Origin of the sequence: Aneurinibacillus thermoaerophilus (assembly GCF_019603355.1) — a bacterium.
GTDB lineage: Bacteria > Bacillota > Bacilli > Aneurinibacillales > Aneurinibacillaceae > Aneurinibacillus > Aneurinibacillus thermoaerophilus.
The window spans coordinates 2,896,029-2,953,465 of sequence record NZ_CP080764.1; the positions used below are offsets into that span (position 1 = coordinate 2,896,029).

General features: G+C 45.9%; 57 protein-coding genes, 2 pseudogenes and 2 riboswitches (2 of these 61 cut by a window edge). Of the genes and pseudogenes, 19 read left to right on the forward strand and 40 right to left on the reverse strand.

Going from position 1 to position 57,437, the window contains the following annotated elements; translation table 11 throughout:
- The 10 genes from lonB to racE all read right to left on the reverse strand — a co-directional run.
- A protein-coding gene (lonB, locus tag K3F53_RS14955; RefSeq protein WP_057897851.1) for an ATP-dependent protease LonB crosses the window boundary here: on the reverse strand, positions 1-77 show its 5' portion. It extends 1,618 nt beyond the left edge of the window; 77 of the gene's 1,695 nt are visible here — the first part of the coding sequence; its start codon is at positions 75-77; its stop codon lies beyond the left edge, outside the window.
- 186 nt (positions 78-263) lie between these two features.
- Positions 264-1,535, reverse strand: coding sequence for an ATP-dependent protease ATP-binding subunit ClpX (clpX, locus tag K3F53_RS14960; RefSeq protein WP_057897850.1), 1,272 nt, complete (start codon positions 1,533-1,535; stop codon positions 264-266).
- Positions 1,536-1,552: 17 nt separating this feature from the next.
- Positions 1,553-2,137 carry an ATP-dependent Clp endopeptidase proteolytic subunit ClpP gene (clpP, locus tag K3F53_RS14965; protein WP_057897849.1) on the reverse strand — a complete coding sequence of 195 codons (585 nt, stop codon included), beginning with the start codon at positions 2,135-2,137 and terminating at the stop codon, positions 1,553-1,555.
- Positions 2,138-2,237: 100 nt separating this feature from the next.
- Positions 2,238-3,524 carry a trigger factor gene (tig, locus tag K3F53_RS14970; protein WP_057897848.1) on the reverse strand — a complete coding sequence of 429 codons (1,287 nt, stop codon included), beginning with the start codon at positions 3,522-3,524 and terminating at the stop codon, positions 2,238-2,240.
- Between the two features lie 145 nt (positions 3,525-3,669).
- A complete protein-coding gene (locus tag K3F53_RS14975; protein WP_057897847.1) occupies positions 3,670-4,731 on the reverse strand; it encodes a tetratricopeptide repeat protein in 1,062 nt (353 codons plus the stop codon).
- Between the two features lie 41 nt (positions 4,732-4,772).
- Entirely contained in the window at positions 4,773-5,306 is a 534-nt protein-coding gene (locus K3F53_RS14980) for a metallophosphoesterase (protein ID WP_057897846.1), read from the reverse strand.
- Positions 5,303-5,920: an XTP/dITP diphosphatase gene (locus K3F53_RS14985; protein ID WP_057897845.1), complete on the reverse strand. Its 618-nt coding sequence runs from the start codon at positions 5,918-5,920 to the stop codon at positions 5,303-5,305. Before K3F53_RS14985 ends, K3F53_RS14980 begins: the two co-directional genes overlap by 4 nt.
- Positions 5,913-6,677: a ribonuclease PH gene (rph, locus tag K3F53_RS14990; RefSeq protein ID WP_220559086.1), complete on the reverse strand. Its 765-nt coding sequence runs from the start codon at positions 6,675-6,677 to the stop codon at positions 5,913-5,915. Before rph ends, K3F53_RS14985 begins: the two co-directional genes overlap by 8 nt.
- Positions 6,678-6,857: 180 nt before the next feature.
- Positions 6,858-7,910, reverse strand: a complete 1,053-nt coding sequence (locus tag K3F53_RS14995) for a GerMN domain-containing protein (RefSeq protein WP_057897843.1) — start codon at positions 7,908-7,910, stop codon at positions 6,858-6,860.
- 78 nt (positions 7,911-7,988) lie between these two features.
- Complete coding sequence (racE, locus tag K3F53_RS15000; protein ID WP_057897842.1) at positions 7,989-8,798, reverse strand: glutamate racemase; 810 nt, start codon at positions 8,796-8,798, stop codon at positions 7,989-7,991.
- A 458-nt stretch (positions 8,799-9,256) separates the two neighbouring features.
- On the opposite strand from racE, the gene K3F53_RS15005 reads away from it, so the two are divergent.
- Complete coding sequence (locus K3F53_RS15005; protein WP_220559087.1) at positions 9,257-9,397, forward strand: hypothetical protein; 141 nt, start codon at positions 9,257-9,259, stop codon at positions 9,395-9,397.
- A gap of 126 nt (positions 9,398-9,523) precedes the next feature.
- Here K3F53_RS15005 and K3F53_RS15010 read toward each other — a convergent pair.
- From K3F53_RS15010 to lipB, 8 genes and pseudogenes are all read right to left on the reverse strand, one after another.
- Positions 9,524-9,610 (reverse strand): annotated as a pseudogene (locus K3F53_RS15010) (helix-turn-helix domain-containing protein); the annotation flags it as partial.
- 466 nt (positions 9,611-10,076) lie between these two features.
- Complete coding sequence (locus K3F53_RS15015) at positions 10,077-11,144, reverse strand: 2,3-butanediol dehydrogenase (RefSeq protein ID WP_220559088.1); 1,068 nt, start codon at positions 11,142-11,144, stop codon at positions 10,077-10,079.
- A gap of 252 nt (positions 11,145-11,396) precedes the next feature.
- Positions 11,397-12,272, reverse strand: a complete 876-nt coding sequence (gene lipA, locus K3F53_RS15020; RefSeq protein ID WP_057897839.1) for a lipoyl synthase — start codon at positions 12,270-12,272, stop codon at positions 11,397-11,399.
- Between the two features lie 70 nt (positions 12,273-12,342).
- A complete protein-coding gene (lpdA, locus tag K3F53_RS15025) occupies positions 12,343-13,722 on the reverse strand; it encodes a dihydrolipoyl dehydrogenase (RefSeq protein WP_057897838.1) in 1,380 nt (459 codons plus the stop codon).
- A gap of 19 nt (positions 13,723-13,741) precedes the next feature.
- Positions 13,742-14,983 (reverse strand): dihydrolipoamide acetyltransferase family protein, encoded by a 1,242-nt coding sequence (locus K3F53_RS15030; protein ID WP_057897837.1) that lies wholly within the window; start codon positions 14,981-14,983, stop codon positions 13,742-13,744.
- A gap of 82 nt (positions 14,984-15,065) precedes the next feature.
- On the reverse strand, positions 15,066-16,103 hold the full coding sequence (locus tag K3F53_RS15035) for an alpha-ketoacid dehydrogenase subunit beta (protein WP_057897836.1): 1,038 nt from the start codon (positions 16,101-16,103) through the stop codon (positions 15,066-15,068).
- Positions 16,104-16,132: 29 nt separating this feature from the next.
- The gene (locus K3F53_RS15040) at positions 16,133-17,125 is read right to left on the reverse strand and encodes a thiamine pyrophosphate-dependent dehydrogenase E1 component subunit alpha (protein WP_057897835.1); all 993 of its coding nucleotides are present in this window, start codon (positions 17,123-17,125) and stop codon (positions 16,133-16,135) included.
- Positions 17,085-17,882 (reverse strand): lipoyl(octanoyl) transferase LipB, encoded by a 798-nt coding sequence (gene lipB / locus K3F53_RS15045; RefSeq protein WP_220559089.1) that lies wholly within the window; start codon positions 17,880-17,882, stop codon positions 17,085-17,087. The genes K3F53_RS15040 and lipB overlap by 41 nt, the downstream gene beginning before the upstream one ends.
- Positions 17,883-18,616: 734 nt before the next feature.
- Between lipB and K3F53_RS15050 the strand changes: the two genes are divergently transcribed.
- The 4 genes and pseudogenes from K3F53_RS15050 to K3F53_RS15065 all read left to right on the forward strand — a co-directional run bounded on the left by K3F53_RS15050 (position 18,617) and on the right by K3F53_RS15065 (position 22,156).
- Positions 18,617-20,467 (forward strand): sigma-54-dependent Fis family transcriptional regulator, encoded by a 1,851-nt coding sequence (locus K3F53_RS15050; RefSeq protein ID WP_220559090.1) that lies wholly within the window; start codon positions 18,617-18,619, stop codon positions 20,465-20,467.
- Positions 20,468-20,636: 169 nt separating this feature from the next.
- Positions 20,637-20,780 (forward strand): annotated as a pseudogene (locus tag K3F53_RS15055) (IS256 family transposase); the annotation flags it as partial.
- Positions 20,781-20,919: 139 nt separating this feature from the next.
- On the forward strand, positions 20,920-21,408 hold the full coding sequence (gene rsbW / locus K3F53_RS15060; protein WP_220559091.1) for an anti-sigma B factor RsbW: 489 nt from the start codon (positions 20,920-20,922) through the stop codon (positions 21,406-21,408).
- Positions 21,371-22,156 carry a sigma-70 family RNA polymerase sigma factor gene (locus K3F53_RS15065; RefSeq protein WP_057897831.1) on the forward strand — a complete coding sequence of 262 codons (786 nt, stop codon included), beginning with the start codon at positions 21,371-21,373 and terminating at the stop codon, positions 22,154-22,156. Before rsbW ends, K3F53_RS15065 begins: the two co-directional genes overlap by 38 nt.
- A 162-nt stretch (positions 22,157-22,318) precedes the next feature.
- Here the strand turns inward: K3F53_RS15065 and K3F53_RS15070 are convergent, their stop codons facing one another.
- The 8 genes from K3F53_RS15070 to metX form a co-directional block, all read right to left on the reverse strand.
- Entirely contained in the window at positions 22,319-22,540 is a 222-nt protein-coding gene (locus K3F53_RS15070) for a helix-turn-helix domain-containing protein (RefSeq protein ID WP_057897830.1), read from the reverse strand.
- Between the two features lie 184 nt (positions 22,541-22,724).
- A complete protein-coding gene (locus K3F53_RS15075; RefSeq protein WP_057897829.1) occupies positions 22,725-23,150 on the reverse strand; it encodes a hypothetical protein in 426 nt (141 codons plus the stop codon).
- A 5-nt stretch (positions 23,151-23,155) separates the two neighbouring features.
- On the reverse strand, positions 23,156-23,632 hold the full coding sequence (locus tag K3F53_RS15080) for an acyl-CoA thioesterase (protein WP_057897828.1): 477 nt from the start codon (positions 23,630-23,632) through the stop codon (positions 23,156-23,158).
- A gap of 134 nt (positions 23,633-23,766) precedes the next feature.
- Positions 23,767-24,804: a biotin synthase BioB gene (gene bioB, locus K3F53_RS15085; protein ID WP_091261216.1), complete on the reverse strand. Its 1,038-nt coding sequence runs from the start codon at positions 24,802-24,804 to the stop codon at positions 23,767-23,769.
- Positions 24,805-24,958: 154 nt separating this feature from the next.
- Positions 24,959-25,714, reverse strand: coding sequence for a succinate dehydrogenase iron-sulfur subunit (gene sdhB, locus K3F53_RS15090; RefSeq protein ID WP_057897826.1), 756 nt, complete (start codon positions 25,712-25,714; stop codon positions 24,959-24,961).
- 25 nt (positions 25,715-25,739) lie between these two features.
- Positions 25,740-27,512, reverse strand: a complete 1,773-nt coding sequence (gene sdhA, locus K3F53_RS15095; protein ID WP_057897825.1) for a succinate dehydrogenase flavoprotein subunit — start codon at positions 27,510-27,512, stop codon at positions 25,740-25,742.
- 11 nt (positions 27,513-27,523) lie between these two features.
- A complete protein-coding gene (locus tag K3F53_RS15100) occupies positions 27,524-28,180 on the reverse strand; it encodes a succinate dehydrogenase cytochrome b558 subunit (protein ID WP_057897824.1) in 657 nt (218 codons plus the stop codon).
- A 305-nt stretch (positions 28,181-28,485) separates the two neighbouring features.
- Complete coding sequence (gene metX, locus K3F53_RS15105; RefSeq protein WP_220559092.1) at positions 28,486-29,592, reverse strand: homoserine O-acetyltransferase MetX; 1,107 nt, start codon at positions 29,590-29,592, stop codon at positions 28,486-28,488.
- 112 nt (positions 29,593-29,704) lie between these two features.
- A riboswitch (SAM riboswitch) is annotated at positions 29,705-29,816 on the reverse strand.
- Positions 29,817-29,971: 155 nt separating this feature from the next.
- Between metX and K3F53_RS15110 the strand changes: the two genes are divergently transcribed.
- On the forward strand, positions 29,972-30,544 hold the full coding sequence (locus tag K3F53_RS15110; RefSeq protein WP_057897822.1) for a biotin transporter BioY: 573 nt from the start codon (positions 29,972-29,974) through the stop codon (positions 30,542-30,544).
- 101 nt (positions 30,545-30,645) lie between these two features.
- Here the strand turns inward: K3F53_RS15110 and K3F53_RS15115 are convergent, their stop codons facing one another.
- The 7 genes from K3F53_RS15115 to K3F53_RS15145 all read right to left on the reverse strand — a co-directional run bounded on the left by K3F53_RS15115 (position 30,646) and on the right by K3F53_RS15145 (position 38,178).
- Positions 30,646-31,881, reverse strand: a complete 1,236-nt coding sequence (locus K3F53_RS15115) for an aspartate kinase (RefSeq protein WP_091261213.1) — start codon at positions 31,879-31,881, stop codon at positions 30,646-30,648.
- Between the two features lie 166 nt (positions 31,882-32,047).
- Positions 32,048-32,237: riboswitch (Lysine riboswitch) on the reverse strand.
- Between the two features lie 87 nt (positions 32,238-32,324).
- A complete protein-coding gene (gene uvrC / locus K3F53_RS15120) occupies positions 32,325-34,115 on the reverse strand; it encodes an excinuclease ABC subunit UvrC (RefSeq protein ID WP_057897820.1) in 1,791 nt (596 codons plus the stop codon).
- A gap of 124 nt (positions 34,116-34,239) precedes the next feature.
- Positions 34,240-34,557: a thioredoxin gene (gene trxA / locus K3F53_RS15125; RefSeq protein ID WP_057897819.1), complete on the reverse strand. Its 318-nt coding sequence runs from the start codon at positions 34,555-34,557 to the stop codon at positions 34,240-34,242.
- Positions 34,558-34,802: 245 nt separating this feature from the next.
- Entirely contained in the window at positions 34,803-35,774 is a 972-nt protein-coding gene (locus tag K3F53_RS15130; protein ID WP_057897818.1) for an electron transfer flavoprotein subunit alpha/FixB family protein, read from the reverse strand.
- A gap of 21 nt (positions 35,775-35,795) precedes the next feature.
- On the reverse strand, positions 35,796-36,560 hold the full coding sequence (locus K3F53_RS15135; protein ID WP_057897817.1) for an electron transfer flavoprotein subunit beta/FixA family protein: 765 nt from the start codon (positions 36,558-36,560) through the stop codon (positions 35,796-35,798).
- Positions 36,561-36,646: 86 nt separating this feature from the next.
- Positions 36,647-37,432 carry an enoyl-CoA hydratase gene (locus K3F53_RS15140; protein WP_057897816.1) on the reverse strand — a complete coding sequence of 262 codons (786 nt, stop codon included), beginning with the start codon at positions 37,430-37,432 and terminating at the stop codon, positions 36,647-36,649.
- A 152-nt stretch (positions 37,433-37,584) separates the two neighbouring features.
- A complete protein-coding gene (locus K3F53_RS15145; protein WP_057897815.1) occupies positions 37,585-38,178 on the reverse strand; it encodes a fatty acid metabolism transcriptional regulator FadR in 594 nt (197 codons plus the stop codon).
- A 211-nt stretch (positions 38,179-38,389) separates the two neighbouring features.
- Here K3F53_RS15145 and K3F53_RS15150 point away from each other — a divergent pair, with 211 nt between their 5' ends.
- Genes K3F53_RS15150 through K3F53_RS15165 form a run of 4 tightly spaced genes read left to right on the forward strand, consistent with a single transcriptional unit; the run spans position 38,390 to position 41,252 of the window.
- Positions 38,390-39,787, forward strand: coding sequence for a cbb3-type cytochrome c oxidase subunit I (locus K3F53_RS15150; RefSeq protein WP_220559093.1), 1,398 nt, complete (start codon positions 38,390-38,392; stop codon positions 39,785-39,787).
- Positions 39,788-39,807: 20 nt separating this feature from the next.
- Positions 39,808-40,317: a cbb3-type cytochrome c oxidase subunit II gene (locus K3F53_RS15155; protein ID WP_057897813.1), complete on the forward strand. Its 510-nt coding sequence runs from the start codon at positions 39,808-39,810 to the stop codon at positions 40,315-40,317.
- Positions 40,318-40,329: 12 nt separating this feature from the next.
- Complete coding sequence (locus tag K3F53_RS15160; protein WP_057897812.1) at positions 40,330-40,752, forward strand: c-type cytochrome; 423 nt, start codon at positions 40,330-40,332, stop codon at positions 40,750-40,752.
- 11 nt (positions 40,753-40,763) lie between these two features.
- Positions 40,764-41,252, forward strand: coding sequence for a hypothetical protein (locus tag K3F53_RS15165; protein WP_057897811.1), 489 nt, complete (start codon positions 40,764-40,766; stop codon positions 41,250-41,252).
- 43 nt (positions 41,253-41,295) lie between these two features.
- Here the strand turns inward: K3F53_RS15165 and putP are convergent, their stop codons facing one another.
- The 3 genes from putP to pruA form a co-directional block, all read right to left on the reverse strand.
- Positions 41,296-42,759, reverse strand: coding sequence for a sodium/proline symporter PutP (gene putP, locus K3F53_RS15170; RefSeq protein WP_057897810.1), 1,464 nt, complete (start codon positions 42,757-42,759; stop codon positions 41,296-41,298).
- Between the two features lie 64 nt (positions 42,760-42,823).
- Positions 42,824-43,744 carry a proline dehydrogenase family protein gene (locus tag K3F53_RS15175; protein WP_057900234.1) on the reverse strand — a complete coding sequence of 307 codons (921 nt, stop codon included), beginning with the start codon at positions 43,742-43,744 and terminating at the stop codon, positions 42,824-42,826.
- Between the two features lie 92 nt (positions 43,745-43,836).
- Positions 43,837-45,387, reverse strand: coding sequence for an L-glutamate gamma-semialdehyde dehydrogenase (gene pruA / locus K3F53_RS15180; protein ID WP_057897662.1), 1,551 nt, complete (start codon positions 45,385-45,387; stop codon positions 43,837-43,839).
- Between the two features lie 422 nt (positions 45,388-45,809).
- On the opposite strand from pruA, the gene csaB reads away from it, so the two are divergent.
- Both csaB and K3F53_RS15190 read left to right on the forward strand, forming a co-directional pair.
- A complete protein-coding gene (gene csaB, locus K3F53_RS15185; protein WP_057897808.1) occupies positions 45,810-46,916 on the forward strand; it encodes a polysaccharide pyruvyl transferase CsaB in 1,107 nt (368 codons plus the stop codon).
- A 136-nt stretch (positions 46,917-47,052) separates the two neighbouring features.
- Positions 47,053-47,364 (forward strand): hypothetical protein, encoded by a 312-nt coding sequence (locus K3F53_RS15190; protein ID WP_091260929.1) that lies wholly within the window; start codon positions 47,053-47,055, stop codon positions 47,362-47,364.
- Here the strand turns inward: K3F53_RS15190 and K3F53_RS15195 are convergent.
- Positions 47,279-48,196: an SDR family oxidoreductase gene (locus K3F53_RS15195; protein WP_057897807.1), complete on the reverse strand. Its 918-nt coding sequence runs from the start codon at positions 48,194-48,196 to the stop codon at positions 47,279-47,281. The two genes, K3F53_RS15190 and K3F53_RS15195, sit on opposite strands and share 86 nt — an antisense overlap.
- A 6-nt stretch (positions 48,197-48,202) precedes the next feature.
- On the reverse strand, positions 48,203-49,789 hold the full coding sequence (murJ, locus tag K3F53_RS15200; RefSeq protein ID WP_057897806.1) for a murein biosynthesis integral membrane protein MurJ: 1,587 nt from the start codon (positions 49,787-49,789) through the stop codon (positions 48,203-48,205).
- 210 nt (positions 49,790-49,999) lie between these two features.
- Here murJ and K3F53_RS15205 point away from each other — a divergent pair, with 210 nt between their 5' ends.
- From K3F53_RS15205 to K3F53_RS15230, 6 genes are all read left to right on the forward strand, one after another.
- Positions 50,000-51,118 (forward strand): glycosyltransferase, encoded by a 1,119-nt coding sequence (locus K3F53_RS15205; RefSeq protein WP_162264997.1) that lies wholly within the window; start codon positions 50,000-50,002, stop codon positions 51,116-51,118.
- 169 nt (positions 51,119-51,287) lie between these two features.
- Positions 51,288-51,791 (forward strand): DUF4330 domain-containing protein, encoded by a 504-nt coding sequence (locus K3F53_RS15210; protein WP_057897804.1) that lies wholly within the window; start codon positions 51,288-51,290, stop codon positions 51,789-51,791.
- A complete protein-coding gene (locus tag K3F53_RS15215) occupies positions 51,791-52,255 on the forward strand; it encodes a DUF4330 family protein (RefSeq protein ID WP_057897803.1) in 465 nt (154 codons plus the stop codon). Before K3F53_RS15210 ends, K3F53_RS15215 begins: the two co-directional genes overlap by 1 nt.
- Positions 52,256-52,267: 12 nt before the next feature.
- On the forward strand, positions 52,268-52,612 hold the full coding sequence (locus K3F53_RS15220; RefSeq protein WP_057897802.1) for a hypothetical protein: 345 nt from the start codon (positions 52,268-52,270) through the stop codon (positions 52,610-52,612).
- Between the two features lie 21 nt (positions 52,613-52,633).
- Positions 52,634-53,974, forward strand: a complete 1,341-nt coding sequence (locus K3F53_RS15225) for an O-antigen ligase family protein (RefSeq protein ID WP_057897801.1) — start codon at positions 52,634-52,636, stop codon at positions 53,972-53,974.
- The gene (locus K3F53_RS15230) at positions 53,971-55,029 is read left to right on the forward strand and encodes a glycosyltransferase (protein ID WP_062731144.1); all 1,059 of its coding nucleotides are present in this window, start codon (positions 53,971-53,973) and stop codon (positions 55,027-55,029) included. Before K3F53_RS15225 ends, K3F53_RS15230 begins: the two co-directional genes overlap by 4 nt.
- 37 nt (positions 55,030-55,066) lie before the next feature.
- On the opposite strand, the gene K3F53_RS15235 is transcribed toward K3F53_RS15230, so the two are convergent.
- Both K3F53_RS15235 and K3F53_RS15240 read right to left on the reverse strand, forming a co-directional pair.
- A complete protein-coding gene (locus tag K3F53_RS15235; protein WP_057897799.1) occupies positions 55,067-55,246 on the reverse strand; it encodes a hypothetical protein in 180 nt (59 codons plus the stop codon).
- Positions 55,247-55,377: 131 nt separating this feature from the next.
- Positions 55,378-56,904 carry an aminotransferase-like domain-containing protein gene (locus K3F53_RS15240; protein ID WP_322787671.1) on the reverse strand — a complete coding sequence of 509 codons (1,527 nt, stop codon included), beginning with the start codon at positions 56,902-56,904 and terminating at the stop codon, positions 55,378-55,380.
- A 71-nt stretch (positions 56,905-56,975) separates the two neighbouring features.
- On the opposite strand from K3F53_RS15240, the gene K3F53_RS15245 reads away from it, so the two are divergent.
- Positions 56,976-57,437, forward strand: partial view of a LysE/ArgO family amino acid transporter gene (locus K3F53_RS15245; protein ID WP_057897797.1) — the 5' portion only. It continues 153 nt past the right edge of the window; the window shows 462 of its 615 coding nt (coding positions 1-462); its start codon is at positions 56,976-56,978; its stop codon lies off the right edge, out of view.

Genomic DNA, 57,437 nt, shown 5'->3' on the forward strand with positions numbered 1-57,437 from the left:
AGCAAGCTCATGAAATACATGCCGATAATCACAGCGAAAAAAACTTGAATCAATGTTAGTATAAGTGTCCAGTTCATATGTCCCTCCTATGTATAAAGTCAAGAATTCCAACGCCCCGTGTTATCTAGGTGTATTATTGCCTATAAGGAGAGGGAATAAACGAAAAGCAAATACGGGACATATCTTCTGCTTTTGGATTACATCTTCCCAAAAAAAAAGACGCCGGAAAAAATTCCGACGTCTTTTTTCAACTTTTACTACATTTACGCGCTTTCTGGTTTGCTGTCCGTGATGAGTTTACCCTGTTTGGTATACAATTCAGGGTTGCCTTTTTGTTTGACGGTCTCTTCCGTGATCACGCACTTAACAATATCATCGCGGGACGGAATATCAAACATGATATCAAGCATGATACTTTCAATGATGGAACGCAGACCACGCGCGCCTGTATTGCGCTTAATTGCTTCTTTCGCAATTTCGCGAAGCGCACCTTCCGTAAACACCAATTCGGCATTATCCATTTCAAGTAATTTTTGATATTGCTTGACAAGAGCATTTTTTGGTTCGGTTAAAATGCGAACCAAAGCATCTTCATCCAGCGGATCAAGCGTAGTAATTACCGGCAGACGACCGACAAATTCCGGAATCAAACCAAATTTCAGCAAATCTTCCGGGAGTACTTGCTTCAGGATTTCGCCGGATTTTAAATCTTTTTTGTTCGAGTCAGTTTCTGCCCCGAATCCGATAACCTTTTTACCGACACGACGCTTAATAATGGATTCGATACCGTCAAACGCGCCGCCTACAATGAACAAGATGTTCGAAGTATCAATTTGAATAAATTCTTGGTGCGGATGCTTGCGCCCGCCCTGCGGCGGCACGCTAGCCACCGTCCCTTCAAGAATTTTCAGCAATGCCTGCTGTACACCTTCCCCAGAAACATCGCGGGTAATGGATGGATTCTCGGATTTGCGCGCTACCTTGTCAATTTCGTCAATGTAAATAATGCCGCGTTCCGCTTTTTCCACATCATAATCCGCTGCCTGAATAAGCTTGAGAAGAATATTTTCAACGTCTTCGCCTACATATCCAGCTTCCGTAAGGGAGGTTGCGTCCGCAATTGCGAATGGTACGTTCAAAATGCGGGCCATCGTCTGGGCCAGCAACGTCTTTCCGCTTCCCGTAGGTCCAAGCATCAAAATATTGCTTTTTGCCAACTCTACATCGTCAATCTTTGCACCGGTATTGATTCTCTTATAATGGTTGTAAACAGCGACGGATAACGACTTCTTCGCCTCGTCCTGACCGATAACATAATCATCGAGAAAAGCTCGAATTTCATGCGGTTTCGGAATTTCTTTCAGGTCAATTTCTTCCTCTGTACCCAATTCCTCTTCCACAATTTCCGTACACAACTCGATGCATTCATCGCAAATATATACTCCAGGGCCAGCCACAAGCTTACGGACTTGCTCCTGAGATTTTCCACAGAACGAGCACTTAAGTTGACCTTTTTCATCGTTGAATTTAAACATGAAATCACCCCTTACTTTTAATCCCTACGAGTGATGACTTCGTCAATTAACCCGTATTCCTTCGCTTCAAGGGCAGACATAAAAAAATCGCGGTCCGTGTCGCGCTCGATTTTTTCAAGCGGCTGGCCTGTTCGCTGCGCATAAATTTTATTTATCTTTTCTTTCGTCTTTAAAATCCAGTCCGCATGGATTTTAATGTCCGCTGCCTGCCCGCGGATTCCGCCGAGCGGCTGGTGAATCATAACTTCGCTGTGCGGCAGCGCGAACCGCTTACCCTTAGCCCCGGCCATCAACAGGAACGAACCCATGCTAGCAGCCAGGCCGATGCAAATGGTTGATACATCCGGTTTAATATATTGCATGGTATCGTAAATCGCCATACCCGCTGTAATCGAGCCTCCGGGAGAATTTATGTATAAGTGTATGTCCTTGTCCGGATCCTCAGCAGCTAAAAATAAAAGCTGCGCCACCACCGCATTCGCCACCTGGTCATCAATTTCAGAGCCAAGCATAACAATGCGGTCTTTCAATAAGCGGGAATAAATATCATACGCACGTTCTCCCCTGTTTGTACTTTCCACAACATAAGGTATAACACTCATAGCGAGCAATCCTCCCTTCAACACTCATTATGTATTATGGTTTTGAAAAACAAGGCACGAAAATTCGTGCCTTGTTTCTGGTTGTTGTTATATTATGACATCATTTGCTGCTCTCGACAAGCAGATCGATGGTTTTGCGTATGCGGATATCGTTTTTGAGGCTTTCCAAGTTGTCACGTGCTTCAAAGATTTTGCGCAGCTCTTCAACCGGACGATTGTATTGCTCGGACAGCTCTTCCAGTTCTTTATTCACGTCTTCATCCGTTACTTCCACGTTCTCAGCCTTTCCAATCGCTTCAAGCACTAATGTCGTGCGCACGCGCTTTTCAGCATCCGGCTGAAACTGTTCGCGGAGCTTTTCTTCGTCAAGACCTGTAAATTGATAGTACAGATCCAGGTTCATGCCTTGGAATTGAAGGCGTTGCGCAAAGTCATTCACCATGTGATTCACTTCATGCTCTACCATCACTTCCGGCAGATCGATTTCCGCATTTTCTGTCGCTTTTTCAATCAGAGCTTCTTTTTTGTAGTTTTCGGCGTCAATTTTTGCTTTTTCTTCAAGTTTATTCTTGATATCGGCTTTCAATTCTTCCAACGTATCAAATTCGCTCACGTCTTTTGCGAATTCATCATCAAGCTCAGGCAGGTTCTTGCGCTTGATTTCGTTTACTTTCACTTTGAATACGGCAGGCTTACCGGCTAATTCTTTTGCATGGTATTCTTCCGGGAACGTGACGTTGATATCTTTTTCTTCGCCTTTTTTCATGCCGATAACCTGGTCTTCAAATCCAGGGATGAAGGTTCCAGAACCGATTTCAAGCTGATAGTTATCAGCTTCACCACCCTCGAACGCTTCGCCATCCACGAAACCTTTAAAGTCGATAATGGCATAGTCGCCTTTTTCAATCGTTGCATCATCTTCCAGAACAACAAGCTCGGCGCTGCGGTTCTGCATGTTCTTAAGTTCCTCTTCTACCATTTCATCGGTCACAGAGAAGTCTTTTTCTTCTACTGTTAGACCTTTGTATTCACCCAGTTTTACCTCCGGCTTAACCGTTACGGTCGCTTTGAAAATCAAAGGCTGGCCTTTGGCAATTTGCTGTATATCCACTTCCGGACGGTCAACTGGCTCGATACCCGTTTCCTGCACCGCTTCGGTATATGCTTCAGGAAGAATAATATCAAGAGCGTCTTGATATAAAGACTCTACCCCGAAACGCGCTTCAAAAATCTTGCGAGGCACTTTACCTTTACGGAATCCGGGAACATTTACTTTTTTCACGACTTTCACAAATGCTTGGTCGATCGCTTTGTCTACACGGGCTTCTTCCACTTCGACAGTGAGCACGCCCTGGTTATTCTCTAACTTTTCCCAAGTTGCCTTCATTTAAACTTTCCCCTCCTAAAAATCTATAACCAATACAAGTGCTATTGCGAAAATACACACTATGTATGTTACTACATCTGCCATTATAACCACTTCATTATATCATAATCAAATCTCTTTTCAACTTTCTATTCGCTCGTTTTTGTCATCTATCCAAACAACGTGAATCCAAGTTCAACACTTCCGCTAATACCTGATAACGCTGCCTGATAGTAAAAGAGGGAACATTATACAATTCGGCAACTTCCTGTTCGTTCTGTGCCGTAGCCAAAAGTCTGGCCACACTATAATGAAGCGCCGCGGCCCATTCTTGCGGCGAATCGACCTGCGGATGCAACGGATAGACCGTGAACAAATATTCAAGCCAAAGTTGGAAAGCAAATGATAGAAAAGAAGGCGCCTGATGATGCGCGATACGAAACAAACATGTAAGCACCTGTCGTTCCTCCGCTGGCAGCTCTTCATCACATAGCGGCACTTCCTCAATAAGAACATCAAACTTTTCCCCGAATTTGTAGAGGAAAACTGGGCCGGTTTCTCCCATCTGTTTCAACGCCCGTAACGCGAACGTTTTTAAAATGGGATCCGGATATACAAGCATTAAATATTCTTTTAAAGCTGCTACGATTTCCGGAGAAGAAATGTGCTTTAACTGTTCAATTGCTCCTAACTGTTCTTCAAAAGTGCCATCTTCCAGCTTTTCATAAAGTCGAGATATATACTCTGGATTTACTTCTGTCTTCCGCAGAACCGTTCTTCGTGTAAAATATTCCCTGTCAGTCATCTCTTCTTCATTCGTCTTTTCAGCCTGAAGCATCTTGTGCAACGCCTCGATCTCACTTAGAAAAGGCGCAAGCTCCTTCATCTCTGTTGCAGATTCCAATAATTCCCTAACACCTGCAAAATCCTCCATTTTTAAAAGGATAGCAAGATAAATACGAAATGCATGAATCGTGTCTCCACGCTTCTGTTTCCACATTCTCTCCGCATACTGAAGCGCTTCATCGTATTGTCCGATTCGCATCAATATCTCAGCGCTTGTCTGCAAAGCTTCAGAATGATACGGATCAAATCGAAGAATCGACTGGGCGTATTCAAGCGCTTCATCATGCTGTCCGCGCTCAAGGGCTTCCCTCGCCTGCTCAATTTTTCTTTCCACAAGACCTGGAAACAAAATCACCTTGTCTTTTCTACGTCCTTGCGACATTAAATGCTCACCTCTTCGAAGCCTTCTGAATCACCCTCCGTTTATTCTCGGTCATTGGCTCTGGGCAGCAAAAAATCACGGCTCAATCCCGGCTGTTTGCGCCCTCCCATTGAATAAAAAGAAACCGTAATCTTTACTTTATCCTTTTCTGCCTCTTCCACATCCAGCACCGCGTACGTAGGAAGCGTATAAGAACGAGGCAAAAGCAGGCTACCCGGATTAACGTATAAAATCCCGTCGTCTTCAATGGCGGTAATTTCGTGTGTATGGCCAAACAGCACAAGGTTTGCTCCCGTTTCTATTGCTTTATATCGCAAGCGCATCGGAGTTTGCTTTACGCCATATAAATGTCCGTGCGTCTGAAAAATCAGCAGTGGGCCAATTCGGATAACGTTTTCCTCAGGGACTTCCATATCGCTGTCACAATTGCCCCGGACATATGTAAGTTCCGGCGCTTTCTCCCGTGGGTAGCAAAAGTCCCCGCAATGAAACGCGACATCATGCGGATGACGCGCCAATATATCCGGAATATGCTTCAGGCTCCCATGCGTATCGCTGATCACAATAAGCCTCATACAAAGCGCTCCTTGAGCACCGCCTCCAATTTACCTAAAGCTTGGCCGCGATGGCTGATGCGGTTTTTCTCTTCCGGAGAGAGTTCCGCCATCGTCCGCTGTTTTTCAGGCAAAAAGAAGTGCGGATCGTACCCGAATCCATTTTCCCCCTTCGGTGCAAGAACAATACGTCCTTCACATGTTCCCCTCACAAGCAATGTTTCCCCCTGCGGCACAGCCAGCGCCAGCACGGATACAAAGCGCGCACACCGCTTGTCTTCAGGGATATCGCGCAAAAGTGAAACGAGTTTAGCATTATTCTCTTCATCTGTCGCATCCGGTCCGGCAAACCTGGCTGAATACACGCCCGGCTTCCCGTCCAGCGCATCCACTTCAAGCCCGGAATCATCCGCCAATGCAGGAAGACCTGTCACTTGCGCAATTGTCTCCGCTTTCTTTCGTGCGTTGGCTTCAAATGTTTCCCCATCTTCCACTACATCCGGCATATCGGGAAAATCAGCAACCGTGAGCACCTCTACGTCAAACACTGCAAACATTCGGCTAAACTCGCCGATTTTCCCCTTATTCTTCGTTGCTAGCACAATCTTTTTCCATGGAAAAGTCTGTTTAGGCATTCTCAACCGTCTCCTCATCCCTTCCGCCGATTCGGTTGCCCAATTCACCTAACACTTCCTTCTGTACGGCGATTAAGTCAGTAACCCCTTTCTTACCGTAAGCCAAAAGCTCCTGGAGCTCTTCCGGGCTAAATGGGGATTCTTCACCCGTTCCTTGGACTTCTACATACTTCCCTTTCCCCGTCATCACGATGTTCATGTCCACTTTAGCCTGAGAATCTTCCACATAGCATAAATCGAGATGGACTTTTTCCTCTACGATTCCCACGCTAACCGCAGCAAGAAAGTCGGTTACCGGCAATTTAGGAATCAGTTGTTTTTCGACAAGTTTGTCCATAGCGGATACCATTGCTACGTATGCCCCAGTAATTGACGCAGTACGTGTGCCACCATCCGCCTGAATCACGTCGCAGTCAAGCCAGATCGTTCTTTCGCCCAGCGCTTCCAGGTCTACGACCGAGCGAAGCGCACGCCCGATTAAACGCTGGATCTCCTGCGTTCTTCCGCTTATCTTGCCGCGACTGGATTCCCGCGCGTTGCGTGTTTCCGTCGCCCGCGGTAGCATGGAATATTCGGCCGTTACCCAGCCGCATCCCTGGCCGCGCATAAATGGCGGTACTTTCTCTTCCACAGTAGCTGTGCATATTACTTTAGTATCTCCCATCTCAATTAATACCGAGCCTTCAGCATGCTTTATATAATCCATCGTAATAGTAACCGGTCGAATCTGATTGTATTCCCGTCCGTCGATTCTCATGCCATTCCCTCCCAATTCTCGTTTCTGGCTTATTATAGCACAACCCACAAAATAACATGTACTGAACGTAGTGTCATGTTAAACTATATACACATAACGTACGAACTCCAAGCCTTGCTATTAAAGAATAAGCAAGCAGTTTACATAAAAAGCGGGGGTTGCCCCCGCTTTTCTCTCGAATCAATATGCCTTGCTGTTAGTTAGCATGGAACGGGTCACCGGCTTCGTATAGTCTACATTGCCCGCCTTTACAGTATTTTTGCCATCCACCATGATTTGTACTTTTTTCGCATCCAAGTTTTCGGTCAACGATAGCACGACCGCTTCCAACACGTCAGGATTCGCTTGTCCTTGATTATAGGAAAGAATTTTGTTGTCAAAATTAACGACAATAACATCTTTCTGCTGTTTTACGCTTTTTACGTTCATAGTAGGCAAAAGCGGCGAGAATAATGGCGAGTTGATCTTCGTGCCTTGGATTAACTGTTGAACAACTGCCAGGCCTTTGTTTTCCGTTTTTGGAATCATGCGTGTCACCGGCACGAAATACGTAAGATCGTTAGACAGCTGATTCTGGAAATAGAGCGTTACTGGCATCGTCTGGCCCGGCTTAATTGTATCGGCCAGTTCCAGATTAATCCCATTCTTCCTACTTAAATGCGTTACCGGCGTACCTTTTACTGGCATTACTTCCAGCGGATGTCCATTAATCCAAATATTCACTTCTTTTACCGTATCAAACTCGGTCAGCGCCCATGTAATCGCATCGAGAATTTTCTCCTCATCTTCCGGCTTATACTTTTTAAATTCTGGCGAGAAGTCAACCGTAGCAACCCCGTCTTTAATGTTTGCACCCAATATTTTTGTACCTTTCGGCAATACAGCCCTGAATCCCGGTGGCAGCGCTTTTTCCCCTTCTCCGCCCTGTACCATGTAACTTAAAATTTGCTTTACCATACCTTCAGTTTTTGGCAGCTCCATCGGCCAAGGAACGACAAATCCTTCCGCATCAATAACATATACTTTGTGCATACTGACCGGATTGTCCGCTGTCTTCTTTTGCTTTGTTGAAGGCGCGTCCATTTTTTCACCGCCAGCGGTTGACTGTGGATGAAGTTGCGGCGGATCGATTTGTCCATTGCTTGGCATATCCTTCGGTCCAAACAGACCGCAAGCACTAATAATGAATAGAACACCAAGAAAGGCACTTAGCAATGGTAACTTTCGTGCCATAAATTCCCCTCCTCAGGCTCGTTTTGTACTACTATGTATACGAGCCTGTTCGGGTTTTATACATACTTTGTCCGAATTTTATTTTCGTTCCCCCAATCTTACCTGACGAGCTTGAACACGAATATTAAGCCATTCCTCGGCGATAGACATAAATAATTCCGGATTTCCGCTCGTAAAAAAACGATGTTTAGGATTCACTATGTCCCCACCATTCGCAAGCATCTTCCGGTGGGACAGTACAGCGCTCAATTCCCGCGCTGCCTCTTCTGCCGAACTGATCAACGTTACACCCGGCCCAACCGTTTCTTGAATAAAATGGGCAATAAGCGGATAATGCGTGCACCCTAAGATAAGCGCATCAAATACTTTATCTTGAAGCGGCCGCAACGTCTCGCGTACGATTTCCAAACTTTTTCTATCATAAAAGCTTCCGCTTTCTACTAGAGGGACAAGCGCGGGACACGCTAAGCTTTCAACATGAATTTGCGGGTTCAGCTTTTTTAATGTTTTTTCGTAAGCGCCGCTGCGAATCGTCCCCTCCGTACCAATAACAGCAACCTGTCCAGTCTTCGTTTCTTTAATCGCTGTTCTGGCTCCCGGCTCAATTACGCCAATAACCGGAATATCCAGCCATTCGCTTACCTCCTGAAGAACAACCGCAGCAGCGGTATTGCATCCGATCATGAGCGCTTTGATATCCTGTTCAAGCAAGAATTCAATCATTTGCAAGGAAAAAGCACGCACTTCTTCCGCCGGTCTAGGGCCGTACGGACAGCGCGCCGTGTCACCGAAGTAGTAGATCGCCTCCCTCGGCAACTGGCGCAATACTTCTTTGGCGACGGTCAACCCGCCGACTCCTGAATCAATAATTCCTATTCCTCGTTTCATTTTTTCTTGTCGCTTCCTTCTTTTCGTCATTCTCTTCTATCTTGACGACTTCGCCAAATAAATACAAGCTACGAATTTCATATATGTCCAAGCAGAGCTTATACATGCGTTAACCTGTTTTACGATACGCCTTTGTCAGCAAATGGTCAAGGGGGTTTTCACTCCCCTGCATATTCATTGTACTGCATGAACCGTTGTGCCAACTTCTTAAAATAGTATATGGGAAAACTTCATGTTTGATCATGGCGCTCTGCCCGCGTCGCATTATATGAATTACAGAAGTTGTCAACAGTCTAAAAGTACGCGTATGCGTGCAAAACTATGGTAAAATAGATGCGGAAAGCGATTGATGAAAAAATGGTAGGAAAAAAAGAGGCCCAGAAAAATTCAGCGTATTTTCTAAATTTGAGGCGTCGACTAGTATATAATGCTTGCGTAATTCTACAGGAGGATTTCGTATGCCAGAATTGAACGATCACATCAAAACAGGTTTCCCGTATCCTCCGCAGGACGCTGCAGCAAATGAGAGAAGCCTATATGAAAAATACGGATGGCTTCCGTTAACGATGACGCTTATCATCGGAAAATGGCGTGCATAAATAATGAGAAGCTCACTGTGCGTGCCCGCAACGCTTGTAGAAGAAACGACCGAACCACGCCTGCGAGCTTTTTTCAAAAATAAAGAACCCCCCTCATACGAGGCGGGTTTCCCGTTTCAGGTGATATTAAATTTTTAATTCACCCAAACGGACAAGTTCAACAACTGCTTGAGAACGACCTTTCACATTTAGTTTCTGCATAACGTTTCTAATGCATACCTTTTGCAAACTTTGGGACGGGTTGTCGGTTTGAACCAACACTAATGAGTTTTTAAATATCTTAGCCATCCTTGGTTCCAATCTGTTCAGCAATTCGTTCCTGTAGGTGTCGGAAAGTGGAATCGGTTCAGGTTTAAAGGTCATCCCCCCTTTGCTTCATCTCTTTCTTGAAGTGATACACCAAGCCTCGTTTAAAGTCCGGCAATGTCATGTACTAATTCATCGTGTACAAAATAATAAGCACTCCCACCGGATGGGGAGTGCTTTATTAATATCTACTGCAATGAAGAACGAATTGGCTTGTGAAAAGCACTGAGGTACAACACTGCACTGTTCATTATCGGTTTTTTCACCCACCATTTGGACCCTTTTCCCCATAGGAGGCGTAACCCTTGATTGCCTTGTAATGTCAACGGATTACCCATAAATGTAATATTACTCATATTTTTTACTCCCATTATCATGTTAAATAGAAAGCTCTTGGACTTACCAAGATTTTCACATGGCTTTTCTCTTTCACCAACGTTTCAAACCCTTCTTCGATAATGTGATCAATGTTAATTTTTTTCGTAATCAGTTCTTCCGCTTTGATGCTGCCGTTCGCGATCAGTTGGATCACTTCCGGAAAGATATCTCGATAGCCAAGTATCCCTTTCATTTCACGCTCTTTTAAGACAAGGCTGTTTGGAAGGATGGTTGCTGCTTTTTCCCAAACACTGACAATAATAATTTGTCCGTCAAATTTTGCGCTCTCAATCGCTTGATTTAAAACCCTTTCCACACCGGCAACCTCAAAACTTACGTCAACCCCTCCATTTGTAAGGGTTTGAATTTCTTTTACTACATCCACACTTTTCGGATCCAAGACAATGTCCGCACCGACTTTTTGGGCGAATTCTCTGCGTTCTTCTGAAAGTTCGACAGCAATAATTTGACTTGCACCTGCAGCTTTCGCGGCTTGAATCGTTAACAGACCGATTGGTCCTGCACCAAACACCGCAACTTTGTCACCAACTTGAAGTTTGCTTTGTCTTATCGCATGTACCGCAACCGCGGCAGGTTCTACCATAGCCCCTTGTTCATAACTCATTTGATCCGGTAATTTATGAACCATGTTTTCTTTGACCACCGTGTATTCAGAGAAGCCACCGCCGCCTCCGGCCAGACCATGAAATCCGAGCTTTTCACAAAGATTGTAAATTCCCGATCTACAGGCACCGCACTCCCCACAATTAAGAATCGGCTCTACTGCAACCCGGTCACCTACTTTAAATTTGGTAACGCTTTCACCAATCTCTACAATTTCACCTGCAAATTCATGTCCAAGCACAAGAGGTACTTTTTCATTCGTTAAAGGATGAGGTTCTTTTGAAGGAAGGAAAATGGGACCTGCTAAATATTCATGCAAGTCGGTACCGCAGATCCCGCACCATTCCACTCTTATTTTTACCATACCCGGCTTTACTTGTTGCTCGGGAATTTCCTCTACACGGACATCTTTAACTCCGTACCATCGTGCTGCTTTCATGTTTTCACCTCATTACATTTTTCAATTGTGGAAACTAATTTCTCATTCCAGTCTGAGAAAGAGTAAAAGCACCCTATCATCCATGTGGGTTAAAGAGACACAGGATGGTTGGCGGATTGGAAATAAATCGGAAATATTCATTTATCTAGATATTCCGGATATTGTATCCGGAGAGACAGCACGATCTTATGATTGAGTTTTGCGTGCCGTCTCCATATTTCATCAAGAAATCATATCTTAGAGAATGAGATGCTAATTTTGAAGAGATGTTGCTGTCACACCCTGGATATGCTCTCGAGCGTGATAAGAGCTTCTTACCAGAGGACCTGATTCAACATGTTTAAAACCTCGTTTTATCCCCTCTTCCTTCAACGCCCTGAACTCATCTGGATGATAATATTTTTTAATCTTTACGTGCCGTTTGGTCGGCTGCAAGTACTGACCGATAGTGATGATATCACAGCGAACCGCTCTTAACTCATCCATTGCTTCCAAAATTTCATCCCACGTTTCTCCTACCCCAACCATAATGCTTGACTTGGTCGGAATATGGGACTTCATTTCCTTAGCACGTCGAAGCAGGTCGAGTGAACGGTCAAATTTGGCTTTGGATCGGATGCGGTCCGATAACCGGCGGACCGTCTCAATATTATGATTCAACACGTCAGGATCAGCGTTCATGACGGTACGGAGAGCATCCCAATTTCCCATAAAGTCAGGAATTAATACCTCCACACTGCAAAACGGATTCCTGTCTCTGATGGCCCGTATGGTGGCGGCAAAGATCGCTGCCCCGCCGTCATGAAGATCATCGCGGGCTACAGAAGTGACAACCGCATGCTTCAGACCCATATATTCAACCGATTCTGCTACCCGTTCAGGCTCCTGCCAATCCAATTCTGTCGGTTGGCCCGTTTTTACGGCACAGAATCGGCACGCCCGTGTACAAATATCGCCCAGAATCATAAAGGTGGCTGTACGCTGGCTCCAGCATTCGTAGATATTTGGACACTGGGCTTCTTCACATACGGTGTGCAAGACTTTACTGCGCATCATCTTCTTCAGGTCGTGATAATTCTCGCTTGCTTTCAAGCGGACTTTCAACCATTCCGGTTTGCGAGTTGACATTTATCTCACTCCAAATTGTTGCTAAATCTTGGACGACTTTTTCATAATAAAAGTAAAAATCAATCCGCTGTTATAGATGCACGGCGAGACCCGTTGCACTCAAGACCGCTTCTTGTAACGCTTCAGACAGTGTCGGATGCGCTGCAATAAAACCTTCCATTGTATCTACAGTCATTTCGGAGTGCAACATCATGGCCCCCTGTCCGATCAGCTCTGTCGCACGCGGCCCAACAATCGAAAAACCGATGATCTCATTAAATTCCGGATGAACGATCACTTTCACCTTTCCGGTTTGTTCACCTAGAATTAACGCTTTCCCATTTGCGGCGAAAGGAAATTCTCCGATCCGAATATCCCCGTATATCTCTCTGGCCTTTTTCTCTGTCAATCCCACACTGCCGATTTCCGGCCAGGTGTAAATGCATCGCGGGACGACGCGGGGGTTTACCTTCTTTTGCTTGCCGCATGCATTCTCGGCAGCCACTTCCCCTTCATGAAAAGCAAAATGAGCCAACTGGATACCGCCGACAACATCGCCGCATGCGTAAATGTGGGGAATGCTTGTCTGCATGTGCTCATTGACTTGAATTCCCTGTTTTGTATAGAGCACTCCGATCTGATCCAGTCCCAATCCTTCCACACGCGGTTTACGTCCAATAGACACCAGTACATAATCGGCTGTAATTTTCGTAATTTCTCCATTCATTGCCAGTGTGACCGATCGTTCATTGCGGTCGATCTCCTGCACACTTGTCGATGTATGAATGAGAACTCCGTCTTTTGCTAATTGTTGATGCAAAATCGCCGCAATATCCGAATCTTCTCCGGGGAGAATCTGGTCTGCCATTTCCACAATGGTCACCTTACTGCCCATCCGGCTGTAAACGCTCGCAAACTCACAACCGATCACACCGCCGCCAACAATCAGCAATGAAGAAGGAACTTCCGGCAGTGCAATCGCATGCCCGTTATGGATCACCCACTCCCCGTCAAACGGAGCAAAAGGCAATGCGATCGGCTCGGCTCCTGTCGCTATAATGAATTGATCTGCTGTAATTTCCTCGATACCATCTTCTGTATGAACCCGGATGAGGTGATCTGTCAAAAAAGAAGCTTTTCCTTTTACCACACGCACCTTATTCTTCTTCATCAAGTACCCGATTCCGAGCACCAGCTTTTTGACCACGTTATTTTTATACTGTTGAACGCTTTTCCAATTCAGGTGCACCTGATCCAGCGGCAAATCGATTCCAAAACGACTCGCGTGTTTGATCCGGTCATACGTTTCCGCACTTTCCAGCAATGACTTGGTCGGCATACATCCTTCATTTAAACAGGTTCCACCCAGTTTGGCTTCTTCGACCAATACGACTTGTTTACCGAGGCGGGCGGCTGTGATAGCCGCAACATACCCAGCCGGTCCGCCTCCGATAATGGTTACTGTACTCACTTTTTCACGCCCTCCTCGCCTATAACAACATGGTGTGCGGCTGTTCGAGATATCGCTTGACAGTTGCGAGAAACTCCGCCGCAGGCGCTCCATCAAGCACACGATGATCAAACGTCAAGCTTAACGGCAATAAACGGCGGCGTTCCAGTGAGTCCCCGATATAAACAGGTGTATCCTGAATCGAACCGACACCCAGGATGCCCGCTTCTGGCGGATTGAGCACAGGTGTGAACAGTTCTACGCCGTACGCTCCCAGGTTTGTGATCGTAAATGTTGAACCTTTCATTTCTTCGGCGCTCAATTGACCATTTCGCGCCTTGTGACTCAACGATTTCATAGCCTGTGACAATTCAATAACTGAACAACGCTCCGCATTTCGGATCACAGGTACGACTAACCCTTTTTCCAAAGCGACTGCAATTCCCAGGTGAACATTTCCATAAGTGTGGATATTGTCTTCAATATAAGCACTATTCATCTGTTTATGCTTAAGCAGGGCCAATACGACTGCACGGGCGATAAAATCGGTTACAGTCAGTTTGACTTCATAACGTTCCTGAACATCAGACAAAACTTGTTTTCTTAGTCTAAGCAGGTCACTCACATCGGCACTCATGCTGATCGTCAGTTGTGCGCTTTGCTGCAAACTTTCAAACATTCGTGTAGCGATTACTTTCCGCATACCACCGACAGGAGTACGTTCAATTGCAGCAGATTCTGGCTTTTCTTGCTCTCCTGTTAAAACGGCTTGTTTCCCGTCTTTGGTTGAAGACGTTTGTGCAGCGCTTTCAATCGCCTTTTCAACATCTTCTTTCGTAATCCGTCCCTGTGGGCCGGTTCCGACAAGAGTCGCTATATCCAATCCGGCGGCTTCCGCCATTTTTCGGGCAACCGGTGAGATTTTCACTTGGCTTTTCTTAGGCGGGGCAACCACTTGGACAGCGGTTTCAGAAGAAGCAGCCACCTGCTCTCCCCCTTTCACGAAGAGCGCCTCTGGCGTTTCCACACTCCCTACCTTCTCACCTTCCACGCCAATATAGCCAATCACTTCTCCAACCGGAACCACTTCTCCGTTTTGAGCCGACATATCCAGGACCACTCCGTCTGCCGGTGACTCTACTTCCATCTCAATTTTCTCGGAACTGATAACAACAACGATATCCCCTTTTTGGACGGAATCGCCGATGTTTTTTTTCCATTCGACGACGGTTCCTACTTTCATCCCCATTCCCAGTTTCGGCATAATTATTTCAGTTGCCATGTCTTTTACACTCCTTTTTCCAGATAAGAGGTGGGGTCTCAACCCACCTCTTTCCATTGCTTGAATACTTCTATGAATACGCTTACGAAACAGCCACGATAGACTCATCACCAAGAAGTTCAGAAACAGCTTGAATCACTTTTTCCGGTGAAGGCAGATAAAGATCCTCAAGATTCGGTGCAAACGGAACCGGCGTATGTGGAGCCGTTATTCTCTTAATCGGTGCATCCAGCGAGTCAAATCCTTTATCTGCTACAAGAGCTGCAATATCGGTTGCCATGCTGCAACGGGGATTCGCTTCGTCAATCACGATGAGGCGATTGGTTTTCTCCACGGAAGAAAGAATAGTATCTTCATCCAGCGGTGACAGCGTACGTGGATCGATGACTTCGACTTGAATCCTTTTTTTCGCAAGCTGTTCCGCCGCAGTCAGAGCGGTGTGTACTTGTTTCCCGATCGCTACGATGGTAAGGTCAGTCCCCTGCCGCTTCACATCCGCTTTCCCAAACGGGATCGTATAATAACCTTCAGGTACTTCCCCTTTCATGTTGTACAATGTCTTATCTTCAAAGAAAATGACCGGATCGTTGTCAGCGATCGAAGCCAGAAGCAAACCTTTCGCATCAGCCGGAGTGGACGGCACAACCACTTTAATGCCGGGCAAATGGGTAAACATCGCATACAAACTCTGTGAATGCTGAGCAGCTGCGCGAAACCCGGCTCCGTGCATGGTTCGGATCGTTACGGGCACTTGCGCCTTGCCGCCAAACATATACCGCAATTTTGCACACTGATTCATAACCTGATCCAAACATGAACCGATAAAATCGTTAAACATTAATTCTGCAATCGGTCTCAATCCCGTGGCAGCCGCTGCCACTGCTGCTCCCACAAAACCGGCTTCACTAATGGGCGTATCTAACACGCGGTCACGCCCAAATTCCTTCACCAATCCTTTGGTTACCCCCAAGACACCGCCCCATGCTTCATCATCTGCCAAATGATCAATTTTTGCCCCTCCGGCTACGTCTTCCCCTAAAAGAATCACATTTTCATCTTCACGCATCGCCAGTTTCATCGCTTCATTAATCGCATCTGCGAAACTCATTTTTCTGGTCATTCTTAACACCTCTACAATTATGAAATTTATTAATAAGACACATAAACATCTGTTAACAGTTCTTCTGCAGATGGCAGCGGACTTTCTTCCGCAAATTTGACAGCGTCTGAAACCGCTTTCTCCACATCGCTGTCAATGTTAGAAAGTTCTTCTTCAGTCAAAAGTTTAGACTCTACCAAGTAAGCACGGAATAGATTGATTGGATCTTTTTCGTTACGATGATATTGTGACTCCTCGCTCGTCTTGTACGTCTGCTGATCCCCTTCAAAGTGACCATAATTACGATAAGTTTTGCACTCGATAAGGGTTGGTCCTTCGCCCCTTCTCGCTCTTTCTACAGCCTCTTGAGCCACCTTGTAAACAGCAACTACGTCCTTTCCGTCTACTACGACACCGGGAATGTTATAAGCAGCCGCCCTTTGTGCAATATCCGTACAACTGGAAGCGTAAGAGAAAGGAGTCGCTTCTGCATATCCATTATTTTCTGCCACGAAAATAACCGGCAATTTCCAAATGGCAGCCAAATTAAGCCCTTCATGGAATGTGCCCTGATTGTTTGCGCCATCCCCAAAAAAGCTAACTGATACAGCATCGTTTTTTTTCAATTTTGCTGTCAGTGCGGAACCACACGCCAGCGGAAAGCCTCCTCCGACAATCCCATTTGCCCCAAGCATACCTTTCTCCAGGTCGGCAATATGCATCGAGCCGCCTTTTCCTTTACATAAACCTGTTGCTTTCCCGTAGATCTCTGCCATCATTCCATTCAAATCGCACTCTTTTGCAATACAATGGCCATGCCCGCGATGCGTGCTGGTAATGCTGTCTTTTTCATTCAAATGCGCGCAAATACCAACGGCTACCGCTTCTTCACCCGCGTACAAATGAACAAATCCGGGTAATTTGCCTTTCGCAAACAGTTCATGCACTTTGTCTTCAAACTTTCTGATTTCCACCATTTTTCGATACATCCAAGTCGCTTTCTCACGGGAGAGCAACTGATTTTTCTTCTGAGCCATTTTCATGACGGACTCCTCCTGACATTCGTTGATCAATTGATACTCTGCATTTCACATTCAGATTTCGTTCAAACGAAGCGATGATCTGCTGTTTGACTATAAACATTTCGGGGGAAAACCCCAGTTCCCGTGCAAGTGACGTCACTCCAAACTTTGCGAGTCCGCAGGGAACAATATTTTGAAAGTGAGTAAGATCAGGGTTTACATTTAACGCCAGACCATGGAATGTCACACCCCGACTGATTCCTATACCAATGGCACAAATTTTGCAGTCTTCCAACCAGACACCGGGATACCCTTCTTTTCGTTGTCCATCGAGGTTGTACATGGTCAGAACGTCACATATGATCTGTTCCAATAATCGTACGTATCCGATCGGTGTTAACCCGGAGTCACGCAAACGTATAATGGGATATACAACAAGCTGCCCCGGGCCATGATAGGTAATATCCCCTCCCCGGTCACACTTGCAAATACTAAATCCCTGACTCTTAAGAAAATCTTGAGGATATAGCAAGTGCTCCCATTTTTGGTCCGAACCCATCGTATAGGTGGGGGGATGCTCAAGCAAGATCAGCGTATCCTCAATCTCTCCTGACTTTCTCTTGGCAACCAGATCCTTTTGCCAACGAAGCGCGATCTCATAATCTAGTTCCTGGCATACATAAGCCCGCAATCCCTTTTCACCTCCTTCTGCCACTTTATCCATCGCAAATCCCGTGCCAACATCGATTTTTTCTTTTTCACCTGAGATCAGGTACAATCATCTTGCATAAAAGAGTAGTTTTTTAGACAAAATGAGACAACTGTCCCGTTTTGTCCCACTTTGTATAAAACAAAAAACCGTATCACGTGTATATGGAAGATAGATTCTTCCCCTCAGCAAACATCCTGAAACACAGAAATGACGGATGTACCGTTTTGATCAGCATGGAAGTCTACCCTCTGTTCAGGGAAGCTCCTCTTTCCGATCAGGCAGCTATGGTTCATCCATCAGCACTTACATTATTTTATTGAGTATAATAGATTGAATATTTGTTATAATGAATGAGAGCATTTTAATAAATATCACTCACAACAAAAGATATCGACAATTTCTATATAAAATAAATTGAACTGAAAAGAAGCAGGAGGGCTGGGTTGCAGATGGCGACTCGCAACTGGATTGGGACGGAGCCGGCGATCCCACACCGTATTTCATCAGACAAAATCTTACATTACAATATTGATAGACAATCTTCTTCCTGTTCATAGGTAGAAGCAAATTGCCATTCGTCTTCATGAATTGCATGAATAAACTCCATGAAGTTGCCATATACAGCGGCAGTCATGATCAACCCTTTCGAGAACCTTTTGTGCCTACAGGATTAACTCCGACAATCAACAAACTTCTTTCACCCAAATAAATAGAAAATTCACAAAATGATAAACAGGGAAAATAAAACGAAGCCATTTCCGACCAAAAATTCTTTTTCAATTTGAAAAGGAGGTAAATAAATGGTGGATGGTGCAATGTCCAAGAGATTATGGAAACAATTCATTCAGGAAGGGGTATTAGATTCATCCCGAATAAACAAACGAATCATTGAATCTTGGTATCGTTGTCAACATTCAGGTGTAAATCCGCATTCAGGGGAAGGGCGGGAGATTCTTACAGGAAAGTCATTTCTTCAGAAAAAGGAAGAAAACTCTGTGTTGCTCGATATTGCATTACCTTATTTGGACAAGCTCAACCAACATATGAAAGGTTCGAGATCAACTGTATTGTTGATTGATCTTCAAGGATATGTATTGGTCATGAAAGGTGATGCGGAGATTTTGGGGAGAGCGAGAAAAATCAATTTTGTAGAAGGAGTCAAATGGACTGAAGATGAAGTTGGAACCAATGCGATTGGTACGGCACTGAGGACAGGTGAACCAATCAATGTAAAAGGGGCAGAGCACTACTCGATTGCGTCTCATGTATGGACATGTTCAGCTGCACCCGTTCGCGATGATCAAGGGAATCTGGTCGGAGTGCTTAATGTCTCCAGTCCTGTTCAGCACTATCATCCTCATACGTTGGCGACGGTTGTATCCACGGCATACGCGATTGAACATCAATGGAGCTTGCGCGAACAGCAAGATCAACTGGAACTCATGCAACGGTCCATCGACTTGTTGCAGACAAATCAACTCATGGCAATCTTTAACAGGCGCAAACAAATGGTTTGTGTGAACCAAGCTTTCCAGTCGGCTGTTCCTGAGTGGTCTAATCTGAATCTGGCGGATTTAAGGGAATACGGATACAGAGAACGTCTTTGTACTCCTTTATATTCTGCCCGGCACAGTCAATTGATCGGGTATTGTATTCAATTCGAAGCACCATCAAAATCAACATCAAGCAAGAAGTTCTACACGAGATCTCTTCATTTTCCCGGTGAAACCGGAATTAGTAAGGTTTTTCAGCAGACATTGCGCGAAATTGAACTGGTTGCACACTCCGATGCAGACATTTATATTCATGGCGAAACCGGAACGGGAAAAGAGGTCATTGCTCGTGCGATTCATCAGAATAGTTCCCGCAAGAATGGTCCTTTTATCACCGTAAACTGTGGAGCGATTCCGCCAAGCCTGATGGAAAGCGAATTATTTGGTTACGTGAGGGGAGCTTTCACTGGTGCTCGACGCCACGGACATAAAGGAAAGCTAGAGCAGGCAAATCACGGAACATTATTTCTTGATGAAATCGGGGAGATCCCGCCAGCTATGCAGGTTGCACTTTTGCGTGTGCTACAGGAGCGTGAGGTGATTCCACTCGGTGGAATGAAAGCGATTCCACTTGATATCCGGGTGATTACGGCTACACACCATGACCTTCGGGAACTGGTGCAACAAGGAAATTTTCGCGAAGATTTATTTTATCGTCTTTTTGTTTTTCCGATCAATGTTCCCTCGCTTCGTGAACGCAAGGAAGATATTCCTTATCTGGTTAAATACTATTGTCGTCAGAAAAATTGGCCGGTTGAGATCCCGGACGAAATTATGAATAAATTCATCCAATATGACTGGCCTGGGAACATCCGTGAGCTTTTTAATGCCTTGGAACGCATGCGCATCTTCTGTGGAGATGAGTCACCCGATCTCTCTCATTTACCTCCGTTATTTGCTTCAACAGATCTGTCATCACCCGGGGAACAATCAAATAGTATTGGTGGATCAAACACTCTTACATTGCGAGAACAGATTCAGAAGGAGAAGATCATTCAGGCGTTGCAAAAAACCGGAGGAAACGCTACGCAGGCTGCCCGATTGATGAACATCCCGCGAAGTACATTTTATCGAAGATTACAGAAGTTTAATCTGTAAACTGTGTTACCAGAAGTTTAATCTGTAAACTGTGTTACCTAAGAGCGTACCGGAGTTAAGTCCGTATAATTGTGTAAAAATGGTCCTCACAAAAAATAAGTGAGCCATGGTGAAATTCCTCGGTTAGAATAAGCATTGGCAAATATCCCTAATCGGAGAGGGTTTCACAATGGCTCAATATCAGATTACCGTAGATTCGGAGATTTTGCATCACCTGTTTTTGAAAGATTCAAAAGATGATGGAGTGGCCAAATTGCTGGAATCTGTTCTGAACCAGATCTTGAAGGCTCAAGTTACTGAACAACTTTCCGCACTATGGTAAAATAGATGCGGAAAGCGATTGATGAAAAAATGGTAGGAAAAAAAGAGTCCCAGAAAAATTCAGCGTATTTTCTAAATTTGAGGCGTCGACTAGTATATAATGCTTGCGTAATTCTACAGGAGGATTTCGTATGCCAGAATTGAACGATCACGTCAAAATGAATGTACCGGCGCGTGCCGATTATATAAGCGTTATTCGTTTGACCGTCTCCGGTCTCGCGTACCAGATGGGCTTTTCTTACAGTGATATTGAGGACATTAAAGCTGCGCTTGCGGAAGCGTGTAACAACATCGTAAGCCGTGCGCACAAAAGCAGGCAAATCGGCGATATGCTAGTAGATTTCTACGTGGAAAAAAATCGGTTACGCATCGTCGTAACGGACGAAGGCACCGCTTTTCACACCCAGAAATTAAAAAAGGAAGTTTCATCTTTTCATAGGAAAAGTCTAGATGAAATCGATATCGGGAGCCTCGGCATTTATCTGATGAAAACATTAATGGATGAAATCGAATACGACACTACGGAGAAGGGGGTTAAAGTTTCACTAACCAAATACCTCAAAAGAGATGGGGTGAGCGAAAGTGAACCAAACGTCCACCAAGAAATCATTCAACCGTGACATCGTCGAACAACTTAGAATCTACCAGGAAACTGGCTCTGAAGAAATATTGACGAAAATCCTTAAAAATTATCAGGCGACCGTAAAGAAGCTTGCTTCAAAAATGGCTCGTGATTTTCATCTGGTGGACGATTTATATCAAGTAGGTATGCTCGCTCTGCTGGGCGCTATCAAAAAGTTTAACAACGAAGTCAGCCAAAATTTCGACGCGTACGCTTTGTCAACTGTCATCGGCAAAATGAAACATTATTTACGCGATAAAACATGGAGCATCCGCGTACCGCGAACGATTAAAGAAATGGGATATCATCTACAAAAAACCATCGATGAGCTTACAGCGGAATTGCAGCGTTCGCCACGCATTAGCGAAATCGCCCAAAGGCTCGGCATCAGCGAAGAAAAAGTGCTGGAGATTATGGAGAATAAAGGAAATATCCATGCACTTTCCCTTGATACACCGATAAAATCCGACAATAATGAGCAGGATTCCCATACATTAATGGATATGATCCCGGATCAAGACCCTGGTTTTTTGGATGTGGATCGTAAAATGGATTTGGCCCAACTGCTCGAACAATTGAACGATCAACAACGCCAAGTAATTCATTACGTATATTACGAAGAATGGTCACAGCGGCAAATCGGCGAGAAGCTGGGTATCTCTCAAATGCAAGTTTCCCGTATCCTCCGCAGGACGCTGCAGCAAATGAGAGAAGCCTATATGAAAAACACGGATGGCTTCCGTTAACGATGACGCTTATCATCGGAAAATGGCGCGCATAAATAATGAGAAGCTCGCTGTGCGTGTCCGCAATGCTTGTAGAAAAAAACGACCGAACCACGCCTGCGAGCTTTTTTCAAAAATAAAGAACCCCCCTCATACGAGGCGGGTTTCCCGTTTCAGGTGATATTAAATTTTTAATTCACCCAAACGGACAAGTTCAACAACTGCTTGAGAACGACCTTTCACATTCAGTTTCTGCATAACGTTACTAATATGATTTCGTACAGTCTTTTCGCTAATGAACAACTGCTGTGCAATTTCTTTTGTCGTCTTGTCTAACACAAGTAGTTCAAATACCTCTCGTTCCCGGTTCGTCAACAACGGCTTTGCTTTCTGTTCGTTACTCAAAAGTGCTACCCCTCCTTGGCCTGGGCTCTCAAGTGCAAGGCTAGGGATACAGTCACCATATTTTATGACCCGGGAAGATAGCTGGTTCGGGGAAACAGGAATTTTGGGCCTGCGACACATTATATTCGTCTCATGTTTCTTTCGTTCATTACCGAATGAAAAAAATTCCCTGTCTACACGGTAATTATTTTCTCTTAGAAAATGAACGAAACTTTCCATTTTCATAATGTAACACAAAAATCGGTACTTTCGGAAACATGGTTCGCAATTCTTCGCTGTATTCGGGTTGCAAAATGAATATCCATCGCGTCCTATGCAGCGACAGCGCGGAAACTCCCACTTCATGTCTGCTTAATTGCCATATGGGAAGCGGAAGTTCCTGGAAAGCCAACACTACATCTCCGAACGCAAAACAGGCTCTAAGACAATCCTGTAACGTGTATTCGTTCCGCCAGTATTCAAGCAAATGGATCGGTTCCAGCCCAAACTGTTCAATAAGATGCTGCCGATCCGAGAGTTGTACCGCCGTTTTCTGACCCGCACTTTGCCGCGGAGACAATACAGGATATTGCAGGCGCAAATAACGGAATGGAATTCCATGAAAAAACATGCTTGTTAACCACTCATCTCCATTTGCTCGAAGGCGACAATTTTCTCACGGGCCGCCTGTGGAATCGGGAAACTTTTTCTCGTTTTCTTATTTACCAGAACAATTGTCCCACGCCCGGTCGCGACCAACCGTTTCTCATTTTCCGCCATTAAATAATATTCTAAGTCGAGTGAACGATTCCCCATGCGCGCTACGCGCACGCCCATCTCTAACGTTTCCCGAAAAAAAGCTTCACTGTGGTAATGGCAGGTAATATCAGCGACAACTACCATAAGTTCCGCCTTTTCGTGCAGTATCATCTCACCAAATCCCATGTTGTCAAAGTATTCTACCCTGCCCTGCTCAAAATAAATCAAGTGGCTTGTATTATTTACATGTCCTGACATATCGGTTTCACAAAATCGGATGTGGACTTTAGTCTTAAAGTGAAATTTCGCAAGCCATTCCTCCAAGTTAGGCTGTATGTATTCTGCTCTTGCCATCTTCTCCACTCCCTGCGTTTAATTGGCGTTGTTTTTATTCTTTTATATATTTTAGCAAAATATTCTACCATAGAAGAAGGCAACTCTTATACGATAAAAAAGCTTCCCCGACATGGAGAAGCTTTTGATAATGCCTATTTGGTTAAAACCGGCGGTTCGCTGTCAAAGGCGCATTCTTCAATTTCAAAACCAAGATCTTCAATCATCTCATGATCCAACTGCGTTTTCTGACCATCTGTCGTTAAATAGTCGCCGACAAAAATGGAGTTTGCGGCGTACAATCCCATCGGTTGCAAATGGCGCAGATTTACTTCCCGTCCACCAGAAATGCGTATTTCTTTTGTCGGATTAATATAACGGAAAAGCGCCAGCACTTTCAAGCATTTTAAAGCGCCGATTTTCGGCATGTTTCCCAGAGGAGTACCCGGAATAGCGTTCAAAAAGTTTACTGGTATAGAATCGGCATTTAATTCGCGAAGCGCGTTCGCCATATCGACGATTTCCTCGTCTGTTTCACCCATACCAATAATCACACCCGAACAAGGAGACATGCCCACTTCCTTCACCGCATTAATGGTGTTGATTCGATCATCATATGTATGTGTCGACGTAATATTGGCATGGTGACTCGCCGCTGTGTTAATATTGTGATTAAAGCGGTCGACACCTGCTTCCTTCAATCTCCTCGCTTGCTCTGGAGTAATAAGCCCAAGACAAGCACAAATTTTCATATTATGCTGTTCTTTAATCTCCCGCACGGCCTGGATTACATTATCCACTTCCTTGTCGGTCGGACGGCGTCCGCTCATCACGATGCAATATGTACCCGCTTTCGCTTCTTTCGCCTTTCGTGCACCATCTACCAATACATCTTTGGATAATTGCGGATATTTTTCGATTGGTGCGTTTGATACAATTGATTGGGAACAGTACCCACAATCTTCCGGGCACAGCCCACTCTTAGCGTTAATAATCATATTCAACTTTACTTTATTGCCGTAATAATGGCTGCGGATACGGTACGCCCCCTGAAGCAATGACAATACTTCCGTGTCCGGCGCATGCAGAATGCCGAGCGCTTCTTCTTTTGTCAATTCTTTCCCTGCCAGTACTTCCTCCGCCAACGCAATCCAATCCGTCTTCGGCTTCGTATCTAATACAGGTGTCAGCATGGCTCCTCCTCTTTATTGTCAACTTAATTTTAATTATTAGTTAACACTAATTATAAAGAGAAATTGTTTAATATGTCAACCAAACAAGTTATGATAGATAACAAAATAGCACCCTATCTTTGATGATAGGGTGCCGCTGAATTTTCTCCATCCATTAGTTGCGGAAGAAGTTCTTGATAGAATATAGCGTCGTGGCGCGGTTCATTGCCGCAATTGATGTTGTGAGCGGAATGCCTTTCGGGCAGGATTGCACGCAGTTTTGGGAATTACCGCAATCCGTAATTCCACCTTCGCCCATCAGGGCTTCCAGACGCTCTTCTTTGTTCATTTTACCGGTCGGATGTTCATTGAACAATCGAACCTGGGAAATGGCAAACGCGCCAATAAACGGAGACTTATCGTTTACGTTCGGGCAAGCCTCCAAGCACACGCCACAAGTCATGCAGCGAGAGAGCTCATATGCCCATTGGCGATCCACTTCCGGCATACGCGGGCCAGGTCCGAGATCATGCGTACCATCGATCGGAATCCACGCTTTTACCCGTTTCAACGCGTCGAACATGCGGCTTCGGTCTACCGCTAAATCACGCATTACCGGGAATGTTCTCATCGGTTCAAGACGAATCGGCTGTTCCAATTTGTCAACGAGCGCTGTACAAGATTGACGAGGTTTTCCGTTAATGACCATAGAGCATGCGCCGCAAACCTCTTCCAGACAGTTCATCTCCCAAACAACCGGAGCTACTTTTTTACCGTCCACCGTTACAGGATTGCGCTGAATTTCCATCAGACAGCTAATGATGTTCATATTCGGACGGTAAGGGATTTTGAATTCTTGTTTATATGGAGTTCCATCAGGACCATCCTGACGAGTAATAATCAAATGAATCGTTTTTTGTTGTTCGGCCATTTTATTTCACCTCTCTTTTAATGAGCTACTTCTTCTCAGCCACCGTGCTCTTCTTCGAGTAGTCGCGTTTACGAGGCTTAATGAGAGAAATATCAACATCTTCATACGAAATCTTCGGAGCTTTTGTCTCCGGATCGAAGTTCGCCATTGTTGTCTTCAAGAAGTTCTCATCGTCGCGTTCTGGGAATTCCGGCTTATAATGAGCGCCACGACTTTCGTTACGCATAAGCGCACCGATTGTAATTACACGGGCAAGCACAAGCATATTCCACAGCTGACGAGTGAAAGAAGCGCCTGTATTGCTCCACTTTGATGTATCGTTAATATTAATGTTTTGATAGCGCTCCATAAGCTCCTGAATTTTCTCGTCCGTCTTCTTCAATTTGTCATTGTAACGAACAACCGTTACGTTGTCGGTCATCCACTCGCCGAGTTCTCTATGCAGCAGATATGCGTTCTCCGTACCGCTTGTCATGCTTGTAATGCGATCGTACTTCTCCTGCTCTTTCTTCAGCTGAGCATCGAAGAAAGTGGAGGATACGTCTTCAGAGGACTTGTCTAGGCCTTTGATATATTCGATCGCCTTCGGCCCTGCCACCATACCGCCGTATACCGCTGACAGAAGCGAGTTTGCACCCAGACGGTTTGCACCATGCTGTGAATAATCACACTCACCTGCGGCAAACAGCCCCGGAATGTTGGTCATCTGGTTGTAATCAACCCACAGACCGCCCATGGAATAGTGAACAGCAGGGAAAATTTTCATCGGAACTTTACGCGGATCATCACCAACGAACTTCTCGTAAATCTCGATGATTCCCCCTAGCTTAACATCCAGCTCATGCGGATCTTTGTGGGACAGATCAAGATATACCATGTTCTCGCCGTTGATGCCGAGCTTCAGATCAACACAAACATGGAAGATTTCGCGTGTTGCGATGTCACGAGGCACCAGGTTACCATAAGCCGGATATTTTTCTTCAAGGAAATACCAAGGCTTACCATCTTTATAAGTCCAGACACGTCCACCTTCACCACGGGCAGATTCGGACATCAGACGTAGCTTATCGTCTCCCGGGATTGCGGTCGGGTGAATCTGAATGAACTCGCCGTTCGCATATGTTGCACCCTGCTGATAAACAGCAGAAGCAGCCGTACCTGTATTGATAATAGAGTTTGTAGATTTACCGAAGATGATGCCAGGGCCACCTGTCGCAAGGATAACCGCATCGGCTCTGAATGCTTTAATCTCCATGGAGCGGAGGTTCTGTGCCACGATACCGCGGCATATGCCTTCGTCATCCTGAACGATGGAGAGGAATTCCCAGCCTTCATATTTCGTAACAAGGCCGTTCACTTCCCAGCGACGCACTTGCTCATCCAACGCATACAGAAGCTGCTGACCGGTTGTCGCACCTGCAAATGCTGTACGGTGATGCTGCGTACCACCAAAACGACGGAAATCAATAAGACCTTCCGACGTACGGTTAAACATAACACCCATGCGGTCAAACATATAAATGATACCAGGTGCCGCTTCACACATCGCCTTTACTGGAGGCTGATTCGCAAGGAAGTCGCCACCGTAAATCGTATCGTCAAAGTGAATCCACGGGGAATCGCCTTCACCTTTTGTATTTACTGCTCCGTTAATACCGCCCTGTGCACAAACAGAGTGAGAGCGTTTTACAGGAACCAGAGAAAACAGCTCAACCGAATAGCCGGCTTCGGAAGCTTTAATGGTTGACATCAAACCCGCGAGACCGCCGCCAACTACGATAATTTTACCTTTATTCATGCTCTAACCCCCTATTTCTGGATCGCTTGTGCTACATCAACGGGATTCGCGAAAGCAAACAGAGCCATTAATCCCATAGCAGACATAAACACGAACACAACCATTGTTACGTAAGTGGAGATACGCTGCGCGCGCGGCCCAACCGTAATGCCCCAGCTTACTGCAAAACTCCACAAACCGTTCGCGAAGTGGAATGTTGCGGACAGAAGACCGACAATATAGAATGCCAACATAACCGGATTAGCCAAAATTTCATTCATCAGGGTAAACAAACCGGTGGCTTCAACCCTGCCAAGCACCATTTGCATTTTTGTTTCCCAAACATGCCATGTAATGAAAATAAGCGTGATAACACCGGTTACACGCTGTAGCATAAACATTACGTTGCGGAAATAACCATAGTTACCTACATTGTTTTTAGCTTGGAAAGCAATATAAAGGCCATAAATACCGTGATACAGAATAGGCAAGAAAATGAAGAGAATTTCAATGAGCGCGAGGAAAGGAAGTCCTTCCATAATCTCTACACGTTCAAGAAAAGCGGATTCACCGCGTGTCGCATAGTAGTTCGTTAATAAATGAACGAATAAGAAACCGCCAATCGGTACAACCCCTAAAAGGGAATGGAGTTTACGGTTAAAAAAATGGCGGTGATTCGTCGTTGCCATTTCACAAATTCCCCCTTTCAAAAGGATCCACTCAGTTTTTTCTAATTTGACACCTTTTTCACAAAATCATTCTGCACCAGCCACTCTCTCTCCAACATCCGAACTATCCTAGAACCCCTACCACTACACTTCTCTTTCTATAATTCCCCCCTTACCCGCTCTACTTTACATGAAGAAAAGCTTCCTGAGGAAGCCTTAAGCAATAAATGAAGACTTTGTGACAAATTCATTTTACTCCTAGTAGGGGGTACCGTCAAGGAAAGCGGTAGACAAATTGTCGAAATTACCCGATAACCACTCCGCATTTATCGGGGCGCGGCAGACTGTGTAAAAGTGCTGGAATAATATTTTTCAATAAATTGTTCTACAAGCGGCCCGATCTTCACAAATTCGACAAGAAACCCATCATGTCCGTATATAGATTCGACGAAATGATATTCCACTTCTTTTCCGGCCGCACGAAGCATTTTCACCACTTCTTCCTGATGATCGGCCGGATACAGCAAATCGTTAGAGATAGCGATTGACAATACGCGGGCCTGAATCCGTTCAAGGGCCGCCTCAATGCCCCCCCGCCCGCGGCCGATATCATGCGAATCCATCGCTTTCAACAGGTAAAGATAACTATTCGCATCAAAGCGGTTAACCAGTTTTTGTCCTTGATAGCGCAGGTAGCTTTCAATATTAAATGTCGAATCAAAATGGGTAACATCGCGCTCATCTTTTAAACGTCGACCGAAACGGTATTCAAACAATTCTGCGGTGCGGTACGTAATCATACCAAGCATTCGCGCGATGGATAAACCGTTCACAGGACCTTTTCCAGGGTAATAATTTCCGTTTTTCCATTCCGGATCGCAAAGGATCGCTTGCCGTCCTACATCGTTATAAGCGATAGCAACAGCGGACAGCCGTGTGGAGGTCGCAATGGGAATAATCAAATGGGCCATCTCTGGATACATGACCGCCCATTCATATACTTGCATCCCCCCCATTGAGCCACCGATAATTGCTAGCAGTTTATTGATACCCAGTTTTCGTACCATTAAATACTGAAGCTTCACCATATCTCGTATCGTTACAACCGGAAAATCAGTGCCATACGGCTGTCCCGTCTCCGGGTTCACAGAAGCTGGGCCGGTCGTCCCTGCACATCCGCCCAGCACGTTAGAGGTGACGACGAAATATTGATTCGTATCGATATAGCGCCCAGGGCCGATTAAGCCTTCCCACCATCCCGGTGTTTTCTCGTCTCCAACGGCGCGCGCATCTCCGGTCAGCGCGTGGCATACAAGAATAGCATTCGTTTTATCCTTATTTAATATTCCGCACGCTTCATACGCGATTTCCACCTGTTTTAACGTTTCTCCACACTCCAGCGTAATCTCGTCAATCACCATCTTTTGCTGCATGCGCCTTCACTCCTTTCTTCTCTTCCTCTGTTTTTTCAAGCGTCGCATTTGTCTATCATATAAAAAACGCCACTTCCAATAAGGAAGAGGCGCTTGTGTCGCATATTACCTCCCCTTATCTTTCAGAGCGCATACCGCTCTGCTGGAATTAGCACCTTGTCCGCAAGCATATGCGGGGTTGCCGGGTTTCATCGGGCCAGTCCCTCCACCTCTCTTGATAAGAGCACTTTCGTATGATTCCATCTTTAATTTTAGGTTAGGTTAGTTCAATACTAAGATTTTTACTGACTAATGTCAATATTGACAACATCTTAATCAAATTTGTAAACTTATTTATAAAAAATGTTAACAAATTATCTCATATTTAAGGAGAGCACAGATGGGAAAAACAAGTTTAAAAATGATGATTCTTTCGGCTTTATTTTGCGCAATTATCGCCGTATGCGCCCAAATTTCAATTACCTTCTTGCCGCCGGTGCCGTTTACAATGCAAAATTTCGCCGTCGCGTTGACTGTGGTGATTCTGGGGCGACGGTACGGTACATTAGCTATTCTGCTTTATATTTTGGTTGGAGCCATCGGCGTACCGGTTTTCGCTAAATTTAACGCAGGTCTTCCCGTTCTAGTCGGACCAACCGGCGGGTATCTCATCGGCTATATCGTTTCCGCCTTTGTTATGGGGACAATGATAGACCGTGGAAAGCTAACTTTCATGAAAGCGTTCATTGTAAATATAGTAGGCCTTGCCATTATCCACGTTGCAGGCGTTATACAACTTAAATTAGTGGGCAGCATGACATGGGATAAAGCAATCGGGATAGACATAACATTCATTCTGCCTGACTTAATCAAAATCATCCTTGCTTCTTACATCGGTATTCAAGTTCGCCGGCGCCTTGCGCTCGCAGGACTGCTTCCAAATTCGCTAAACAACGAAAAAATTGTCGCCTAAACGTGTAAAAAGCTCGCGGGTGCGCCCGCGAGCTTTTCTTATTGCAGCGATTGCTGCACAACATTCACTTGCTGATTCACTGACCAGCCACCAGCAAACACTTAATAAACAACAGCTTTTTCCTTCGTATCCAAGCCAAACACAGTATGCAGATTGCACACTGCTTTTTCCATGTCTTCGAGCGGTACTACGCATGAGACCTTAATTTCAGAAGTCGAAACCATTTTAACCTCTACTCCGGCTTCAGCAAGGCATGTAAACATTCTCGCTGCTACCCCTGGATTCGTAATCATGCCAGCGCCTACAATCGATACTTTAGCCAGTTCCTTTTCTGCCACCACATAACCGAACTGCAACGTATCCCGTTGCTTATGCAATACATCTAACGTTTTCTTAACTTCATCTCCGCTTACGGAAAACGAGACATTTGTGGTCTCCGCTTCATACGAACTTTGGACAATGATATCAACATTAACATGTTCAGCTGCCAGTACTGCAAACAAGTTTGACAGCGTATCTACCTTTGCCGGCATATCGACTACAGTTATTTTAGCTACATTTTTATCGTAAGCAACTCCGCTAATGACAAGCCCTTGTTCCATATCTGCTTCCTCCTCGATAATGGTTCCTTCCTCTTCACTAAAGCTTGAACGTACAGTAAGGCACACTTGATGCTGCTTTGCACATTCCACCGCCCTCGGATGAAGCACCCCCGCACCAAGCGTTGCCAACTCCAACATTTCATCATAAGAAATGCGGGCCAATTTACGAGCGGAAGACACAATGCGCGGGTCTGCGGTATACACTCCGTCAACATCCGTGTAAATTTCGCACCTATCCGCTTTCAGCACAGCTGCAAGCGCTACCGCTGTCGTATCCGAACCACCGCGTCCGAGCGTGGTGATCTGTCCGCTCTCAGAAATGCCCTGAAACCCGGCAACGATAACGACTTTACCCTGCCCAAGCGCCTGCTGAATAGGCGCTGGATCGATTTCAGTAATCCGCGCCTTTGTATGCACTTCTTCTGTGGAAATACCAGCCTGCCATCCAGTCATGGATACCGCATCCCAGCCCTGAGCATGCAATGCCATCGTCACCAGAGCAGTCGATACTTGCTCCCCTGTCGTAAGCAGCATATCCATCTCACGGGGACTCGGATGATCTATAACTTGTTTTGCCATGTCCACCAGCATATCCGTTGACTTTCCCATCGCCGAGACAACAACGACAACCTGATGCCCGGCTCGGCAAGTCGCTAAAATGCGGCGGGCCACCGCCTGAATACGCTCAATCGTGCCGACGGATGTGCCGCCGTATTTCTGTACTATAAGACTCATCTCTCGCGTCCTCCTATAAGCATTCTTTCTCTGTTTATCTCGCACGCTGAGAAGTTCAGGCGTGACCACGCCGCTTGAAAAATAAAAAAGACAACAGAAAGGCACGTGCCTTAGCTGTTGTCTGTGTCTCGCATAAATAACAGCTAACGCTCACTCCCTTTTCCCCCTGCGAGATAGTGCTCCACCGAACATCCGGGATGATCATCCGGTGACAGTCCTGCACTTATTCAATGCAGGCCCAACAGCAGGCGGCGAGATCCAACCTGCCATTTCGGCGAATTCCCCTTTCCCCTGCCTTCACTGGATTCTCGTTCCTCCAGCAGGATACTCATGGTTTTCGCGCCTCTACCTCACCTTTTAAAGTGAGGCGTTATTGTTTGAATATTTAATTTACATACATAGTAACACACGTCGTCCAGAAGAACAACCTTTTTTCTTCTTTTTCACTCGGGTGCAACCGTCGTTTCCTCTTCACGCAAATGTTGCAAAATCTGACGGGCAAGCTTATCACCTATGCCAATGTTGCGATATTCATCCACCGTTGCTTCACGCATACGCTTGATGGAACCGAAATGTTTCAGCAGCAACTTTTTGCGTTTCTCACCCACACCCGGAATCTCGTCAAGCCTAGATTGGAACATCGTTTTGCCGCGCGTATTGCGATGGAACGTAACTGCGAACCGATGCACTTCGTCCTGAATGCGCTGTAGCAAATAAAATTCGTTGCTATCTCTCTTCAAGTCGACCGGAATCGGTGGGTCCCCTACAAGAAGCTGTGCGGTGCGATGCCTTTCGTCTTTTGCTAGGCCACACACCGGAATATAAAGGCCCAGTTCGTTTTCCAGCACATCGACCGCAGCCGCAATCTGGCCCTTTCCTCCGTCGATAACGACTAAATTAGGCAATGGCAGACCTTCTTTTAGCACGCGGGTGTAACGACGCCGGATCACTTCTTTCATTGTCGCATAATCGTCTGGACCAGCCACGGTTTTCACTTTATACTTACGGTATTCCTTCTTGTCCGGTTTGCCATCTGTGAACACAACCATCGCCGAAACAGGATCGATACCCTGAATGTTCGAATTGTCAAACGCTTCAATACGTTTTGGATATCCGATGCCAAGCAATTCGCCAAGTTTCTGTACCGCCTGCACCGTTCTTGCTTCATCGCGCGCCATGAGCGCAAATTTTTCCTCCAAGGCGATGCGGGCGTTCTCCGTCGCCATGTCTACTAATTGCTTCTTGGGGCCACGTTGCGGTGTAAGCAGCCTGGAGCCGAGCATCTCCTCTAATCCGTCTGTGCCTTTGCTTATTGGAAACAATACTTCTTTTGGGCGCATATGCTCCTGAAAATAAAACTGCGCTACATAAGAAATGAAATCTTCATATTCTTCCCCGTAATAAGGAAATGAGGCCACATTACGCTCAATCATTTTCCCCTGACGAATGTGGAATACCTGTACACTCATCCAGCCTTTATCCGCGTAGTAACCCCAAGCGTCCCGATCCACGTTATCGCTAAACGTAACTTTTTGCTTCTCCATAATCGCTTCAATGTACTGGATCTGATCGCGCAGTTCCTTAGCACGCTCGAATTCAAGCTTTTCTGCTGCTTCTTCCATTTGCTCTGTCAGCTTCTGCTTAACTTCCCTATAATTGCCGTTCAAAAAGCGGGCAATTTGTTCGCTCATTTCCTCATATTGTTGTGGGTCTACTTCATATTCACAGGGAGCGAGGCACTGGCCCATATGGTAATACAGGCATACGCTTTTGGGAATATGCTTGCATTTGCGCAACGGATACAACCGGTCAAGCAGCTTCTTCGTTTCCTGCGCGGCTCCGACATTTGCATACGGCCCGAAATATCTAGCGCCATCTTTCACTACCCTGCGTGTGATTTCAAGACGAGGGTGTTCTTCGTTCGTAATCTTAATATAAGGATACGTTTTATCATCTTTTAGCAATACATTATAACGCGGATTATGCTGTTTAATCAGGTTGCATTCCAGAAGAAGCGCCTCCACCGGCGATGAAGTCACAATATATTCAAAATCAGCAATCTCCTGTACAAGACGCTGCGTTTTTCCGTCATGACTACCCGTAAAGTAAGAACGGACACGGTTTTTTAATATCTTAGCCTTGCCGACGTAGATCACTTCGCCCGCTGCGTTTTTCATTAAGTAACAACCGGGCTTATCAGGCAAGAGACTTAGTTTTTCTTTCAGCGTATTCATAGCAGTCCCCTCCTGATTGTTATGTTATCATAAATATCGCAGGTTCTGGTAACATCCGGCGAACCACGGCCTTTCAGATCATAAATCCCCCGGCTATAACAGATAAGCCGGGGGATTTATGATCTTACAGGTGCTTATTGATTGCGTCAAGCAAGCTTTCTTTCGGCTGGAAGCCGATGATTTTATCAACAACTTGGCCGTCTTTTACGAGAAGAAGGGTTGGGATACTCATCACACCAAAACGTTGCGCGGATTCAGGATTTTCATCGACATTTACTTTTGCGATTTTCACTTTACCGCCGATCTCGTTATCAAGTTCTTCGAGAACAGGCGCAATCATTTTGCAAGGGCCGCACCACGGAGCCCAGAAGTCAACCAATACAGTACCGCCGCTTTCTACTTCGCTTTGGAAAGTATTATCTGTTACATTTACGATTGCCATATATAATGTCCTCCTTATATCTCATTATCGTAACTAACGTACCTGTCCATTTACTTTCGGTATATTGCTGAGATATACCAGTAACAGTATATCACTTTTACTTTAAAATATCCACTTGCGAAACTGCCACAAGATCTCCGCTTCGTTGATTTTTTGTCCAGCGCCGCAACCTGCCAAAGCAAAGGCACAAACGACAAAACAGGCAGGGACAAAAATGACCCTGCCTGTTTTGTCGCGTTATCCGTTTAATTTTGAACAAGAACTTTTTTGAACTCTTCGGTAAGAAGCGGAACAACTTCGAACAGATCGCCTACGATACCATAGTCGGCTACCTGGAAAATTGGTGCTTCCGGGTCTTTGTTAATCGCTACGATAACTTTGGAGTTAGACATACCAGCTAGGTGTTGAATCGCGCCAGAGATACCCGCTGCAATATACAGATCAGGTGTAACAACTTTTCCTGTCTGCCCGATTTGCAGAGAATAGTCGCAATAGCCGGCATCGCATGCACCACGGGACGCGCCTACTGCGCCACCCAGCACTTCTGCTAGTTCCTGAAGCGGCTTAAAACCTTCCGATGATTTGACGCCGCGGCCACCGGATACCACTACTTTTGCTTCGGCCAAATCCACGCCACCCACAGTTTTGCGAACGACTTCTTTTACAATGGTACGCAGATCTTTAATTTCCACGTTGAAATCTACAACTTCTGCCGTCCCGCCAGTTTCTTCCGCCGGGATGTTATTCGGACGCACAGTTGCGAACAGAATGCCAGATACCACTTTCTTTTTCTCAAATGCCTTACCCGCGTAAATCGGACGCGTAAAAATCACTTCACCGTCTTCCACTTGGATGTCGATCACATCAGATACGAGACCAAGACCCAAGCGTGCGGCGATGCGCGGCGCAAGATCTTTGCCGATTGCCGTATGCGGCATCAAAATTACTTCTGGCTGTACTGCATCAATCACCTGACGCAATGCCTGAAAATAAGCGTCTGTCGTATACGTGTCAAGCTCTTTGTTACTAACCACATACACTTTGTTCGCGCCATATTTGCTTAACTCTCCCACGTAATTAACCGCGTCGCTACCGAAAGCGGCCGCCACGATTTCCCCGCCTTCGGAAACGCGCTGTGCCGCTGTCAGCGCTTCAAATGAGACATTACGCAAGCTCCTATCTTTCGCTTCTGCCAATACAAGTACTTTTTTCATAATCGCTCGTCCTCCCTCAACCCTTTAGATTACTTTCGCTTCGTTGCGCAGAAGAGCCACCAATTCTTTTACTTGATCCTGAATATCCCCGTTTAAGACTCGTCCCGCTTCTTTCTTCGGCGGCAGGAATGTTTCCGTTACGGACGTTTTCGCGCTCACATCACCGTCAATGTTTAAATCATCCACCGTTAAACGCTCCATCGGTTTTTTCTTCGCTTTCATAATGCCGGGCAGTGAAGGATACCGCGGTTCGTTTAACCCCTGTTGTGCTGTGACAAGCACCGGCAGCGATACTTCGATAACCTCCATGTCCCCTTCCACATCGCGTTCAATGGTTGCTTTTCCGCCATCAATGTCCAGCTTCGTAATCGTCGTCACCTGAGGAATGCCAAGCTCTTCGGCAAGACGCGGGCCCACCTGGCCGGAGCCGTTATCAACCGCCATATTGCCGCCGAGAATAATGTCATACTCGCGCTCTTTAATTACAGCCGCAAGGATTTTCGCTACACTATATTCATCAAGTTCAAGACCTTGGTCATCAACAATAACCGCTTTGTCTGCGCCCATTGCCAGCGCCGTGCGCAACGCGCTCTCCGCACGTTCCGGCCCCACCGTTACAACGGTAATCTCTCCGCCGTGCTCATCGCGCAGCTTAATCGCTTCTTCCACCGCGTACTCATCGTACGGATTGATGATGAATTCCACGCCATCTTCGCTGATTTTTCCGCTTTCCAACACGATTTTTTCTTCTGTGTCAAACGTTTGCTTCAAGCATACAATAATGTTCATATATATCCTCCTTCGGCTCCAATAATATATAGAGAAGGTTCAGCGTTCTACCTTTTTTAGCAGACGCACGAACAGGTAATGTATAATTATTTGTCGGTGAACTGGGCTTTACGCTTTTCGATGAAGGCATTTACACCCTCTTTCATGTCATCGGAAACAAACAGTTCACCAAATAACTTAGCTTCTTTCTCCATGCCGCTCTCCGGTCCGGTGCAAAGACCGTATGTAACCGCTGTAAGCGCGGCACGGATAGAAATGGCGCTTTTCTGTAGCGCGATAAACTCAGCGAATTTCTTCACTTCATCCATCAATGAAGCAAGCGGAACCGCGCGATTTACCAAGCCTATGCGCTCAGCTTCTTTCCCGTCGATAAATTGGCTCGTCAAAATCAATTCTAACGCCTTCGCTTTGTTGGTCAGACGCGCTAACCTTTGTGTTCCGCCGAATCCCGGAATCAATCCAAGATTTAACTCGGGTAAGCCAAGCTTAGCATCTTCGGCAGCAAATCGCATGTGGCAGGCCATTGCAAGCTCAAGACCTCCGCCCAGAGCGGCACCGTTAATGGCCGCAATGACAGGCTTTTGAAAATTTTCAATACGGTCAAATAGCCTTTGGCCTGTGCGCGCCATTTGCTCCGCTTTTTCCGGATTATCAAAGGCGCCTGTAAATTCTTTAATGTCGGCTCCAGCGACAAAAAACTTCCCTGCTCCGGTTACAACGACAACTTTTATTTCCTCGTTGTTCCCGGCATAATGAAAGGCATCACTCAATCCTGAGAGCGTGGCGGAGCTTAACGTGTTTGCAGGAGGTACATCGATGCTAATATAGGCTACCCTGTTCGCCACTTCAAGCTTTACATTCGTAAACTCCATCTGTTTCTCTCCCTCCATCATCCATGTGTAAATTATGGTATAGCAAAATGTTGCTGAACCACTCCATCATTCGTTATTTTTCTATGCATTCACTTATTCATGAATTATAATAATCTTTCGTAAAATAAGCCATTCGGCTGCTTTGTATCATTTCACTGTTTTTCTACTTTTAATCCGTTAATAAATAAGTTGTGAATCGGCTCAACAAGTGATACAAGGTTATATTTCCTGTCGTTCATTACCCAAGACGTAACCGCTTCATCCAGCGTGCCAAAGATCATCTTGCGCGCTACCCGATGCTCCACATTTTCCCGAAATACTCCCTGTTCCTTGCCAAGAAAAATCACTTCATCAATAAGTTTTAGGTATTCCTTAAGCGCCTGATTAATTCCAGCCCGTACCACAGGATCGGACTGGCGCAGTTCAATTTGGGTTACAATGGCCCAGTCGCGATTTTGCGACATTTGCCAAAGATGCATATAAATCAGTTCCCGCAGGCGATCATCGGCTCTTTCCAGCAATTCAATACGCTCGCGCGTCGCCTGAACAAAGGCGCCCATTTTTTCCTTAAATAAAGAAACAAGCACATCGGCTTTGTTGTCAAAATACAGATAAATCGTTCCATCGGCAACGGACGCTTCGCGCGCAATCTTCGATACCTGCGCCTGGTGGTAGCCGTGCTGTGCAATGACTTTTACCGCAGCTTCAATAATATTCTGATATTTCTCTCCTGTTTTCTTCGCCATATAGCTTCCCTCAAATCCAAGATGAATGAGCATTCACTCGAGTTTAGTTTATTCAAAAAAATTAGCATTGTCAATATTTATCGAGGGGAAATGTATGGCTTTTATATATATTTTGACATCTTCTTGTTTTCTCCTTCTTCTCAGAATATTTTTCTTTGCTCAGGAAATACTTAACATGATTTCATCTTGTTGTTACGGAAAGGAGATTGTTATGGCAGCCATTACAAGTGACGAGAATAAAGCGGTTCGCTTCTTTTTCTATTCTTCACTCGCCTGGCTGATTGTCGGAATGATTATCGGCTTGATTCTGGCAATCAAATACGTCTGGCCAGACTTTCTTGTTTGGGGAGCATTCCTGCAAAAGTATCTTTCCTATGGACGCATCCGTCCGGTGCATACGCATATCTTGATCTTCGGTTGGCTGTCGATGGCGTATGTGGCCGGTCTACTCTACGTTATTCCACAACTTACGCGCAAATCGCTGGAACACCCGCGCTTCGTGCGCTCTCTTGGTATTATATGGAATGTATACATGATATTGGCTATTATTACTCTTTCCATGGGATACACAACCACCATCGAATATGCAGAAACGGTATGGCCGCTCGATCTGCTCCTCATTGTGTTGGTCGCAGGCATCACTTACGCTTGCTTCAAAACCATCGCCAAAAGAAACGAAAAACAATTGTATGTCAGCCTTTGGTATTTTATGGGGTCGTTAATTTGGCTCCCGTTCCTTTATATCATCGGTAACATTGTGACTTACTTTATTTCGGGAGTGCCGCAGGCGCTGGCCGGCTGGTTTTACGGCCATAACATCATCGGACTGTGGTTGACGACCGTAGGAGTTGGCTTTATCTACTATCTGCTTCCTTTACTATCCAAAAATCCGCTCTACAGCCACAAACTCTCGCTGATCGGATTCTGGACCATTGCCACCTTCTACGTGTGGAACGGGCCGCATCATCTGCAAAATGGTCCCATTCCAGCCTGGCTTATGAAAGCCGGTGTTGTCCCGTCCGTACTGCTTATTATTCCAGTATGGACAGTGCTGGCAAACGTATTCGGAACGATGAAAGGAAAGTGGCATGTAATCTCAGAAAACGTACCGTTAAAGTTCGTCGTAACCGGTGCGATTTTCTATCTCATTACCTGTCTACAGGGACCTTTTCAATCACTCATGCAACCAAGCGCCATTCTAAAGTTTACAAACTGGATTATCGGACATGCCCATATGCCGCTGTTTGCCGCCTTCTCTTTCGTACTCTTCGCGTTATTCTATTATGCGCTACCAACGCTGACAGGGCGCAAAATCTACAGCCAGGCGCTCATGAACTGGCACTTCTGGCTTTCCGTCATCGGCTTTCTCATTTTCGCATTTACCACGTGGACCGCAGGTGTCATGCAAGGGTTTGCCTGGGCGGAAGGCAAACAATATGGTGTTCCGTTCCTTGAAGTCGTTATCTCCTTACAACCCTTTTCCATCGCGAGGACAATCGGCGGAGCGCTTATGTTTACCGGTCAGCTTATTTTCATTTATAATGTGCGCCGTTCGCTGAAAGATGGACAACTATTATCACTTGAAGAAAAGTCAAGCTCTACCGCCTAAAAAAGGGAAGGAGAAAAGCGATGAGCGGACAAAGCAAAGAACGATCCATGAAACCTTTTGTTGTCGGCGCCTCCCTCCTGTTTTTTATCGGGGTGGTCGCCACCGTAATCCTCCCGTTCTACGATGAAGTCATGCAACGGGAAAACGCCAACGCCAAAATAAAAAATTATGCAATTCATTCTCCGGAGTACAGGGGTAGGCAAGTGTATATCCGCGAAGGATGTCACGTCTGCCACACCCAGTTTGTCCGGCCGGTTAAAGCCGATTCTTCGCTCGGACCTGTATCCGTGCCAGAAGACTACTACCATGATTACCCGCACCTGCTGGGAACCGTGCGTACCGGGTCAGATTTAACATGGGTAGGCACACGTTGGAATGAACAATGGCACCGTGTCCACCTGCGCAATCCGCGTCAGGTGTTCCCTGGAAGCACGATGCCGAGCTACAATTACCTGTCTGATCAAGATACCGAAGATTTAATCGCTTATCTAATGAGCCTAAAACCAGCGCCTTCCACAGAAGGACGCTAGGAGGTAGAAGCAATGGATGAAGAACGCCACGAAGAAAAGAAAACGACGAATCAAGAACCTCTTGAAGAAGTTGCGGGGATTCGTATGGCGAATGCCCGGGTACCGCGCTTTCTCGTCTTTACGTATATCGCGCTCGCCGTCTGGGCGATTGGTTATTCGGTTCTGGCCCAACCGGTAAACGAGCGCACGGAAGATACAGCTGGCAACAAACCTGTGGATGGAAAAGTCATTGTCCAGCAACACTGTCTCGGTTGTCATCATCTAACGAAAGAACGACTCGTTGGGCCTGGATTGGAGGGAGTAGGAAAGCGCCTTCCCGGCGAAAAACTAACCGAAGTGTTATTAAACGGGCGGGGAGCCATGCCGTCCCTCCCCAATCAGGGATTGGATAGCGAACAGATTAAAGCCGTAGAAAAATATTTACGCACACTGTAAGGAGGAACAACGTGAAACCTCATATTATTGCTGTTTTTAACCTTCCAGAAGAGGCGGAACGTGCCTTTCATGCTCTGCAAGGATACGTAAAAAAAGATGAAATTTCGTTTTTGAGAAAAACGGATAATACCGAGACCAGTACTGGAGACGCGAGCGCTGATCCTATAGTGGACGGCGTTGTCTGGGGCTCTTCTATTGGAGGAGCCGCCGGACTTGCCTTTGGCATGGGTTCCCTTTTTATTCCCGGCATCGGTCCGGTCATCGCGGCAGGCCCGCTTCTTTCTTTACTGGCCGGCGCTGCGTCTGGCGGAGTGATCGGCGGGTTGGCAGATATGGGGGTTAACACATATACATCGGAACGAATCCATACGCACATTGATAAAGGAAAAGTGATTCTTATTACGCAAGTAAGCAAACCCGAATTACGCGGTCCGATTACCCATCTGCTGGAGCAATACGGTGCGGTTGAAATTCACGAAGAGCCCGTCAATGAGAACTAAAAAATAGCCTCCTTCTGCCTTTCGTCAGAAGGAGGCTTATGCATCATGCCGATTTTCTGCATTGCTCAAATTGTTCTTCTAGCTTTGCCGATGGTTTTGCGGTCAGCAGGCTAACGACGATAATAGCCAGCAGGCTTGCCGCAAAGCCCGGAATCATCTCATACAGCGCTTTTGAAAGCTCCGGGAAACGGGTCCAGATAATTACGGTGGCAGCACCTGCAATCATACCGGCTAATGCCCCCCACTTGTTCATACGCTTCCAATACAGACTTAGCAAAATTACCGGACCAAACGAAGCACCAAACCCGGCCCACGCATAACCGACAAGTGCCAGAATCGTGCTATTTTTCGTGTACGACAGCGCTAAAGCGATCAGTGCGACCAATAACACGGACAAGCGTCCAATGAAAACAAGTTCTTTGTCCGTTGCAGAACGGCGGAAAAATGTTTTATAAATATCCTCCGTCAGCGAACTGGATGTTACAAGAAGCTGAGAGGAGATCGTGCTCATAACAGCTGCAAGAATCGCCGCCAACAAAAATCCTGTAATAATCGGATGGAACAAAATATGACCAAGTTGAATAAATACGGTTTCCGGGTCTTTCAATTCCAACCCCTTGTTTGAATAGAAAGCGATTCCAAAAAATCCAGTAAACATGGCACCGACAACGGAAAAAATCATCCAGCCCATTCCGATTCTTCTGGCTTTTTTCATTTCTTTTACGGAAGAAATGGCCATAAAGCGGACAATAATATGCGGTTGACCGAAGTAGCCCAATCCCCAAGCGAATAAAGAAACAATACCGAGGAACGTCGTTCCTTGAAATAAGTCAAGCAGCTTCGGATCAACGGAGTGAATTTCAGAAAACGTGCTTCCTATGCCTCCTGTATGGAAAATCGTTACGGCAGGCACAAGAATCAACGCGATAAACATAATCAACCCCTGCACAAAGTCGGTCCAGCTAACTGCAAGAAAACCGCCAAACAACGTATAGGCAACTATAACGCCGCCAACAATCCAGAGTCCGACGTGATAGTCGAGATTAAACGAGTTCTGGAAAAGCACCGCACCTGATACGAGACCGGAAGATACGTAAAATGTGAAAAAGATCATAATAACAAGACCTGATACAAGGCGCAGCATGTTTGACTTGTCATCGAAGCGGTTTTCCAAAAACTCTGGAATCGTAATCGAGTTGTTAGCAATTTCCGTATACGTGCGTAAACGGGGAGCCACATACAACCAGTTAACATACGCGCCAAGCGTAAGTCCGATAACAATCCAGGAAGCGCTGAGTCCCTGGGCGAACATCGCACCGGGAAGTCCCATCATTAACCAGCCGCTCATGTCGGATGCGCCTGCGGAAAGCGCTGTGACCGCTGGCCCCAGCTTCCTTCCGCCAAGCATATAATCCGACAGGTTGGATGTGCGCTTGTACGCGTAATAACCAATACACAACATACCTACCATATACACAATAATAGAAAGTAATAATTGCTTGTCCATTGTTGATCCCCCCGTCGTAATTATTTTTTACGGATGTGCCACCTTTACTTTTATTCTATTTCTATTACTTTGAAACCATGCCTTTTAGCACAAAAGCTACGTTTGCAGGACGTTCCGCCAGGCGGCGCATAAAGTATCCATACCAGTCGTTACCATACGGCACATACACACGCATTTTATATCCCTCCTGAGCAAGCTCAATCTGAGATTGCGTGCGAATTCCATATAGCATTTGGAACTCAAACTGATCGCGTGGAATGTTATATTCTTTTACCAGTTGCTTCGTGTACGAAATAATCTGGTCGTCATGGGAAGCAATCGCCGTATAGCTGCCGTTTAGCAGATGCTTCTTAATAATCTTTTTGTAGTTTTCATCGACATCTTTTTTGTCCGGATAAGCAACCTCTGGCGATTCTTTATACGCGCCTTTTACGAGGCGCAATGAAACCCCTTTCAAATCTTCGATATCTTTTTCTGTACGATACAAATATGCTTGAATTACCGTACCTACATTATCATACTCTTGACGCAGCTCTTTTAGCAAATCCAATGTTTGCTGGCAATGGCCGTAATCTTCCATATCAATGCGGACAAAATTGCCATACTTCTTCGCTGTGTACAAAATGCGGTGCATATTGCGACGGCACAAATCTAGATCAATATCCAGACCAATCTGTGTTAATTTCAATGAGAGGTTGCTGTCCACGCCCGCTTCATGAATCGCTTCCAGCGTTTTTACACAATAGTCTGCTGCTTCAATTGCCTCTTCGCGGCTAAATACAAATTCGCCCAGATGATCAAGCGTACATACAAGGCCTTTATTGTTTAAATCGCGCACTTTATTAATCGCCTCACGAATCGTCTCACCCGCTACGAAACGGCTAGCGCCAAAACGCAACCCCCATTTTTTAGCAGCCTGATTTAATGGTTTATTTTGTGAAAGAAAAAGGAAAAAATTTTTCATTGCTGTTTCTACTATAGCCATAAGGTGTTCCTTCCTTTCTTTTTTCTTCATCTTTGAAATTTTGAGGGAGCCTGGAGCGTCAAGCGACACTCCAGACCTTCTCTGCTATTCCGTTACAGCACTTCAGAAATAAGCTTCGGCTGCGTGAACTGCAACAGGTAGTCCGGGCCGCCCGCCTTGGAATCCGTACCGGACATATTGAAGCCACCGAACGGATGCACGCCAACGATCGCGCCTGTGCATTTACGGTTAATGTACAGGTTGCCCACATGGAACTCAGCACGCGCCCGCGCCATATGTTCACGGTTGCGGGTGAACACCGAACCCGTCAGACCGTATTCCGTATTGTTCGCCACTTCCAGCGCATGGTCGAAGTCGCGCACTTTTGTGAACGCCACAAACGGGCCGAAAATTTCTTCCTGCATGATCCGCGCGTTCGGAGCCACATCCGCGAAGATGGTCGGCTCGATGAAGTACCCTTCATCCCCCGCCGGCTTGCCGCCCAGCACCAGCCGGCCTTCTTGCTTGCCAATTTCCACGTATTCCATCACTTTGTTGAACGCTTTCTCATCGATCACCGGGCCCGTGTAATTGGATGCATCGCGGACATCGCCCACCTTCAGACCTTTCGTGATTTCCACCACACGGTTTAACACGGTCTCATATACATCCTCATGCACAATCGCACGCGAGCATGCGGAACACTTCTGGCCAGAAAAACCAAATGCAGACGCCACAATGTTTTGTGCCGCCAGCTCCAGGTCGGCGTCTTTGTCGACGATGATGGCGTCTTTTCCGCCCATTTCGGCAACAAGGCGCTTCATCCAGATTTGACCCGGCTTCACTTTAGACGAACGTTCATGAATGCGCAGGCCCACCGCGCGAGAACCCGTAAAGCTAATGAAGCGTGTTTTCGGGTGGTCAACCAGGTAATCACCAATCACTTCCGGACGGCCTGGCAGGAAGTTGACCACGCCCGCCGGAAGACCGGCTTCCACCAGCAGTTCATAAAACTTATAAGCAATCACAGGCGTTTGGCTGGCCGGCTTCAGGATCACGGTATTTCCTGTTACAATCGCGGACGTTGTCATTCCTACCACAATCGCCAGCGCAAAGTTCCACGGCGGAATAATAAAGCCAACGCCAAGCGGAATGTAGTCCAGATGGTTGTCTTCGCCCGGAAGATGGACGAGCGTCTGACGGCCACGGTCTTGCAGTTCGATCATTTGTCGGCCATAGTATTCCATAAAATCGATCGCTTCCGCTGTATCAGCGTCCGCCTCCGCGCGGCTTTTGCCGGCTTCGAGCATCAACCAGGCGGAGAATTCATGCTTTCTGCGGCGCAGGATGGCTGCGGCTTTGAAAAGATACCCCGCACGTTCTTCGGCCGGAACGCGAGACCATGTTTTGAACGTTTCCCATGCTGCGTTCATCGCTTTATCGGCCAGCGCCTGATCGGCAGCGGCTACGCGGCCAATTACCTCATGTTTGGCGGACGGGTTTATCGATACGATTTTGTCTTCGGTCATGATTTCCTCGCCGCCGATCACGAGCGGATAGTCGCGGCCAAGCTCAGCCGATACTTTCTCCAGCGCTTTGTTAATCGCTTTCATATTCTGTTCATCAGCGAAATTGGTAAATGGTTCAGGACGATATGGAATCATCGGAACAACCTCCTGTTGTGTAATCCTTCCAGATTTTATGTTTGATTCAAAATGAGTTCATTCTACTTTTGTTTGTATTGCAACAAGCATGCCAAAATTAAAATTACTTTCTTCATTCAAATTTTTTTCACTTAACTGTTAAATAAGTGTTAAAAAATATACAAATATGTAAATCGAATAGCATTTAATTTAAACAATTATGTAAACCTATTCCCTTTTCCTCCCCGTTCCATTGGAGACAATAACTTTCTTTCTAATTAGCAACCTGTTATACTAAAGTGTACATGTTTTATATGCATCCGATTCAATATATCAACATCCTTTTGTGGTTTGGGAGAAACGCTTCCCACACTACGATACAAATATCTAAATACATATTAAAAAGTGATGTATATAGTTCGGTTTGAAAGAAGGTCACTTTCATGGCAAGAATACTTATTTCAGGGTACTACGGATTTGACAACGCTGGGGACGACACGGTGTTGTACGGAATTATTACATCCCTTACAAAACATATGCCTGACGCGCAGCTTGCCGTCCTATCAAATACGCCGGCTGAAACACAGGCCCTGTTTGGAATCCCAGCATTTAACCGCTGGCGAATGAGCGCGATTATTCAACAATTGAAAAAATCCGATCTTCTTGTCATGGGAGGCGGGAGCCTGTTACAAGATGCAACAAGTCCCCGCAGCGTCATCTATTATCTCGGAATCGTCATGATGGCGAAAATGCTTGGAAAACCAGTCATTTTCTACGCGCAAGGAATCGGACCTATCACGCGGGCCATCAGCAAGCGATTGATCCGTGCGATTGTAAACCGTGTCGACGTCATTACGGTACGTGATGAACAATCGGGAGAAGATTTGAAATCGTTCGGAGTCGTCAAAGCCCCGATATATGTCACAGCGGACCCGGCAGTAACCATTAACCCCAGCCAGGTGGATACATCATTCGGACAAAATATAATTAAAAAGTATAAACCCGGCACTACCAAACCCGTAATGGCTATCTCGGTACGCGCTTGGAAGAATGAGCAACAATATAAAACCGCCATTGCCCGTTTCGCTGATGAAGCGCTGCGCAGGGGATGGGAAGTGTTTTTTCTTCCGATGCAGAATCCTGCCGACTTGGCTCCTTCAGCAGATATTATTAGACTAATGGAGGAACCAGGCGCTGTATTGATTGAAGAAAAAATGAATTTCAAGCAAATTTTTAGCTTTATTGGCGCGTCTCAGTTCGTGCTCGGAATGAGGCTCCACTCGGTCATTTTGGCCGCGGTCATGAACATTCCATTTGCAGGAATTTCTTATGACCCGAAGATGGATCGTTTTGTGCAACGCCTTGGTATGGAATCAGCGGGTCACATTAAGGGTTTGGAATACGAAACTCTGCTGGCTAATGTAGAACCTTTGCTAAATGACTTGACAGGCACACAAGAAAAAATCCGCCGCAATATTGGAGCTCTTATACAGGAAGCGGAGAAAAGTAGCCTCCTTGCCGTGGAACTTCTAAAACGGCGGCACAAGTAAAAATATGTCGAATGCAAGCGCGAAATTTCACTTCTTTTGCCTGTTTACCACTACTTTTGTAAGACGGGCAGGAATCAGCCAAAAAACAAAGAATTCCCCCTTCACATAGCAGTTTACCTGTGAAGGGGGAATTTTTATGAAGAAGTATGACCAGGCCAATGTGCAGATTTTGTTCGACCTGTTTTCCTGGAAAAAACGCGCCGGCGAAATCATTCGCTTCGAAATCACCGCGCGCGGCCGTTATTGGATCATTTCCTTTGTTTCCTGCAGCACGACATCATCCCACGAGCATCGGTTTGCAAGCTTTATAGGCGACAGCCATGATGAACTGTACACCTGGGCGCTTAATCTTCTGACCGAATTTACTTTGACATTTGATAAAAATGCAGCGTCTTTTCCAACCCCTGTCGCAGTGAATATTGAGGCTTCCAACCAAGCTTTTCTGTAGCTTTTGTATTATCCAAATAACTGTTCACAATATCGCCTTCGCGCGGGGCCTTGTATTTAACCGCGAGCGTCGTGCCAAGCACCTCGTTCATAAGTTGAATAAGCTGATTTACGCTTGTTTCCTGATTCGTGCTAATATTGAGGATTTCGTTATCTCCCCCAGCCAGAGCCATAATATTGGCTCTGGCTACGTCTTGTACGTACACAAAATCCCGCGTCTGTTCCCCGTCGCCAAATACAACTAATTCCTGGCCGGCCAGCGCACGGTCCACAAAAATGGATACAACGCCCCCTTCCCCTTTCGGATCCTGTCTTTCCCCGTATACATTCGCATAGCGGAACGCCGTATATGTTAGGCCATACAAATGGCGATATACATCAAGATAAAATTCTGGCACATACTTGGATACACCATACGGCGACAACGGATGTTTCGGATGTGCCTCATCGATCCCCATGTATTGTGGCTCCCCGTATACAGCCGCAGATGATGCGTATACAAATTTTCGAACGCCATACTGACGTGCCGCTTCCAGCAAATTGACCGTACCGACAATATTGGTCATTGCGTCTCCTACCGCATTTTTTACCGATACAGGAACAGAACTTTGCGCCGCCTGGTGAATGACAAAGTCCGGCTTTTCATTTTTAAAAACCTGTTGTATATCCGGTGACGCGATATTCATTTCATAGAATGCAGCCTGAGGGTTAAGCTGCATTTTTTTTCCTGTCGACAAGTCGTCGATGACGCATACCTCATACCCAGCCTCTAACGCCTGATCAACAATATGGGAACCAATAAAACCGGCCCCGCCCGTTATCAACACTTTCATTTTCTATTATCCCCTTTTTCTTTTTACTATTTTTCCAGAAAAACGTCCAATAATTTGTACTGCCAGCGGTTCGCGCATCATAACAAGCGTCGCGAAAAACACGCCTGCTCCCGCCGCAATCAAAAAGATAATATACATTTTTTGAACCCAAACTCCTTGAAACACAAGCAAAGAAGTCGCTGCATACAAACCAACTCCCATTACCGCAGCGGCAACCACCGTTTTCCCTGCCGTCATCCAAAACTCGCGTTGTACAAACGAGCCGATAGACCTACGCAAAAAGAATGCAAGCAACAGCATGTTGGCTAACGAGCCGAGCGATGTGCCAAGCGCTACCCCTCCATGACTAAGATACGGAATCAACGCAAGGCTAAAAACAACATTGATGATAATACCCACAACGGCAGCGATAACCGTAATTTTCGTGTTTTCCATCGCATAAAATGCGCGGGTCAATAAATCGCGCACCGCCAGGAAAAACAGTCCTATTCCCATATATAACAGCGCCGTAGCCGTCAATTCAATGGACTGCAGATTAAATTCTCCGCGAGGCCCCGTGTAAAAAAGAAGCGAAACCAGTTCGTCCGGAATGATGGCCATCGCGACAGTAACCGGAACCAACAAAATAAACAAATACCGCATCCCTTCGGTAATGGACTGTTTCATCTTGTCTAATTCGCCTTTAGTAAAATATTCAACAAGATAAGGGTATATCGGTAGCGTAAACGCCGCAACAAAAATTGCCATCGGAAGCTGGTAAATCGTATTAGCATATCCAAGCGCCGCCACGCGTCCCGGGCCCAGTCCGGAGGCAAGCACCGGATAAATAAACGTATATACTTGCGTGATCAATGAGCCAAGCATGATTGGAAGAAATCGTTCACCGATTTTCTTCATTTCCTCGTCTTTCCAGCGGAAATCTGGTACAAACGAATACTGCTCTTTTTTGATGGAATATGCCATGGATAAGGCCGCGAACAAGAAGCCGAGCGTCGTGCCAATGGCTACACCATAAATATCGTAAAACGGAACGAACAACAGGTACGCCGCGCACACCACCACAGAGTTCACAACCGTGCTCATCTGTGGAATAAAAAATTGCTGATGCGCGTTCAACGTTGCCTGAAACACGCCAATGAGCGCGATAAATACGGCAGAAGGCCACATCATCTGAAGCATCCTCGTTCCCATTTCCAATTGCTGAGCGCGCTGCTCGGGCGTAATCGCTTCAGAGTTTTGCTGCATAAACGTCATTACCTGCATAATCTCGCGCGAAAATAGCATGCCGAACACCATAATGACAAAGTAAATCAGCGTAGTTACGGTCAACATTTTGCGGAACAGCGCCTGCGCTTCTTCCCGCCTGTTCTCAACCAGCATGCTTTTAACCGAAGGAACGAAAATGGCGTTTAATGCCCCTGGCACGAATAAGAAAATCATCGTTGGAATCGCGAACGCATATCGATAAGCGTCCACCGCGAAGCTGGTGCCAAAATGATAAGCGAGCAACGTTTCGCGAAGCAAGCCGACGACCCGCCCCACAAGCGTGACAATGATAATTACTGCTGCCGAGCGAAGTACGGTTTGTGCCATATGTACATATTCTCCTCACTACCTTCAATCTGTCTTATATCGCTTCCACATAAAAACACGGCTTCTTTCATACTATACCTGAATTGTGAAAAATCAACCCTCTTACATTGAACATCCTGCCACAGATGCGATATAATTGATACGATTTCATCGTTTAGCATGATGCTTTTAGTTGCTCTAGGGTCAGGAAGTGAACAGAGGATGTCCAAAATGAAAATATTGCATGCAATCGGCGGAGGCGAGTTTGGCGGCGCGGAGCAACATATTCTTGAATTGCTTGAAATTCTGTCCAGACACTCGGTCGACCCTGTCGTTGTATGCTTTTATAACGCTACCTTTGCCGAAGAATTGCGCAAACGAAACATTCGCGTTATTGTGCTCGATACATACGGACGTTTTGATTTCCGGTTGGTTAAGGGACTTGTCCGCGTGTTTCAGGAAGAGAAGCCGGACCTTATCCATTCCCATGGCGTTAAGGCAAATTTCTTCTGTCGAATCGCCGCCCGTTCCCTTCCCCGTGTGCCTATTGTCACGACGATTCATAGCGTATTGCGGTATGATTACCCAAATCCGCTGGCTTACTTCCTCGCCTCACGCATGGAACTGTGGACACGCAAATGGAATGATCATTATATCGCTATCTCAAATTCTATCAAGCAATCGCTTGAATCGGACGGTGTGAAGCCAGAAGAAATTACGCTTATCCATCATGGGATTCCGATTGAAGAATTTGCAATCGAAGAAGATGTAGCAACCATCCGCCGCGAACTGGGAATTCCCGAAAACGCGTTCGTGATCGGTACCGTCTCCCGCCTTGTTGCGGTAAAAGGATTAAACGATTTGATGCAGGCATTTATCCTGCTGGCAAAAGACTACCCTCATATTCATTGGCTGGTTATCGGTGACGGTCCGGAAAAAACTGTACTGCAAAACATGGCACGTGAAGCGAACGTGAGCGAACGCGTGCATTTTGCCGGTTTCCGCAAGGATGTGCCGCGCTGTCTGCAAGCGATGGACACTTTTATCAGCCCATCTTATTCTGAAGGTCTGGGCCTTTCGCTTTTGGAAGCGATGGCCGCCAAAAAGCCGGTAATTTCTACCATGGTTGGAGGAATCTCAGACTTTTTGGTTGACTACTTGAACGGATTGGTGATTTCAACGAAAAATCCGGAGGAAATCCGGCAGAATGTTGTGATCTTGATGGAAGACGAAGGACTGCGCACGAAGCTTGCGGAGGCAGGATACAAGACCGTAAAGGAAGAATATACGCTAACGCACATGGCGATGAAAACGAAAGAATTATACCGGAAACTTATCCGCGCAAAATAAACCCGCTTATCAGAGCGGGTTTTTCGTTGATGGAGTAAGAAGGGATGGTAATATCTTCGATTGTTTCTTACAACGACCAGGCTGTTGTGTAAAAGAAGTTTTGTATGATATCCTAGTGAAGGTTATGCTGGATGATTTTTTTTTCATACCAAATAGGAGGAAGCATTCCATGAAAGCAATTGATCAAAAAGGACGAATTTTTGGTGTAATTAACATTTTGGATTTATTTCTTATTTTGCTTTTGATCGCGGCGCTGATTTTCGCTGGATTAAAATTCACAAAAAGCGAAGAAATTGCCATAGGGCCGACAACGCAAAAAGAAGTAACCTATGTCCTCTATAACAGCGCTGAGCACCCGTTTGTCGTCGATCAAATCAAAAAAGGCGACATCATTAAAGATAAAGACAAAGGCTTAAAAATCGGCGAAGTCGTTAACGTTGAGAAAAAGCCCGGAAAAGTGGCGGTTACAACCGCGGATGGCCGCATGGTTATGTCTACCGTCCCAGAAAAGTACTCCGTCTACATCACGGTGAAAACGAAAGCAGCCATCTCCGGTTCAACGGCTGTCGGTGAAGGGGACAATCCCCTGCTTGCGGGCAGCAAATTGACGATCAAAGGCCCACGCTACATGATCGAAACGCTTCTGACCGAAGTAAATTTAGGTGATAAATAATGAATGCGCGCGCTTTTTCTTTTACGTTAAAAGACGCGCTGATTACTCTGTTGCTTATCGCTGCCGCTATTATTATCTCGTTGAAAGCCTCCATGGCCGGTAAACTGATCATACCGTCAAAAGAGATGACCGTTGTACTCCGAATTGAAGGGCAGGAGCCTTCTTTTCATAAGTCAATCAAACCAGGTGACAAAATTTTTCAGAAAGGTCAACTTGAGCCATTCGGAACGGTCGTTGACGTTAAAACGAGGCCTGCGGAAAAATATTTGCCAGACGTCAACGGAAACTATTATTTGCGTTCATTTGACGCAGAAGAGGACGTTTATTTAACGATTAAAGCGCCTGGATTCGTCTCGTTGGACGGAAGACCGATTATTGATAACACATTCTTCCATGCGAATTTGTATTTGCCTGCTCATACAAACCAGGCTGTATTCGCGTCAAGAGTAATCAGCGTAAAATAAGAAGGTGAAAACTTGAAAAAAACGTCTTTTTATGAGTGGCTGACGCATAAAGTTATAGACGGGCTGATAGGGCTGATAGAAACATTCTCAGAAAAAGCGGGACAGCATTCCTTGCTGGCGCGCTTTAAGGCTAAATGTGAAAGCATCCAATGGCAATACGTGTTCTGGACACTATTTATTATGGTGTTCCTGCATGTATATGTTCTTCTTTTCCTAGAGAATATTGTGCTTATCATCGCCCTTGACCTTATTGCGGGAGGCTTGCTGCTTTTCCTTGGGCCAGAGCGAGTATGGCTTATCATCCGGACAAGCATCCCCGGTCGGTTGCTCATGCAATTGTTCGACCCAAATAAGTAGAGAACCGGGAGTTCGATAATAATGACGAAAACACGTCTTCTCATGGCGCTTGTGGCTGGCGTGCTGCTTGCCACAGGCATTGCGCAGTATAAAATAGCAATGGCCGGCGAGTTCGTGTTGATGGGGGCGTTTCTAGCGATTACGCTCTATAGAACGGAGTACGGATTGTATTTATTCGCTCTCTCGCTTCCCATTCTGACATATCGCCCGCTGTTGGCTCTCATTCTATTACTTGTGCTCATATTGTTCGTAACCAAGCAAAATTATGCGCAGATGAAAGCCAATCTAAAAAATCATCTGAATCTAGCTGTATTTTTATTTGTGGCTATTTTGCTTGTCACGGCGCTCACTTCAGTGAACGTTATGGAAAGTTTAACCCAATTTTTACTTTATTATTTTGTAAGTTTCGTGCTTTATTTGCTGCTTGTCATGAAGGTAGATTCGCGGGATGTGCTGTACCGCTTTATCGTCTGCCTGATCATCTCGGCAAGCCTCGTTTCGCTCTATGGTATATACCAATATTTCTTTACGATTGACTATACGAAAGCCGCGTGGATCGATGTAAGCAAAAACGAAGGCGCAAAACGAATTTGGGCTACGTTCGAAAACCCGAACCTATTCGTTCAATATTTGATTATGATTTTGCCGTTCAATTTTGCGCTCATTTTTTATGCGAAAACATGGGGCAACCGTATCTTATTTTCCCTTCAATTTGTACTCATTGCGCTTGCCGCATTCTTAACGTTGTCACGCGGCGGCTGGGTTGCCATGTTCGTAGCTTTAGTGATTGTTGCTACGATGATTAACCGTCGTCTGCTGGTTATAGGCTTAATTGCCGCAGCCATTAGCGTAAACTATTTGCCTGACTCGATTATTGACCGGATTCAAACAATTGTAAAGCCGAAAACCGACTCTTCAAGCGATTTCCGACTGCAAATTTGGAAAGCGGCTGTACCTATGGTTAAAGATTATTGGGTAACCGGGATCGGTTCTGACTTAACGACATTCAAAAAAGTATACGCTGATTACATGATGCCTGGCGTGCGTGCCAACCATCTTCACAATATTTATTTGATGAACTTTGTAACCGGAGGGATTTTGACCATTCTCCTGCTCTTCTATATGTTTTACCAGAGCTTGCGAACCGCGGTCGTTACTTTGTTCATAAATGACAAAAAAGACAGGCTGCTTTCTTATGTCGTCAAAGGGGGGATCGCCGCGGTTATCGCGATTGGCACCGCCGGTTTGACGGAAGATGTTTGGCACCAATACCGTGTAGACTTCATGTTCTGGATCGTACTTGCGATTTTGTCTGCTGCCTATAATTTAGCGCGTGCAAGGGAGGAACAACCGGAAAAATGAGAAAAACAAAGTCAATTGCCGAGATCGGTGTCTATCCCCCCCCAGCCGGGGGGATTTCTGTTCATGTGGAACGTCTGTGCGATACGCTTGAACAGAAGCAAATTCCTTTTATCATCTACGACGGCAATGGAGAAAACGGAGAAAAAAAGCGGGCCGTTGTGCCGATTCCAGAGATTGAAAAATGGGCATGGAAGTACTTGTGGCAAAAAAACGAAGACATCATCCATAATCATTTCTTGCGCTGGCAAATACGCTTTACGCTGTCCCTGTTAAAACTCAAAGGCAAAAAGATCGTTCATACCGTTCACAGTTTGCGCAATGATGGCACACAACTGGGACTTGCGCAAAAGGTAATGGTGTTTCTTACCGGCCTGCTGTCAGATCATTTTGTGGCCGTAAGCGAAGAAGTGAAAGAAAAGCTGCTGGAGCTACGCATTCCAGAACGGAAAATCTCCGTCATTCCGGCGTTCATTCCGCCAACCACTGACCTAGAAAGCGATATAAAAAAAATTCCCGACTATGTGCTGGAAACATTCACTAAATACCCGCAGGTAATTGTTGCAAACGGTGGCGTAGGCAATCTTTATAATGGCGAAGAATTATACGGCCTTGATTTATGCATTGACATGTTTACTAAATTGGCGCGTGAAAATAAGAAGCTGGCGTTCGTATATTGCATCACACATATAGGGGAGCAGGCCTTGCTGGAACAATATACGGAACGTATCGCGGCGCATGGCCTCGAAGAAAGGTTCTTGCTGGTGCAAGAGAAAATCCCGTTCTATCCGCTTATTCAAAAAGCCACACTATTCGTTCGGCCGACCGCGAGTGACGGAGATGCCATATCCCTAAGAGAAGCGATATATCTTGGTACACCAGCGATCGCAAGCGATGTAGTCAAACGCCCGAACGGTGTCATTACATTTGTCAACCGCGATGCAGATGATTTTACAAAAACGTGCCGTGAAGTGCTGTACGCACCACCTACCGATTTGCTTCAGTACAGGCAAGAACAAGAGCGATACGTAGAGCAACTGCTTGATATCTTGCTATAACAACATCCGCCTTTTCTTCCTCGACTTCGTTAATTTTCTACGAGGATGCGTTATCTGTCGATACCGCTTCAGCAAAAGTGGCGACCGCTTTTTCACTTTTACAGAAAATGCTGCCCTTCATCCCACGATGAAAACCGTGGAATGAAGGGCGACGTTGCTCGGGAATCCCTTCATGGGGATGCTTAGAGCAACCATTTCCTATAGAATCAAATTCCATGAGCAGTGCTCATCCTACTGGTCACATGTTCCTGTGGATGTCATGGTATGAGGTTCTGGTAGCGAGCGGAAACGGACTGCGGACGCTAACGACCCAAGAATCCCGCGTCTTCAGCTGTGTGGAGCTTCAATTTATTGCTTTTTCCGTCCGGCTTCGATAAGCAAACGAGCCAGTCTGCGGACACCTTCCTCAAACTCCGCCGGCGACGCGTAAGCGTAAGAAATCCGCAACCGCTCCCTTTCTCCAGGATCATAAATATTTCCCGGGTTTAACAGAACACCCTGCCTGAGCGCAGATTCGAACAACTTTTGAAGCGGCGGTGCTATGAGAAGGCGCAACCAGACGTAGAAACCACCGGCTGGCGCTTCCCAATCGGCCAGCCCTTTCATATATTTTTCAAGAACTGTAAGCGCCATTTCTCGCCGTGTTCTTAACTGTTCACGAATACGTGTAAGATGCTCCCCATATAATCCGCTTGTTAACCATTCTTTTGCCACCCACTGTGACAACGAGCTCGAACCGTAATCGGTTTGCATTTTAATATCGGCCAGCCTCCGAATTACCGGCTCCGGTCCGATAATCCACCCGATTCTCAATCCGGGGCTCAGCGTTTTCGAAAGGCTGCCTATATAAAGGACAAGCCCGTTTTTATCGCGCGCTTTCAACGACGCTGGCGGTTTTTCATCCAACCAAAGTTCCCCGTAAACATCGTCCTCGATAATAGGCAATCGTTCATGTTCACAGGATAGCATAAGCTGCTGCCTTGCTTCTTCCGACATTACTTTTCCGGTCGGATTGTGAAAAGAAGGAATCGTATATAATAAAGCCGCTTCGTGTTTGTGCTTATAATGTGACAAACGCGCTGGAATCATTTCCGGCTTTTTGATTTCCGGGATACCAGCAAGTCTTATCCCTGCCGACTGAAAAACACGCATGGAACAAAGGTAAGAAGGTTTCTCAAGCAAAATGGCTGAGCCGCGAGGCAATAAACCGATCGAAATGAAGTGCAGCGCCTGAAGCGCGCCGGACACGATGAGAATCGCAGAAGGCGAAGCCTGTATGCCAAATAGGCGTACGTGCTGACTCACGGCTTCCCTGAGCTCATATAACCCCAAAGGCTCCTCATATCCCAACGGTCTCATTACTCTCGCCGTTCTTTCCAATACAAGCGCCATCATTTCAGAGGGAAACATGTCCGGCGACATCTCTCCCGTGCCAAGCCGAATCGTTCCTGGGACAAACTCTGCTTCATTGATCCGTTGAATCATGGAAAGATTCGGCCGATGTGCCCCGGCCTCGACGTACGCTCGCCAATCCGGGGGAGCGGAGGCCGCCAGCAGCGTCCATGTATTATTTATAACCCTTGTTCCACTTCCCCTTTTTCCTTCGATTAATCCTTCTGCCGCCAATTCAGCAAACGCGTTCGTTACTGTGCTTCGGTTGACGCCAAACTGCTCCGCCAACGTTCGTTCCGGCGGAATTTTATAACCTATGGGCCACTCTCCACGTGCGATTTTTCCCCTTATATAGTGGATAATTTGCTTGTATAGAGGAACACCGCTTTGTCCATCCGGTTTCCACTCCACATTTTTCATCATGCTCTTCTCCTTCTTCTTCTCGCTGCGGCACACAATTGGCCGGCTCCTGTTTGCTTTCATTGGCTGGAGACACCTTTTGCTTAAGCCTATATAATCAAATTATCATATTTCAAAGGAAGGTGAAGAAAGACGTGTTACAAGCATTCTTACACGGAATGCTTCTAGCGTTTGGGCTCATTCTGCCGCTAGGGGCACAAAATGTTTTCGTATTTACGCAAGGAGCGACCCAGCCTTCGCTTGTGCGAGCATTGCCGGTTATACTGACGGCTTCTCTCTGCGACACTCTTCTGATTGTACTGGCGGTGCTGGGCGTCTCCCTTATCGTGCTTACATTCAGTTGGTTAAAAACACTTCTGTTTGCGGCAGGTATTCTTTTTCTATTGTATATAGGATGGATTACATGGCGAAGTGACAGCCATATAAAAAACGGCGAACAGATAAGTCTGCCGCCGAAAAAACAAATCATGTTCGCCGTCTCCGTATCGCTGTTAAATCCGCACGCCATTCTTGACACGATCGGTGTTATCGGTACAAGTTCACTCGGATATACAGGCGGAGAAAAATGGGCGTTCACTCTTTCTTGTATTCTGATC

What these genes read in the sequence shown, in the direction of transcription:
- clpX (WP_057897850.1), bottom strand. Translation starts at nt 1,535, where the DNA reads ATGTTTAAATTCAACGATGAAAAAGGTCAACTTAAGTGCTCGTTCTGT.
- clpP (WP_057897849.1), bottom strand. Translation starts at nt 2,137, where the DNA reads ATGAGTGTTATACCTTATGTTGTGGAAAGTACAAACAGGGGAGAACGT.
- tig (WP_057897848.1), bottom strand. Translation starts at nt 3,524, where the DNA reads ATGAAGGCAACTTGGGAAAAGTTAGAGAATAACCAGGGCGTGCTCACT.
- K3F53_RS14975 (WP_057897847.1), bottom strand. Translation starts at nt 4,731, where the DNA reads ATGTCGCAAGGACGTAGAAAAGACAAGGTGATTTTGTTTCCAGGTCTT.
- K3F53_RS14980 (WP_057897846.1), bottom strand. Translation starts at nt 5,306, where the DNA reads ATGAGGCTTATTGTGATCAGCGATACGCATGGGAGCCTGAAGCATATT.
- K3F53_RS14985 (WP_057897845.1), bottom strand. Translation starts at nt 5,920, where the DNA reads ATGCCTAAACAGACTTTTCCATGGAAAAAGATTGTGCTAGCAACGAAG.
- rph (WP_220559086.1), bottom strand. Translation starts at nt 6,677, where the DNA reads ATGAGAATCGACGGACGGGAATACAATCAGATTCGACCGGTTACTATT.
- K3F53_RS14995 (WP_057897843.1), bottom strand. Translation starts at nt 7,910, where the DNA reads ATGGCACGAAAGTTACCATTGCTAAGTGCCTTTCTTGGTGTTCTATTC.
- racE (WP_057897842.1), bottom strand. Translation starts at nt 8,798, where the DNA reads ATGAAACGAGGAATAGGAATTATTGATTCAGGAGTCGGCGGGTTGACC.
- K3F53_RS15005 (WP_220559087.1), top strand. Translation starts at nt 9,257, where the DNA reads ATGCCAGAATTGAACGATCACATCAAAACAGGTTTCCCGTATCCTCCG.
- K3F53_RS15015 (WP_220559088.1), bottom strand. Translation starts at nt 11,144, where the DNA reads ATGAAAGCAGCACGATGGTACGGAGTTAAAGATGTCCGTGTAGAGGAA.
- lipA (WP_057897839.1), bottom strand. Translation starts at nt 12,272, where the DNA reads ATGTCAACTCGCAAACCGGAATGGTTGAAAGTCCGCTTGAAAGCAAGC.
- K3F53_RS15030 (WP_057897837.1), bottom strand. Translation starts at nt 14,983, where the DNA reads ATGGCAACTGAAATAATTATGCCGAAACTGGGAATGGGGATGAAAGTA.
- K3F53_RS15035 (WP_057897836.1), bottom strand. Translation starts at nt 16,103, where the DNA reads ATGACCAGAAAAATGAGTTTCGCAGATGCGATTAATGAAGCGATGAAA.
- K3F53_RS15040 (WP_057897835.1), bottom strand. Translation starts at nt 17,125, where the DNA reads ATGAAAATGGCTCAGAAGAAAAATCAGTTGCTCTCCCGTGAGAAAGCG.
- K3F53_RS15050 (WP_220559090.1), top strand. Translation starts at nt 18,617, where the DNA reads ATGGTGGATGGTGCAATGTCCAAGAGATTATGGAAACAATTCATTCAG.
- rsbW (WP_220559091.1), top strand. Translation starts at nt 20,920, where the DNA reads ATGCCAGAATTGAACGATCACGTCAAAATGAATGTACCGGCGCGTGCC.
- K3F53_RS15075 (WP_057897829.1), bottom strand. Translation starts at nt 23,150, where the DNA reads ATGTTTTTTCATGGAATTCCATTCCGTTATTTGCGCCTGCAATATCCT.
- K3F53_RS15080 (WP_057897828.1), bottom strand. Translation starts at nt 23,632, where the DNA reads ATGGCAAGAGCAGAATACATACAGCCTAACTTGGAGGAATGGCTTGCG.
- bioB (WP_091261216.1), bottom strand. Translation starts at nt 24,804, where the DNA reads ATGCTGACACCTGTATTAGATACGAAGCCGAAGACGGATTGGATTGCG.
- sdhB (WP_057897826.1), bottom strand. Translation starts at nt 25,714, where the DNA reads ATGGCCGAACAACAAAAAACGATTCATTTGATTATTACTCGTCAGGAT.
- sdhA (WP_057897825.1), bottom strand. Translation starts at nt 27,512, where the DNA reads ATGAATAAAGGTAAAATTATCGTAGTTGGCGGCGGTCTCGCGGGTTTG.
- K3F53_RS15100 (WP_057897824.1), bottom strand. Translation starts at nt 28,180, where the DNA reads ATGGCAACGACGAATCACCGCCATTTTTTTAACCGTAAACTCCATTCC.
- metX (WP_220559092.1), bottom strand. Translation starts at nt 29,592, where the DNA reads ATGCAGCAAAAGATGGTGATTGACGAGATTACGCTGGAGTGTGGAGAA.
- K3F53_RS15110 (WP_057897822.1), top strand. Translation starts at nt 29,972, where the DNA reads ATGGGAAAAACAAGTTTAAAAATGATGATTCTTTCGGCTTTATTTTGC.
- K3F53_RS15115 (WP_091261213.1), bottom strand. Translation starts at nt 31,881, where the DNA reads ATGAGTCTTATAGTACAGAAATACGGCGGCACATCCGTCGGCACGATT.
- uvrC (WP_057897820.1), bottom strand. Translation starts at nt 34,115, where the DNA reads ATGAATACGCTGAAAGAAAAACTAAGTCTCTTGCCTGATAAGCCCGGT.
- trxA (WP_057897819.1), bottom strand. Translation starts at nt 34,557, where the DNA reads ATGGCAATCGTAAATGTAACAGATAATACTTTCCAAAGCGAAGTAGAA.
- K3F53_RS15135 (WP_057897817.1), bottom strand. Translation starts at nt 36,560, where the DNA reads ATGAACATTATTGTATGCTTGAAGCAAACGTTTGACACAGAAGAAAAA.
- K3F53_RS15140 (WP_057897816.1), bottom strand. Translation starts at nt 37,432, where the DNA reads ATGGAGTTTACGAATGTAAAGCTTGAAGTGGCGAACAGGGTAGCCTAT.
- K3F53_RS15145 (WP_057897815.1), bottom strand. Translation starts at nt 38,178, where the DNA reads ATGGCGAAGAAAACAGGAGAGAAATATCAGAATATTATTGAAGCTGCG.
- K3F53_RS15150 (WP_220559093.1), top strand. Translation starts at nt 38,390, where the DNA reads ATGGCAGCCATTACAAGTGACGAGAATAAAGCGGTTCGCTTCTTTTTC.
- K3F53_RS15155 (WP_057897813.1), top strand. Translation starts at nt 39,808, where the DNA reads ATGAGCGGACAAAGCAAAGAACGATCCATGAAACCTTTTGTTGTCGGC.
- K3F53_RS15160 (WP_057897812.1), top strand. Translation starts at nt 40,330, where the DNA reads ATGGATGAAGAACGCCACGAAGAAAAGAAAACGACGAATCAAGAACCT.
- putP (WP_057897810.1), bottom strand. Translation starts at nt 42,759, where the DNA reads ATGGACAAGCAATTATTACTTTCTATTATTGTGTATATGGTAGGTATG.
- K3F53_RS15175 (WP_057900234.1), bottom strand. Translation starts at nt 43,744, where the DNA reads ATGGCTATAGTAGAAACAGCAATGAAAAATTTTTTCCTTTTTCTTTCA.
- pruA (WP_057897662.1), bottom strand. Translation starts at nt 45,387, where the DNA reads ATGATTCCATATCGTCCTGAACCATTTACCAATTTCGCTGATGAACAG.
- csaB (WP_057897808.1), top strand. Translation starts at nt 45,810, where the DNA reads ATGGCAAGAATACTTATTTCAGGGTACTACGGATTTGACAACGCTGGG.
- K3F53_RS15190 (WP_091260929.1), top strand. Translation starts at nt 47,053, where the DNA reads ATGAAGAAGTATGACCAGGCCAATGTGCAGATTTTGTTCGACCTGTTT.
- K3F53_RS15195 (WP_057897807.1), bottom strand. Translation starts at nt 48,196, where the DNA reads ATGAAAGTGTTGATAACGGGCGGGGCCGGTTTTATTGGTTCCCATATT.
- murJ (WP_057897806.1), bottom strand. Translation starts at nt 49,789, where the DNA reads ATGGCACAAACCGTACTTCGCTCGGCAGCAGTAATTATCATTGTCACG.
- K3F53_RS15205 (WP_162264997.1), top strand. Translation starts at nt 50,000, where the DNA reads ATGAAAATATTGCATGCAATCGGCGGAGGCGAGTTTGGCGGCGCGGAG.
- K3F53_RS15210 (WP_057897804.1), top strand. Translation starts at nt 51,288, where the DNA reads ATGAAAGCAATTGATCAAAAAGGACGAATTTTTGGTGTAATTAACATT.
- K3F53_RS15215 (WP_057897803.1), top strand. Translation starts at nt 51,791, where the DNA reads ATGAATGCGCGCGCTTTTTCTTTTACGTTAAAAGACGCGCTGATTACT.
- K3F53_RS15225 (WP_057897801.1), top strand. Translation starts at nt 52,634, where the DNA reads ATGACGAAAACACGTCTTCTCATGGCGCTTGTGGCTGGCGTGCTGCTT.
- K3F53_RS15230 (WP_062731144.1), top strand. Translation starts at nt 53,971, where the DNA reads ATGAGAAAAACAAAGTCAATTGCCGAGATCGGTGTCTATCCCCCCCCA.
- K3F53_RS15235 (WP_057897799.1), bottom strand. Translation starts at nt 55,246, where the DNA reads ATGGAATTTGATTCTATAGGAAATGGTTGCTCTAAGCATCCCCATGAA.
- K3F53_RS15240 (WP_322787671.1), bottom strand. Translation starts at nt 56,904, where the DNA reads ATGAAAGCAAACAGGAGCCGGCCAATTGTGTGCCGCAGCGAGAAGAAG.